General features: G+C 69.4%; 47 protein-coding genes, 1 tRNA gene and 1 pseudogene (1 of these 49 cut by a window edge). 31 read left to right on the top strand and 18 right to left on the bottom strand.

Features of this window, described 5'->3' with window-relative positions; genetic code table 11:
* Positions 1-391 carry the start of a helix-turn-helix domain-containing protein gene (locus OG963_RS10360; RefSeq protein ID WP_030916246.1) on the bottom strand. Its footprint begins 419 nt before the window's first position, so 391 of the gene's 810 nt are visible here — the first part of the coding sequence; its start codon is at positions 389-391; its stop codon lies off the left edge, out of view.
* 62 nt (positions 392-453) lie between these two features.
* Here OG963_RS10360 and OG963_RS10355 point away from each other — a divergent pair, with 62 nt between their 5' ends.
* The gene (locus OG963_RS10355) at positions 454-759 is read left to right on the top strand and encodes a 4a-hydroxytetrahydrobiopterin dehydratase (RefSeq protein WP_093778947.1); all 306 of its coding nucleotides are present in this window, start codon (positions 454-456) and stop codon (positions 757-759) included.
* 231 nt (positions 760-990) lie between these two features.
* On the opposite strand, the gene OG963_RS10350 is transcribed toward OG963_RS10355, so the two are convergent.
* Positions 991-1,395 carry a DUF5997 family protein gene (locus OG963_RS10350; protein WP_030916239.1) on the bottom strand — a complete coding sequence of 135 codons (405 nt, stop codon included), beginning with the start codon at positions 1,393-1,395 and terminating at the stop codon, positions 991-993.
* Between the two features lie 58 nt (positions 1,396-1,453).
* On the opposite strand from OG963_RS10350, the gene OG963_RS10345 reads away from it, so the two are divergent.
* From OG963_RS10345 to OG963_RS10335, 3 genes are all read left to right on the top strand, one after another.
* Complete coding sequence (locus OG963_RS10345; protein WP_093778949.1) at positions 1,454-2,218, top strand: LysR family substrate-binding domain-containing protein; 765 nt, start codon at positions 1,454-1,456, stop codon at positions 2,216-2,218.
* A gap of 72 nt (positions 2,219-2,290) precedes the next feature.
* Positions 2,291-3,034 (top strand): class I SAM-dependent methyltransferase, encoded by a 744-nt coding sequence (locus OG963_RS10340; RefSeq protein ID WP_319328212.1) that lies wholly within the window; start codon positions 2,291-2,293, stop codon positions 3,032-3,034.
* A 158-nt stretch (positions 3,035-3,192) separates the two neighbouring features.
* Positions 3,193-4,122, top strand: coding sequence for a trans-aconitate 2-methyltransferase (locus tag OG963_RS10335; RefSeq protein WP_093778953.1), 930 nt, complete (start codon positions 3,193-3,195; stop codon positions 4,120-4,122).
* On the opposite strand, the gene OG963_RS10330 is transcribed toward OG963_RS10335, so the two are convergent.
* The 4 genes from OG963_RS10330 to OG963_RS10315 form a co-directional block, all read right to left on the bottom strand.
* Positions 4,119-4,604: an RICIN domain-containing protein gene (locus OG963_RS10330; protein WP_093778955.1), complete on the bottom strand. Its 486-nt coding sequence runs from the start codon at positions 4,602-4,604 to the stop codon at positions 4,119-4,121. The two genes, OG963_RS10335 and OG963_RS10330, sit on opposite strands and share 4 nt — an antisense overlap.
* A 90-nt stretch (positions 4,605-4,694) precedes the next feature.
* Entirely contained in the window at positions 4,695-5,531 is an 837-nt protein-coding gene (locus tag OG963_RS10325; protein ID WP_093778957.1) for an aldo/keto reductase, read from the bottom strand.
* A gap of 107 nt (positions 5,532-5,638) precedes the next feature.
* A complete protein-coding gene (locus OG963_RS10320; RefSeq protein WP_030916221.1) occupies positions 5,639-7,438 on the bottom strand; it encodes a long-chain fatty acid--CoA ligase in 1,800 nt (599 codons plus the stop codon).
* A gap of 228 nt (positions 7,439-7,666) precedes the next feature.
* Positions 7,667-8,569 (bottom strand): LysR substrate-binding domain-containing protein, encoded by a 903-nt coding sequence (locus OG963_RS10315; protein WP_093778959.1) that lies wholly within the window; start codon positions 8,567-8,569, stop codon positions 7,667-7,669.
* A gap of 117 nt (positions 8,570-8,686) precedes the next feature.
* On the opposite strand from OG963_RS10315, the gene OG963_RS10310 reads away from it, so the two are divergent.
* Positions 8,687-9,751 (top strand): bile acid:sodium symporter family protein, encoded by a 1,065-nt coding sequence (locus OG963_RS10310; RefSeq protein WP_093779055.1) that lies wholly within the window; start codon positions 8,687-8,689, stop codon positions 9,749-9,751.
* Positions 9,752-9,912: 161 nt separating this feature from the next.
* On the opposite strand, the gene fdhD is transcribed toward OG963_RS10310, so the two are convergent.
* Positions 9,913-10,761: a formate dehydrogenase accessory sulfurtransferase FdhD gene (fdhD, locus tag OG963_RS10305; RefSeq protein ID WP_093778961.1), complete on the bottom strand. Its 849-nt coding sequence runs from the start codon at positions 10,759-10,761 to the stop codon at positions 9,913-9,915.
* A 5-nt stretch (positions 10,762-10,766) separates the two neighbouring features.
* Positions 10,767-10,949: pseudogene (locus OG963_RS10300) on the bottom strand (Fe-S-binding domain-containing protein); the annotation flags it as partial.
* Positions 10,950-11,224: 275 nt separating this feature from the next.
* Between OG963_RS10300 and OG963_RS10295 the strand changes: the two are divergent.
* Positions 11,225-12,181, top strand: coding sequence for a beta-ketoacyl-ACP synthase III (locus tag OG963_RS10295; protein ID WP_093778963.1), 957 nt, complete (start codon positions 11,225-11,227; stop codon positions 12,179-12,181).
* A 64-nt stretch (positions 12,182-12,245) separates the two neighbouring features.
* Positions 12,246-12,923: a GntR family transcriptional regulator gene (locus OG963_RS10290; RefSeq protein WP_030916204.1), complete on the top strand. Its 678-nt coding sequence runs from the start codon at positions 12,246-12,248 to the stop codon at positions 12,921-12,923.
* A 96-nt stretch (positions 12,924-13,019) separates the two neighbouring features.
* Here OG963_RS10290 and OG963_RS10285 read toward each other — a convergent pair whose 3' ends face one another.
* Positions 13,020-14,486 carry an MFS transporter gene (locus tag OG963_RS10285; RefSeq protein WP_093778965.1) on the bottom strand — a complete coding sequence of 489 codons (1,467 nt, stop codon included), beginning with the start codon at positions 14,484-14,486 and terminating at the stop codon, positions 13,020-13,022.
* A gap of 176 nt (positions 14,487-14,662) precedes the next feature.
* On the opposite strand from OG963_RS10285, the gene OG963_RS10280 reads away from it, so the two are divergent.
* The 16 genes from OG963_RS10280 (at position 14,663) to OG963_RS10205 (ending at position 35,577) form a co-directional block, all read left to right on the top strand.
* Positions 14,663-15,109, top strand: a complete 447-nt coding sequence (locus tag OG963_RS10280; RefSeq protein WP_030916199.1) for a MarR family winged helix-turn-helix transcriptional regulator — start codon at positions 14,663-14,665, stop codon at positions 15,107-15,109.
* Positions 15,110-15,502: 393 nt separating this feature from the next.
* On the top strand, positions 15,503-16,684 hold the full coding sequence (locus tag OG963_RS10275) for an ROK family transcriptional regulator (RefSeq protein WP_030916195.1): 1,182 nt from the start codon (positions 15,503-15,505) through the stop codon (positions 16,682-16,684).
* Between the two features lie 147 nt (positions 16,685-16,831).
* Positions 16,832-18,361: a sugar ABC transporter ATP-binding protein gene (locus OG963_RS10270; protein WP_093778968.1), complete on the top strand. Its 1,530-nt coding sequence runs from the start codon at positions 16,832-16,834 to the stop codon at positions 18,359-18,361.
* Entirely contained in the window at positions 18,358-19,407 is a 1,050-nt protein-coding gene (locus OG963_RS10265; RefSeq protein ID WP_030916189.1) for an ABC transporter permease, read from the top strand. The genes OG963_RS10270 and OG963_RS10265 overlap by 4 nt, the downstream gene beginning before the upstream one ends.
* A gap of 96 nt (positions 19,408-19,503) precedes the next feature.
* Positions 19,504-20,541 (top strand): substrate-binding domain-containing protein, encoded by a 1,038-nt coding sequence (locus OG963_RS10260; RefSeq protein WP_030916184.1) that lies wholly within the window; start codon positions 19,504-19,506, stop codon positions 20,539-20,541.
* Positions 20,542-20,609: 68 nt separating this feature from the next.
* Positions 20,610-21,839 (top strand): Gfo/Idh/MocA family protein, encoded by a 1,230-nt coding sequence (locus OG963_RS10255; protein WP_371798793.1) that lies wholly within the window; start codon positions 20,610-20,612, stop codon positions 21,837-21,839.
* 12 nt (positions 21,840-21,851) lie between these two features.
* Positions 21,852-22,856, top strand: coding sequence for a sugar phosphate isomerase/epimerase (locus OG963_RS10250; protein ID WP_030916180.1), 1,005 nt, complete (start codon positions 21,852-21,854; stop codon positions 22,854-22,856).
* Positions 22,857-23,313: 457 nt separating this feature from the next.
* On the top strand, positions 23,314-27,036 hold the full coding sequence (locus OG963_RS10245; RefSeq protein WP_093778972.1) for a ThuA domain-containing protein: 3,723 nt from the start codon (positions 23,314-23,316) through the stop codon (positions 27,034-27,036).
* A 141-nt stretch (positions 27,037-27,177) separates the two neighbouring features.
* On the top strand, positions 27,178-28,296 hold the full coding sequence (locus tag OG963_RS10240) for an inositol-3-phosphate synthase (protein ID WP_362277968.1): 1,119 nt from the start codon (positions 27,178-27,180) through the stop codon (positions 28,294-28,296).
* Positions 28,293-29,369: an SCO3242 family prenyltransferase gene (locus tag OG963_RS10235; protein ID WP_093778976.1), complete on the top strand. Its 1,077-nt coding sequence runs from the start codon at positions 28,293-28,295 to the stop codon at positions 29,367-29,369. Before OG963_RS10240 ends, OG963_RS10235 begins: the two co-directional genes overlap by 4 nt.
* Positions 29,366-30,247: a sugar phosphate isomerase/epimerase family protein gene (locus OG963_RS10230; protein ID WP_362277963.1), complete on the top strand. Its 882-nt coding sequence runs from the start codon at positions 29,366-29,368 to the stop codon at positions 30,245-30,247. Before OG963_RS10235 ends, OG963_RS10230 begins: the two co-directional genes overlap by 4 nt.
* Positions 30,244-30,924, top strand: coding sequence for an EboA domain-containing protein (locus tag OG963_RS10225; RefSeq protein WP_371798792.1), 681 nt, complete (start codon positions 30,244-30,246; stop codon positions 30,922-30,924). Before OG963_RS10230 ends, OG963_RS10225 begins: the two co-directional genes overlap by 4 nt.
* Complete coding sequence (locus OG963_RS10220; RefSeq protein WP_371798791.1) at positions 30,924-31,772, top strand: TatD family hydrolase; 849 nt, start codon at positions 30,924-30,926, stop codon at positions 31,770-31,772. Before OG963_RS10225 ends, OG963_RS10220 begins: the two co-directional genes overlap by 1 nt.
* Positions 31,773-31,776: 4 nt before the next feature.
* Positions 31,777-32,952 carry a metabolite traffic protein EboE gene (gene eboE, locus OG963_RS10215; RefSeq protein ID WP_030916164.1) on the top strand — a complete coding sequence of 392 codons (1,176 nt, stop codon included), beginning with the start codon at positions 31,777-31,779 and terminating at the stop codon, positions 32,950-32,952.
* Positions 32,949-34,358, top strand: coding sequence for a nucleotide pyrophosphatase/phosphodiesterase family protein (locus OG963_RS10210; RefSeq protein WP_093778982.1), 1,410 nt, complete (start codon positions 32,949-32,951; stop codon positions 34,356-34,358). Before eboE ends, OG963_RS10210 begins: the two co-directional genes overlap by 4 nt.
* Positions 34,359-34,407: 49 nt before the next feature.
* Positions 34,408-35,577 (top strand): sugar phosphate isomerase/epimerase, encoded by a 1,170-nt coding sequence (locus OG963_RS10205; protein ID WP_093778984.1) that lies wholly within the window; start codon positions 34,408-34,410, stop codon positions 35,575-35,577.
* 294 nt (positions 35,578-35,871) lie between these two features.
* On the opposite strand, the gene OG963_RS10200 is transcribed toward OG963_RS10205, so the two are convergent.
* The 4 genes from OG963_RS10200 to OG963_RS10185 form a co-directional block, all read right to left on the bottom strand.
* A complete protein-coding gene (locus OG963_RS10200) occupies positions 35,872-37,260 on the bottom strand; it encodes an OFA family MFS transporter (RefSeq protein ID WP_093778986.1) in 1,389 nt (462 codons plus the stop codon).
* Positions 37,261-37,388: 128 nt separating this feature from the next.
* The gene (locus tag OG963_RS10195; protein ID WP_093778988.1) at positions 37,389-39,536 is read right to left on the bottom strand and encodes an acetate--CoA ligase family protein; all 2,148 of its coding nucleotides are present in this window, start codon (positions 39,534-39,536) and stop codon (positions 37,389-37,391) included.
* A 2-nt stretch (positions 39,537-39,538) separates the two neighbouring features.
* The gene (gene frc / locus OG963_RS10190; protein ID WP_371798790.1) at positions 39,539-40,768 is read right to left on the bottom strand and encodes a formyl-CoA transferase; all 1,230 of its coding nucleotides are present in this window, start codon (positions 40,766-40,768) and stop codon (positions 39,539-39,541) included.
* A gap of 17 nt (positions 40,769-40,785) precedes the next feature.
* Positions 40,786-42,468, bottom strand: a complete 1,683-nt coding sequence (locus tag OG963_RS10185; RefSeq protein ID WP_371798789.1) for a thiamine pyrophosphate-binding protein — start codon at positions 42,466-42,468, stop codon at positions 40,786-40,788.
* Between the two features lie 166 nt (positions 42,469-42,634).
* Between OG963_RS10185 and sucC the strand changes: the two genes are divergently transcribed.
* The 3 genes from sucC to OG963_RS10170 all read left to right on the top strand — a co-directional run bounded on the left by sucC (position 42,635) and on the right by OG963_RS10170 (position 46,535).
* On the top strand, positions 42,635-43,768 hold the full coding sequence (gene sucC, locus OG963_RS10180; RefSeq protein ID WP_093778992.1) for an ADP-forming succinate--CoA ligase subunit beta: 1,134 nt from the start codon (positions 42,635-42,637) through the stop codon (positions 43,766-43,768).
* 11 nt (positions 43,769-43,779) lie between these two features.
* Entirely contained in the window at positions 43,780-44,685 is a 906-nt protein-coding gene (sucD, locus tag OG963_RS10175; protein WP_037823612.1) for a succinate--CoA ligase subunit alpha, read from the top strand.
* 281 nt (positions 44,686-44,966) lie between these two features.
* On the top strand, positions 44,967-46,535 hold the full coding sequence (locus tag OG963_RS10170) for an aldehyde dehydrogenase family protein (RefSeq protein ID WP_319330476.1): 1,569 nt from the start codon (positions 44,967-44,969) through the stop codon (positions 46,533-46,535).
* Between the two features lie 58 nt (positions 46,536-46,593).
* Here the strand turns inward: OG963_RS10170 and OG963_RS10165 are convergent, their stop codons facing one another.
* Positions 46,594-47,898 carry a DUF2254 domain-containing protein gene (locus OG963_RS10165; protein WP_093778996.1) on the bottom strand — a complete coding sequence of 435 codons (1,305 nt, stop codon included), beginning with the start codon at positions 47,896-47,898 and terminating at the stop codon, positions 46,594-46,596.
* Between the two features lie 225 nt (positions 47,899-48,123).
* On the opposite strand from OG963_RS10165, the gene OG963_RS10160 reads away from it, so the two are divergent.
* A tRNA-Leu gene (locus OG963_RS10160) sits at positions 48,124-48,211 on the top strand.
* A gap of 243 nt (positions 48,212-48,454) precedes the next feature.
* On the opposite strand, the gene OG963_RS10155 is transcribed toward OG963_RS10160, so the two are convergent.
* Positions 48,455-50,332 (bottom strand): CocE/NonD family hydrolase, encoded by a 1,878-nt coding sequence (locus OG963_RS10155; protein ID WP_371798788.1) that lies wholly within the window; start codon positions 50,330-50,332, stop codon positions 48,455-48,457.
* 408 nt (positions 50,333-50,740) lie between these two features.
* On the opposite strand from OG963_RS10155, the gene OG963_RS10150 reads away from it, so the two are divergent.
* Entirely contained in the window at positions 50,741-51,070 is a 330-nt protein-coding gene (locus OG963_RS10150; RefSeq protein WP_319740584.1) for a hypothetical protein, read from the top strand.
* Positions 51,071-51,198: 128 nt separating this feature from the next.
* Here OG963_RS10150 and OG963_RS10145 read toward each other — a convergent pair whose 3' ends face one another.
* The 3 genes from OG963_RS10145 to OG963_RS10135 form a co-directional block, all read right to left on the bottom strand.
* A complete protein-coding gene (locus OG963_RS10145; RefSeq protein ID WP_371800280.1) occupies positions 51,199-52,461 on the bottom strand; it encodes an Ig-like domain-containing protein in 1,263 nt (420 codons plus the stop codon).
* A 267-nt stretch (positions 52,462-52,728) separates the two neighbouring features.
* The gene (locus tag OG963_RS10140) at positions 52,729-53,748 is read right to left on the bottom strand and encodes an LLM class flavin-dependent oxidoreductase (protein ID WP_371798787.1); all 1,020 of its coding nucleotides are present in this window, start codon (positions 53,746-53,748) and stop codon (positions 52,729-52,731) included.
* Between the two features lie 242 nt (positions 53,749-53,990).
* Complete coding sequence (locus OG963_RS10135) at positions 53,991-55,451, bottom strand: amino acid permease (protein WP_093779004.1); 1,461 nt, start codon at positions 55,449-55,451, stop codon at positions 53,991-53,993.
* A gap of 424 nt (positions 55,452-55,875) precedes the next feature.
* Between OG963_RS10135 and OG963_RS10130 the strand changes: the two genes are divergently transcribed.
* The 3 genes from OG963_RS10130 (at position 55,876) to OG963_RS10120 (ending at position 57,596) form a co-directional block, all read left to right on the top strand.
* Complete coding sequence (locus OG963_RS10130; RefSeq protein ID WP_371798786.1) at positions 55,876-56,574, top strand: VOC family protein; 699 nt, start codon at positions 55,876-55,878, stop codon at positions 56,572-56,574.
* A gap of 228 nt (positions 56,575-56,802) precedes the next feature.
* Positions 56,803-57,246, top strand: a complete 444-nt coding sequence (locus OG963_RS10125; RefSeq protein WP_093779005.1) for an SRPBCC domain-containing protein — start codon at positions 56,803-56,805, stop codon at positions 57,244-57,246.
* Positions 57,243-57,596, top strand: a complete 354-nt coding sequence (locus tag OG963_RS10120) for a helix-turn-helix transcriptional regulator (RefSeq protein WP_093779007.1) — start codon at positions 57,243-57,245, stop codon at positions 57,594-57,596. Before OG963_RS10125 ends, OG963_RS10120 begins: the two co-directional genes overlap by 4 nt.
* Positions 57,597-57,671: the final 75 nt, after the last annotated feature.

The following is a 57,671-nucleotide window of genomic DNA, read 5'->3' as shown; positions in this document are numbered from 1 at the left end:
CCAGCAGCATCGCGATGCCTCGATTGGCCGCGACCACGGTGTAGGTGCCGTCGACGACGAGCGCCGGATACGGGTCGTACCCCTGCAACAGCTGCTCCATGCCGTCGCGCAGCGCGCCCATCGCCGGGTCGTCGAGCGCGGTCTCCGCGTAGCGGGGCGCGTAACCGGCCACCACCAGCAGGGCGTTGCGTTCCCTGACCGGGATGTCGAGATGATCGGCCAGCCGCAGGATCATCTCCTCGCTGGGGCGCGAACGGCCCGTCTCGATGAACGAGATGTGACGGGCCGAGGAGTCGGCGCGCAGGGCCAGCTCCAGCTGGCTGATCCGTCGCTGCTGACGCCAGCTGCGCAGCAGTGGCCCTACCCCCGTGTCTAGCGCGACAGTTGTCATACGGAGACCGTAACGTCACCGCCACCGCCCATCAGCAACCGACCTCGTGAGGGAGCCGCCCCGTGCCCACCGAACCGCTGTCGCAGAAAGAGATCGAGGACCGGCTGAGCGAGCTGCCCGGATGGGCGCTGGAGGGTGACCGGATCACCCGCACCTACCGGCTCGCCTCGCACTTCGCCGCCGCCGCAATGACCGTCCATGTCGCCCAGATCCAGGACGAGCTGAACCATCACTCCGATCTGACGCTCGGCTACAACACTGTTGCCCTGGCGGTGCACACGCACGATGCGGGCGGTGTGGTCACCGAGAAGGACATGACGCTGGCGGCGCGGGTGGAGGCGGTCGCCACGGTGCACGGCGCGCACTGACGAGACTCAGGTGACGCCAGTGACGGAACGGGGGCTCCGAGCAGCGCGATGTCACGGCGGCTGAACCAGGGCGCCGCGCTCGTCAGGGCGCCGCGCCGAACCGGGGGTGCGCGGCGAGCCGACGCGTAGGGGTGCCACCGCGCCCCACCGCCTCCCCGCGCGCCGCCCGAGTGTGCCCGCCCGCCGGGGTGCCGGCGGCGTCCACCACCGTCGAGCGCGGGGGAGCGGAGGTCAGGCGGTCCGGTCGTCCCGCTCCGCCTGCTTCTCCGCGTTCTTCTCCTTGATGCGGACCGCTTCCTTCCGGACCTCGGCCTGGGTGGCGCGTTCCTTCTGCAGCCACTCGGGAAGCTCCTGCTTCAGCGCCTCGATCTGCTCCGTGGTGAGGGCGTCCGTGATCCCGCCACGCGCGAGACCCGAGATGGAGATGCCGAGCTTCGCCGCGACCACCGGACGGGGGTGGGGGCCGTTGCGCCGCAGTTCCTGCAGCCACTCGGGCGGATCGGCCTGCAGCTCGTTGAGCTCGCTGCGCGAGACGACACCCTCCTGGAACTCGGCGGGGGTGGCCTCGAGGTACACACCCAGTTTCTTCGCCGCGGTCGCGGGCTTCATGGTCTGGGTGGTCTGGTGCGACGTCATGGTGTCAAGAGTAGCGAGCGTGTGCGATACCTCCGACCACGACCGGTAACCTGGCGGGGTGACAGGCTCCGAGATCCCCCCTTCTTTCCGGCTTGCGTATGTACCAGGCGTGACGCCGACCAAGTGGGTGCGTATCTGGAACGAGCGGCTGCCCGAGATCCCGCTGACCCTCGTCGCGGTGACCGCCGCGGAGGCATCCGACGTGTTGCGGGGCGGCGGCGCCGACGCGGGATTCGTGCGGCTGCCGATCGACCGCACGGACCTCAGCGCGATCCCCCTGTACACCGAGACGACGGTGGTCGTGATCCCGAAGGACCACATCGCGGCAGCGGTCGACGAGGTGTCCGCCGAGGATCTGGCCGACGAGATCGTGCTGCATCCCCTCGACGACACCCTCGACTGGGAGCGTCCGCCGGGACGGCCCGCGAACGAGCGCCCGGCCACCACGGCGGACGCCGTCGAACTGGTGGCGGCAGGAGTGGGACTGCTGGTCGTCCCGCAGTCGCTGGCGCGTCTGCACCACCGCAAGGACCTCACGTACCGGCCGGTCACCGGCGCTCCCGAGTCGCGCGTCGCACTGTCGTGGCCGGAGGAAGCGACCACCGACATGGTGGAGGACTTCATCGGGATCGTCCGGGGGCGGACCGTGAACAGCTCCCGGGGCCGCACCGCCACCCCGCCCCAGCCGAAGCAGCGCAAGCGCCCCGACGCGGGCGACGCACGGCGGAAGCCCGCGGCCGGCAAGTCGGGCGGCAAGAGCCCACGGGGCGGTTCCGGCGGCCCGAAGGGTGGCAAGCGAGGCAAGCCGCGCCGTCGGTCGTAGCCCCGGCTTCGCGTATCCGTAGGTTTCCGGCAGCCCCCACCAGGGTCCGGCCGGTGTCCTACAGTCGTCCGCATGCTCGACTACAACACCGAGGCGGCTGTCTACGACGCGACCCGCGGCGGCGTGCCCAGGGCCGAGTCCGCAGCCCGCGCCGTGCTGGGCCTCGTCCCGGAGTCCGCGCGCACACTGCTGGACATCGGGTGCGGTACGGGCCTGGTCACCCAGCGGATCGCGGTGGCCCGGCCCGGACTGAAGGTGGTGGGCACCGATGCCTCGTACGGAATGGCGCGGCTCGCCCGGCAGCGAATCGGGGCGGTGGCGCTCGGCGACGGGCGGCGGCTGCCGGTGGGCGCCGCGACGGTGGACGCGGTCGGCGCCGTCTGGCTGCTGCATCTGCTGCGGGGAGCGGGGGAGGTGCGGGCGGTGGTGTCCGAAGCCGCCCGGGTACTGCGGCCCGGCGGGGTGTTCGTCACCACGGTCGACAAGGACGCGGCGCACGACGTGGGCAGCGACATCGACGAGGCGTTCGCCCCCTATCTGAGGCCGAAGCCGTCGGACAGTGAGGAACTGGTCGTCGCGTACGGGGCGGAAGCGGGGCTCGATGTGGTGGGGGAGGCCCGCTTCGTCGGCCATGGACAGGGGCGGACACCGCAGGCGGCGGCGCGAAGCGTACGCAGGGGCGACTTCGTCTCGCGTCTGGAGCTGCCGGGCGCGGCGGCCGACCGGCTCGAGACGGCGCTGCTGGCCCTGCCCGACCCGGACCGGCCGCGCGGCGACCCGGAGTACCGCTTGCTGGTGTTCCGCCGCCGGGACTGACAGCGGGGCCGTGACGCGCCGACGGCGCGCACGTACCTGGCGCACGAGTGGCGCGACCGCCGTCGGCGACGGAGTCCTCCGAAGGACCGGGCGGCGCGGCTTGCCGAATCGGCGACAACGCTATGCCGGACACCTGACACCGGGCGAGTCTGGTGCGCATGACGAAGCACGCCGGTCACGGCTCTCACCACGACACCGCCCACGCTGGGCACGACCGTCCCGCGCACGGCTCTCACCACGACACCACCGACCTCGACTGGGACGTCATGGGCCCGATCCTGGAGCGGAACGCCGAGCTCAGCAGCCCGCAGTACCAGGAGGCCGCCCGCTGGATCGCCGGTCTTCCCACCGCCCCGCGGGTACGCCGGGTCCTCGACATCGGCAGTGGCCCCGGCGTGATCGCGTGCCTGCTCGCCGAGGCGTTCCCGGATGCCGAAGTCGTCGCCGTGGACGGCACCCCGGCACTGCTGGAGCGGGCCCGGGCCCGCTCCGCACGACTCGGTCTCGGTGACCGGGTCCGCACGCTGCACGCGGAGCTCCCGGACGAGCTGACGAAGCTGGGGGACGCGGACCTGATCTGGGCGGGCAACGCGCTTCACCACATGGGTGACCAGCGCGCCGTCCTCGCCCGTTTCGCCGGCCTGCTGCGCCCGGGTGGCACCGTCGCCCTCGTCGAGGGCGGACTGCCACCCCGTCAGCTGCCGCGCGACATCGGGTTCGGCCGGCCGGGCCTGGAGGCGAGGCTCGACGCGGTGACCGCGGACTGGTTCGAGGAGATGCGGGCGTCCCTTCCGGACGCCAAGCGGGAGACCGAGGACTGGAGCGCCCTGTTCACCGCGGTGGGGCTGGCTCCGCAGGGCACCCGCACCTTCCTTCTCGACCTGCCCGCACCACTCTCCGACCAGGCCCGCGACCATGTCGTCGCCGAATTCGCCCAGCGGCGCGACATGCTCGCCGACGCGCTCACCGCCGACGACCTCGCCGTGCTCGACCGGCTGCTCGATCCCGACGACCCGGCCGGGCTGCGCCACCGCCCGGACGTCTTCCTGCTCACGGCGCGCACGGTCCACCTGGCCCGGCGTGCCTAAAGGCCGTCCTGGGGCACCGGTTCCAACTGCCACCACTGGCCGGGGGAGTCGGTGTCGTCCCACTGCTGGACGTTGGCGCCGTCCGCCGTGCTGCCGTCGGCCACTTCGAGGACGAGTCCGCTGATGAAGCTGACCAGGGTCACGGTGCCCGGCGCATCCAGGTGCTGTTCGAGCAGCCACTCCTGGGCGCCGTAGTTGTTCGCCTTCCACTGCTGGACGTTGGCGCCGTTCTCCGTGGAGGCGTTGGCGACGTCCAGCCGTTTGCCGCTGTGCGCGTTGGTCAGATGGTAGAGGGCGGCGCCCTCGTGGACCGGTGAGAGCTGCCAGTGCTGGGCAGCCGCTCCGTCCCGCTTCTCGCTGCCCTGCTGCACATTGGCGCCGCTGCCCTTGGCGGAGCCGTACACCTCCAGCAGCAGCCCACTGCCCACATTGCGCAGCCGGTACAGGCCCGGTTCGACGACGGGCGCGGTCTCCCCGCTCATGGCACGGTCCTCCAGGTTCGGACATGCGGACGCCGCCCGGCGCGAGGCCGGGCGGCGGTTCCGCGTGTTGCGGTCGAGGAGCGGCGGCGCTCAGGCGCCGACGTTGAACTCGCCCGGGTTCGGGCCGAGGCGCTTGCCCTCGTCCAGCGCGGCGAACGCGGCGAGGTCGTCGGCGTCGAGCTCGAAGCCGAACACATCGAGGTTCTCCGCGATCCGCGACGGCGTCACGGACTTCGGGATCACCACGTTGCCCGTCTGGATGTGCCAGCGGAGCACCACCTGCGCGGGCGTGCGGCCGTGCTTCTGGGCGATGGCGACGACCGTCGGGACCTCCAGGAGGCCCTTGCCCTGACCCAGCGGCGACCAGGCCTCGGTCGCGATGTCGTGCTTGGCGTGGAAGGCACGGGACTCGGCCTGCTGGAGCTGCGGGTGCAGCTCGATCTGGTTGATCACGGGGACCACGGAGGTCTCACCGATCAGGCGCTCCAGGTGCTCGGGCAGGAAGTTCGAGACACCGATGGCCTTGGCGCGGCCGTCGGCGTAGATCTTCTCGAAGGCCCTGTACGTGTCGATGTACGCGTCCTTGGCGGGCACCGGCCAGTGGATCAGGTACAGATCGACATAGTCGAGACCCAGCTTGTCGAGCGAGGCGTCGAACGCCCGCAGCGTGGTGTCGTAGCCCTGCTGGCTGTTCCACAGCTTCGTGGTGACGAAGAGCTCTTCCCGGGCGACACCGGAGTCGGCGATGGCCTTGCCCGTGCCCTGCTCGTTCTCGTAGATCGCGGCGGTGTCGATGCTCCGGTACCCGGACTCGATGGCTGTCCTGACCGCCTTCGTCGCCTCGGTGTCCGGCACCTGCCAGACACCGAAACCGAGCTGGGGCATCTCGACGCCATTGTTGAGGGTGATGGAGGGGACCTGGCTCACGAGCGGTCGATCCTTACGTCGTCGGTTTGGTATACGCGGGTTCAACGATCAAGGGCCCCGATGCATTCCCGGCGAGCGCCAATTCAGGTCGGTGCCCCGGGCACGCCTCACCGGTACAGCGCGTCCACCTCGGCGGCGTACGCGGTCTCGATCGCTTTTCGCTTCAGTTTCAGCGACGGGGTCAGCAGACCGTGCTCCTCGGTGAACTGATGCGCCAGTATCCGGAAGGTACGGATCGACTCGGCCTGCGAGACCGCCGTGTTGGCCGCCACCACCGCCCGCCGGACCTCCATCTCCAGATCCGGGTCGCGCACCAGGTCCGCCGCCCTCATCGGCGGCCGACCCTGCATGGCGAGCCAGTGGTCGACGGATTCCTGGTCCACGGTCACCAGCGCCGCGATGTACGGCCGGTCGTTGCCGACCACGATGCACTGCGCGACCAGGGGATGCGCCCGCACCCGCTCCTCCAGACCAGCCGGCGACACACTCTTGCCGCCCGACGTCACCAGGATCTCCTTCTTCCGCCCGGTGATGGTCAGATAGCCGTCCTCGTCGAGTGCACCCAGGTCTCCGGTGGCCAGCCAGCCGTCGTACAGCACCGCGTCGGTGGCCTTCGGGTCGCCCAGATAGCCGCCGAAGACATTGCTGCCGTACACCCAGATCTCGCCGTCCTCGGCGATGTGCACGGTGGTACCGGGGATCGGCTGTCCGACCGTGCCGTACCGGGTGCGCTCCGGCGGATTGGCGGTGGCCGCCGCTGTCGACTCGGTCAGTCCGTACCCCTCGTACACCGTGATGCCGGCGCCCTCGAAGAACAGACCGAGCTGCCGCTCCATCCCGGAGCCGCCCGACATGGCGTGCCGCACCCGGCCGCCCATCGCGTCGCGGACCTTCTTGTACACGACCTTGTCGAAGAACTGGTGCTGCATGCGCAGCCCCGGCGACGGTCCGGGGCCGGTTCCGAAGGCCTTGTGCTCCATCGCGTCCGCGTACCTCACCGCGACGTCGAAGGCCTTGTCGAACGGCCCGAGCTTGCCCTCCGCCTCGGCCTTGCGCCGGGCGCCGTTGAAGACCTTCTCGAAGATGTACGGCACCGCCAGGATGAACGTCGGCCGGAACGTCACCAGGTCCGGCATCAGCGCCTTCGCCGACAGCTCCGGCTGGTGGCCCAGCTTCACCCGGCCGCGGATCGCCGTGACCTCGACCATCCGGCCGAAGACATGGGCCAGTGGCAGGAAGAGGAGCGTGGCGGCCTCGTCGCCCGGCTTGGAGTGGAAGACCGACTCCCACCGGGCGGCCATGGTGTCCGTCTCGAACATGAAGTTGGCGTGGGTGATCACACAGCCCTTGGGCCGGCCCGTCGTACCGGAGGTGTAGATGATGGTCGCCACGGACTCGGGCGTCACCGCCCGCCGGTGCCGGTGCACCACTTCGTCCTCGACATGGGTGCCCGCGTCGACGAGTTCGGTCACCGCGTCGGCGTCCAGCTGCCACAGCCGTCTCATCCCGGGCAGCCGGTCGATCACCGAGGCGATCGTCATCGCGTGATCCTCGTGCTCGACCACGATGGCGGACACATCGGCGTCGTGCAGCATCCAGAAGACCTGCTCGGCCGAGGACGTCGGGTAGATCGGCACGGACTGGGCACCGACCGTCCACAGTGCGAAGTCGAAGAGCGTCCACTCGTACCGGGTACGGGACATCAGGGCGACCCGGTCGCCGAACCGGACGCCGTGGGCGATCAGCCCCTTGGCGAGGGCCAGCACCTCGTCACGGAACGTCGCGGCGGTGATGTCACGCCAGCGTCCGCTCGCGTCCTTCCGGCCGAGCGCAATCCGATGCGGGTCCTCCTCCGGGTAGTCGAAGACGACATCAGCCAGACCGCCGACGTGGGGCGCGGCCGCCATGGGTGGGACCGTGAACTCGCGCAATGAACTGCTCCTTGTGGCGCTCCGCACAGCGCCGTGACGCTACCTGATGGGACGGCGCGGCGGGAGGGCCCGGAGGCTTCGGGAAGCGTGGCATCTGTACAGGTCAGCCACAAATATCCGGCCACATGGGCAGGGCTCGGGCGCACATCTGACGGAGGAGTAAGTAGCTTGCGCCGGAATCTCCACCGAATCTGTACGCCTCGGTCACGCGCCCTCGCGGCCGCCGATCGTGTTGATCCCGCCGACGGAGCGGATCAGCCGGTCGCCTCCCGCCAGGATCGCCGCCGCGAGCGCGTCCGCCGCCTCCTGGGCCGCTTCCCGGCGGCGGCCGTGCAGCAGGACGAAATCCACATCGCCGAGCTCCGGCAGTCCCGCCCTGGCAGGCACCGGGGCCAGTCCCGGTGGGATGAGGCCGCGGGTGTGCGCCATCACGCCCAGCCCGGCATGGGCCGCCGCGATCAGCCCGCTGAGGCTCGTACTCGTACAAGCGACCCGCCACGAACGGCCGTGTTCCTCCAGCACCTCCAGGGCGCGGGCCCGGGTGATGCCCGGCGGCGGAAAGAGGACCAGCGGCACCGGACGGTCCGGATCGATCCGCACGTGCGGTGCTCCGATCCAGGTCAGCGCGTCCTGCCAGACCAGCTCACCGTGCGTGTCGCCGGTCCGCCGCTTGGCGAGGACCAGATCGAGCCGGCCCGCCGCCAGCTGCCGGTGCAGCGTCCCGGAGAGCTCCACGGTCAGCTCCAGTTCGACCTCCGGGTGGTCGCGGCGGAACGACTCCAGGATCTCCGGCAGCCGGGTCAGCACGAAGTCCTCGGAGGCTCCGAACCGCAGCCGGCCGCGCAGCCGGGTCCCGGTGAAGAACGCCGCTGCCCGCTCATGGGCCTGCAGGATCGTCCGGGCGAAGCCGAGCATCGCCTCGCCGTCCCCGGTGAGGTCGACCCGGTGCGTGTCCCGGGTGAACAGCTGCCGTCCCGTCGCGTCCTCGAGCCGCCGCACATGCTGGCTCACCGTGGACTGCCGCACGCCGAGCCGACGGGCTGCCTGGGTGAAACTCAGCGTCTGGGCGACGGCGAGAAAGGTACGGAGCTGTGCAGGGTCGTACATAAGGTCAGGTTATCGCGATGCGTGATGACAGTGAGAGCGGTATGCGGGATTCCCGATTGCGGTGATCAAGAGCAAGATGGAGAGGGCACGACCTGAACGAGAGAACACGTGGAGCACATGAGCCGCCGCACCCTGAAGCTGCCGTCCTGGTTGCCGATCGACCCGTACATCCTGGCGCTGATCGGCACCGTCGCGGTTGCGGCGTTGTTGCCCGCGTCCGGGGCCGCCGCGGATGTGGCGGACGGTGCGTCGACCGGAGCGGTCGCCCTTCTCTTCTTCCTGTACGGCGCCCGCCTCTCGACCGCCGAGGCGCTCGACGGACTCAAGCACTGGCGGCTCCATCTCACCGTCCTGATCTGCACGTTCGTTGCGTTCCCGCTGCTGGGCCTGGCGGGCGGGAGCCTGGTTCCGTACGTCCTGACGCCCCAGCTCTACAGCGGCTTCCTCTTCCTCTGCCTCGTTCCTTCGACCATCCAGTCGTCGATCGCGTTCACCTCGATCGCCCGCGGCAACGTCCCGGCGGCGATCTGCGCGGGCTCCTTCTCCTCGCTCGCAGGGATCTTCCTCACCCCGCTGCTCGCCGCCGCGCTGCTCGGCAACAGCGGTGGCGGATTCTCGGCGGACGCACTGCTGAAGATCGGGGTCCAGCTGTTGCTGCCGTTCGTCGCCGGGCAGTTGCTGCGCCGCTGGATCGGCGGATTCATCACCCGCCACAAGAAGGTGCTCGGCTATGTCGACCGGGGCTCGATCCTGCTGGTCGTCTACGCCGCGTTCAGCGAGGGCATGGTCGCCGGCATCTGGCACCAGGTCACCCCGGCCCGGCTCGGCGCGCTGCTCGTCGCCGAAGGGGCGCTGCTCGCGCTGATGCTCGCACTGACCTGGTACGGGGCGAAGCGGCTCGGTTTCGACCGGGGCGACCGGATCGCCATTCAGTTCGCCGGTTCGAAGAAGAGCCTGGCCTCGGGGCTGCCGATGGCGAGCGTGCTCTTCGGGGCGCACGCGAGCCTGGCCGTGCTGCCGCTGATGCTCTTCCATCAGATGCAGCTGATGGTGTGCGCGGTGATCGCGAAGCGTCGCTCGCGCGACCGGCTCGACCGGCTCGACCCGCAGCAGGGGCGCCAGGAGCGGTCCGTGACTCCGGCGAGCGGTGCGGCGGCGGAGGAGCCGGTGGCGGTGGGCTGACCGGCCTGCTCGTGGCGTGAGTCGCTGTCCGGTGGCGTGGCGCCACGGCTCGTCGTGCCGCCCCCGAACAGGCCTACGACGTACTCACGGGGGCGGGGCCGGCCGGCGCAGGGGGCGCTCCCCGCCGGCCGGTCCCTGACCCGTGTGGCGGGCCGGGCGGCTCAGCCCTGGCCGACCGTCGCCTCCAGGGCGATGCGGTGGTCACCCGCGTACACGTTCATGGACGGACCCCGCAGGAAGCCGACCAGGGTCAGTCCGGTCTCGGCCGCCAGATCGACGGCGAGCGACGACGGCGCCGAGACCGCGGCGAGCATCGGGATCCCGGCCATCACCGCCTTCTGGGCCAGCTCGAACGAGGCCCGCCCCGACACCAGCAGAATCGCCCGGGACAGCGGCAGCCGGTTGTCGGTCAGGGCCCGGCCGACGAGCTTGTCGACCGCGTTGTGCCGACCGACGTCCTCCCGGATGTCGAGGAGTTCCCCCGTCTCGGTGAACAGCGCCGCCGCGTGCAGACCCCCGGTCCGGTCGAAGACCCGCTGCGACTCGCGCAGCCGGTCGGGGAGCGCCGAGAGCAGCGCGGGCTCCACCCGGACCGGCGGAGCGTCGGCGATCGGGTGCCGGGTCGTGGTGCGGACCGCGTCGAGGCTCGCCTTGCCGCACAGCCCGCAGGACGACGTGGTGTAGACGTTGCGCTCCAGCGTGATGTCGGGGACCTGTACGCCGGGCGCGAGCTTCACGTCCACCACGTTGTACGTGTTCACGCCGTCGGCCGTGGCCCCCGCGCAGTACACGATCGACTGCACCTCGGAGCCGTCACCGATCACTCCCTCGCTGACGAGGAAGCCCGCCGCCAGTGCGAAGTCGTCGCCCGGCGTACGCATCGTGATCGCCAGCGGCCTGCCGTTCAGCCGGATCTCCAGAGGCTCCTCGGCGACAAGTGTGTCGGGGCGGGTGGAGACCACCCCGTCCCGGATGCGAATGGTGCGGCGACGCTCGGTGACCCGTCCCATGGCGGTTAAACCCGATTCTGTACGTGTTGGAAGCCGAAACGGCCCTTGATGCAGAGGTTGCCGTGGGTCACCGGGTTGTCGTGCGGTGAGGTGACCGTGACGAGCTCATTGTCCTGCACATGGAGTCTGACGTTGCATCCCGTGCCGCAGTTGGCGCACGCGGTGGTGGTCTGCGTCCGGGACGGCTCGGCGGAGCGCGGCCCCGACGCAGGTGCCGATCGGACCGGTACCGACAACTGCGACCTTCACGGGGGCTCTCCGTTCGGTAAGGGGCCGAGCGAGGGAACAGGAGGCGATGTCAAGTCGACTGAATATTGTCTACAGTATGTGTTCAAAGGGGTCAAGGGTGTCGTCAAGCCTCCAAGCCGCGGCCGGTAATCCTGTGGGATCACGTGCACCTGTACCGGGCGGTAGCCACCAAGACTGGATAGTTCCTGCCATACGTAGCGAGGGGAACCTCTACATGACCGGCTCACGTGTCGTGGCGCTCGGCCACTATCAGCCCGCCAAGGTGCTCACCAACGACGACCTGGCGGCCATGGTCGACACCAGCGACGAGTGGATCACCAGTCGCGTCGGGATCAAGACCCGCCATGTGGGAGGCCCTGACGAGCCGGTGGACGAGATGGCGGCGCACGCGGCGGCCAAGGCGCTCGCCACGGCCGGTCTGCTCCCCACCGACATCGATCTGGTCCTCGTCGCGACCTCCACCGCCATGGACCGGTCACCGAGCATGTCGGCGCGGGTCGCCGCCCGACTCGGCATGGGTTCGCCGGCCGTGATGGACATCAATGTCGTCTGCTCCGGCTTCACCCATGCCCTCGCCACCGCGGATCACGCCGTCCGGGCGGGCGCCGCGACCCGTGCGCTGGTGATCGGCGCCGACAAGATGGCCGACATCGCCGACTGGACCGACCGCTCCACCTGCGTCCTGCTCGGCGACGGCGCGGGCGCCGCGGTCGTGGTCGCGGATCCGCAGGGTGATGCGGACGCCGCGCCCGGAATCGGTCCCGTGCTGTGGGGTTCGGTGCCGGAGATGGGGCGTGCGGTGCGGATCGAGGGGACGCCGCCGCGCTTCGCCCAGGAGGGGCAGTCCGTCTACCGCTGGGCCACCACTCAACTGCCGCCCATCGCGCGCAAGGTGTGCGATCGGGCCGGGGTCGCCCCCGAGGATCTCGCTGCGGTGGTACTGCACCAGGCCAATTTGCGGATCATCGAACCGGTCGCCCGGAAGATCGGTGCGGTCAACGCCGTCATCGCCCGCGATGTGGTGGATTCGGGCAATACGTCCGCCGCTTCCATCCCCATGGCGCTGTCGAAGCTGGTCGAGCGGGGGGAGGTCGAGAGCGGTGCTCCGGTGCTGCTTTTCGGGTTCGGTGGAAATCTTTCGTACGCGGGTCAGGTGATCCGCTGCCCCTGAGCCCTATTGTGCTCGGTAGACTGTAGACGATAAGCAGTTGCTCGCCGCCCGGAGGGGGACCGCGATGTTGTCCACAGGACTGCCGCAAGGGGCTGTGCCGAAGCTGGAACGGCCCGGTCCGCTGCGTGAGCGTGTCTATGAGGCGCTGCTCGAACTGATCACCACGCGTGCGCTTCGGCCCGGCCAGCATCTGGTCGAGAGCGAACTCGCGGGACACCTCGGCGTGTCCCGGCAGCCGGTGCGCGAGGCGTTGCAGCGGTTGAACACCGAGGGCTGGGTCGATCTGCGGCCCGCGCAGGGCGCGTTCGTCCATGAACCCACCGAGGAGGAAGCGGACCAGCTGCTGTCGGTCCGTACGCTCCTGGAGGCCGAGGCCGCCCGGTTGGCCGCGGCCAACTCGGGCACGGCCGGTATCGCCGCGCTCGAAGAGCTCTGCGCCAAGGGTGAGCAGGCCGTCGCCGACGACGATGTGGATCTCGCCGTTGCCACCAATGCCGCGTTCCACGCCAAGGTCATGGAACTGGCGGGCAATGTCGTCCTCGCCGAACTTGCCGGGCAGGTGGACCGCCGGGTCCGCTGGTACTACACCCCGGTGGCCCGTCAGCGCGGCACCCAGTCCTGGATCGAGCACCGTGCACTGATCGCGGCAATCTCCTCGCGGGACGAACAGCGGGCCACGGAGATCATGCGGACGCACACGGAACACACGCGCAAGACGTACCACCAGCGCGAAGAGGCCTAGGCGAACTCACCGGCGCCGACGCCCACGCAGAAGCAGGTTGCCCTGCCCCGTCACGGGGCAGGGCAACCTGCTTCTGCGTGGGCGTCGGCCGACCGGTCAGGCCTTGACCTCGGCCTCGGTCGCCTCGGAGGCCGGGTGCTGGGAAACGGTGGACCCCGGTTGTGCCGCCGCCCTCACGGGGATGAGGGAAGCAACGACCGCGGCCGCGAGACCCACGCCGCAGCCGATCAGCATGGCGATGCGGAAGCCGTTCTCGGAAGGCAGGGCGTAACCACCGAAGTCGGTGGTCAGCTGGGCCAGGACCACACCGATCACGGCGGCCGAGACCGAGCTGCCGATCGAACGCATCAGGGTGTTGAAACTGTTGGCGGACGCGGTCTCCGACTGCGGGACCGCACCCATGATGAGGGCCGGCATGGCGCCGTAGGCGAAGCCGACGCCCGTGTTGCAGACGATGGTCACGGCCAGCAGGCTCCAGGTGGAGCCGGAGCTGATGAGCGGCAGGGAGATGCCGTAGCCGATGCCGATGATCAGACTGCCCACGGCCAGGGTGACCTTGGGGCCCTTGGCGGCGGAGAGCTTGGCGCCGATCGGCGACATGATCATCATCATCAGGCCGGCCGGCGCCATCCACAGGCCCATGGCGAGCATCGACTGGCCCAGGCCGTAGCCGGTGGCCTCGGGCAGCTGGAGCAGCTGGGGCACGACCAGGGACTGGGCGTACATCGCGAACCCGACCAGGATCGAGGCCGCGTTGGTCATCAGTACCTGGGGGCGGGCGGTCACCCGCAGGTCGACCAGCGGATCACTGATGCGCAGCTCCCACCGGCCCCAGACCAGCAGCACGATGACGGCGGCGGCGAACAGGCCGAGTGTGGTGCCGCTTCCCCAGCCCCAGTCGGCGCCCTTGGAGACGGCGAGCAGCAGGCAGATCAGTGCGCTGCCCAGGCCGATGGCACCGAGAAGGTCGAAGCCGCCCGAGGCGTTGTTCTCGCGGTCCCCGGGCACGAAGACCCAGATCAGCGTGCCGACGGCCAGGGCCAGGGCTGCGACGACCCAGAACAGCACCCGCCAACTGGAGTTCTCGGCGATCGCGGCGGCGAAGGGCAGGCCGAGTGCGCCGCCCACCCCCATGGACGCACTCATGATCGCGATGGACGAGCCGAGCTTCTCGGCGGGCACCACGTCGCGCAGGAGGCTGATCCCCAGGGGCACCACGCCCATGCCCAGGCCCTGCAGACCGCGACCGGCGATCATCGGGACGACGGAGGACGACAGGGCGCAGACCACCGAGCCCGCGATCAGCGGAATCAGAGAGGTCAGCAGCATGCGTCGCTTGCCGTACATGTCGCCGAGGCGCCCGGCGACAGGCGTCGTCACGGCGGCGGCCAGCAGCGTGGCGGTGATCACCCATGAGGCGTTCGACGCGGAGGTGTCGAGCAGCTTCGGCAGTTCCGCGATCAGCGGCACCACCAGGGTCTGCGTGATCGCGGCCACGATGCCCGCGAAGGCGAGGATGCCGACAACACCGCCTGAGCGTGCTGCGGGCTGGGGACTGTCCACGATTACTCCCTGTTGCTTTTCGGGGCCATGGCGAGATGCACCATGCAGTCAATGTGCACCATACACTTCATGTGTGTCTTGCACTCCACGTGCATCATGCATGCAATTCGTGGTATATCTACTGGAAGGTGACCTTCCCGAAAGGAAGGCAAGCCCGCGGCCGAAGGAAACCCTGCGTGGACATGCCCCTTGACCAGATCGAGTTCGAGACCATGCTTCTCGGCCGGTACATGCATCTGCTCACCTATCGGGGCAGCGGGCGACTCGACCGCAGCGCCTACATCCTCCTCAGCCGCATCCAGGCCGAGGGTCCGTTGTCCATCAGTCAGCTCAGCGACGCCTTCGGTCTGGACACCTCCACCCTCAACCGCCAGACCGCCGCCATGCTGCGAGCCGGTGTCGTCGAGCGCATCCCCGACCCCGAGGGGGGCATCGCCCGCAAGTTCGCCATCACCGCCGAAGGCAAGCGCCGCCTGGACAGCGACCGGGCCCAGAACGTGAACGGGCTGGCGCATGTGCTGGCCGAGTGGACACCTGAGGAGGCGGCCCAGCTCGCGCACTGCCTCGGGCGCCTCAACCGCGACATCGAACGCCTCGACGGCCGCCCCTGGCCCCGCGACTGAACGCGGCTCCCGTCCCCTCCCGGGAGGCGAGGGTGACGTGGACGGCGGTACGGGCACGAGACGGTGAAGCCGCCCCGGCTCGCCCGGTAGGGAGCCGTGGCGAAGTCGGCGACATCGGTGCGCGGCCGTTTCGATGTGCGGTCAAGGTGTGCGTGGCTCGGGAGCGTTCGTTCCGGCATCGCTGACTTCCCCGCCGCACGACGCCATGGCGCATGCCTCGAAGGTGCCCGTGCCGAAGCGGGGAATCGGCGAGGCGAACGGCTTTGTCCTCGGTGTGGAGAAAGTTGTAGCGGATTCCTGCGCAACTTCTTCCCACTCCCGGCAACCGCTGCTACGTTCCACTCGAAAGCCCGACGGATGAGCCGATGTGGCGGGGAGGGGCGCGTGAGACGTATGACTGCACGACCCGCGAATGCGCATCAGGCGCGACTGCTCCGGCTGTTGCGCGACGGCGGGCCCAACTCACGGGCACAGCTGGGGGATCAGATCGATCTCTCCCGCTCCAAGCTCGCCGTCGAGGTGGACCGGCTGCTGGAGACCGGACTTGTCGTGGCCGACGGACTCGCCGCCTCCCGCGGTGGGCGTCGCTCGCACAACATCCGGCTCGCTCCCGCACTGCGCTTCCTCGGCGTCGACATCGGCGCCACATCGATCGATGTGGCGGTCACCAACGCGGAGCTGGAGGTCCTGGGCCACCTCAACCACCCCATGGACGTACGCGAAGGACCTGTAGCCATCTTCGAGCAGGTGCTGTCCATGGCGGCCAAGCTCCGGGCCTCCGGGCTCGCGGAAGGCTTCGACGGCGCCGGCATCGGTGTACCCGGACCGGTCCGCTTCCCCGAAGGCGTACCGGTCGCACCCCCGATCATGCCCGGCTGGGACGGCTTCCCGGTCCGCGAGGCGCTCAGCCAGGAACTGGGCTGCCCCGTCATGGTCGACAACGACGTGAACCTGATGGCGATGGGGGAGCAGCACGCGGGCGTCGCACGCTCCGTGGGCGACTTCCTCTGCGTCAAGATCGGTACCGGCATCGGCTGCGGCATCGTCGTCGGCGGCGACGTGTACCGCGGTACGACGGGCAGCGCCGGCGACATCGGGCACATCCAGGTCGAACCCGACGGGCGCGCCTGCGCCTGCGGCAACCGGGGTTGTCTGGAGGCCCACTTCAGCGGTGCGGCACTGGCCCGCGACGCCGAGGACGCGGCGCGCACGGGACAGTCGCAGGAGCTCGCGGCCCGACTGGAGGCGGCCGGCCGGCTCACCGCCGCCGATGTGGCCGCCTCGGCGGCCGCCGGTGACGCGACCTCGCTCGACCTGATCCGCGAGGGCGGCAACCGGGTCGGCCAGGTCATCGCCGGACTCGTCAGCTTCTTCAACCCCGGACTGGTGGTGATCGGGGGCGGCGTGACCGGCCTCGGCCACACGCTCCTCGCCAGCGTCCGGACCCAGGTCTACCGGCAGTCCCTGCCGCTGGCCACCGGAAATCTTCCCATCGTGCTGGGCGAGTTGGGACCGACCGCCGGAGTCATCGGCGCAGCCCGGCTCATCAGCGACCACCTGTTCTCACCGGCCTGATCCTCGGCCGGCAGTACGGCACCAGCGCTACATCGGCAACTGAGCACCACCCGCACCTGGTACAGCCCTGCCCACTCACCGGCCCTTCCTCAAGCTCTCGGCTTCGCCCGAGCAGGGGGAGACCCCGTTTCGCCGAGGGGATTTGTCATGGCACCAGAACCACCCCTGCTCACCATGTCCGGCATCACCAAGTCGTTCCCCGGTGTGCGCGCTCTCGACGGCGTGGACCTGGAGGTCCAGGCCGGTGAGGTCCACTGTCTGCTCGGGCAGAACGGCGCCGGCAAGTCCACCCTCATCAAGGTGCTCGCCGGAGCCCACCAGCCCGACGACGGCGAGATCGCCTGGCGCGGCGCGCCCGTCGCGCTGAAGTCGCCGATCGCCGCCATGCGCCTCGGCATCGCCACCATCTACCAGGAACTCGACCTGGTCGAGGGCCTCTCGGTGGCCGAGAACATCTTCCTCGGCCATGAACCCACCACCGCCCGTTTCATCGTCCGCACCCGCGAGGGTCGCACGGCGGCCGCCGCGCTTCTGAAGCGCCTCGGCCACTCCGAGATCGATCCCGCCCGCCCGGTCGGCGCGCTCTCCGCGGCCCAGCAGCAGATCGTGTCCATGGCACGGGCGCTCTCCCACGACGTGCGCCTCATCGTGATGGACGAGCCGTCCGCCGCCCTCGACCCCGACGAGGTCGACAACCTCTTCCGTATCGTCGCCTCACTGACCGCCGACGGCGTCGCCGTCGTCTACATCTCCCACCGGCTGGAGGAGATCCGGCGGATCGGCGACCGGGTGACCGTGCTGAAGGACGGACGGGCCGTCGCGGTCGGACTGCCCGCCAAGTCCACCCCGACGCGGGACATCGTTGCCATGATGACCGGCCGCAACGTCGAGTACGTCTTCCCGCAGCGCCCCGAGGCGTCCGCCGTGGACGCCGCCCCGCAGGATCCCGTACTCACCGTCGAAGGACTCGCCAGGGAAGGGGAGTTCGCGCCGCTCGACCTCGCACTGCGGCCCGGCGAGATCGTCGGCCTCGCCGGCCTGGTCGGCTCAGGGCGCTCCGAGATCCTGGAGACGATCTACGGAGCCCGCAAGGCGAGCGCGGGCCGGGTCCTGGTCGGTGGGCGGCCGCTGCGCCCCGGCAGCGTCCGCGCAGCCGTCGCCGCGGGCATCGGGCTCGCCCCGGAGGAACGCAAGGCGCAGGCCCTGCTGATGCTCGAATCCGTCACCCGCAATGTCTCCGTGTCCTCCATGTCCCGCTACTCCAGGGCAGGTTGGCTCGACCGGGGGGCCGAACGCCGGGCGGCCCGCACCGCCACCCGCGAACTGTCGCTGCGTCCGGACAACCCGGACACCCCCGTCCGTACTCTCTCCGGCGGCAACCAGCAGAAGGCCGTCCTGGCCCGCTGGCTGCTGCGCGGCTGCCGGGTGCTGCTGCTCGACGAACCGACCCGCGGTGTCGACGTCGGCGCCCGCGCCGAGCTCTACGCCGTGATCCGCCGGCTGGCCGACGAAGGCCTCGCCGTCCTGCTGGTCTCCAGCGAAGTGCCCGAAGTCCTGGGCCTCGCCGACCGGGTGCTGGTGCTCCGTGAGGGCCGCGTCGTGCATACGGCGGACGCCCGGGAGCTCGACGAGCACCGCGTACTCGACCTCGTGATGGAAGGGAGCCCGACGTCATGACACAGCCCGTCTCCTCGGCGCAGCACGGTGGGCCGGACAAGGCGGCCGCGCCCGCCCCTGCCTCGGTGCCGCCCTCGAAGGGCGGCGGACCGCGCGCTCTCCGGGTGCGTGCGGACGTCCGAAACCTGTCGCTTCTCGGCGTCCTCGCCGTACTGATCGCCGTCGGTGGGTTCACCGAACCTGACGCGTTCCTGGACACCGGGAACCTGCAGCTGATCCTGACCCAGTCGTCCGTCATCGGTGTCGTCACCGTCGGCATGACGTTCGTCATCACCAGCGGCGGCATCGATCTGTCGGTCGGTGCCATGGTCGCGCTCGCCTCGGTCTGGGCGACCACCCTCGCCACCCAGGAGTACGGCTTCGCAGGCATCCTCTTCACCGCCGTGCTCGTCGGACTCGGCGCCGGACTCGTCAACGGGCTGCTGATCGCCTACGGGAGGATGGTGCCGTTCATCGCGACGCTGGCCATGCTCGCCTCGGCCCGCGGTCTCGCCCTGCTGCTCACCGACGGCAAGACACAGATCGTCACCGTGCAGTCGGTCCTGGACCTGGGGCTGCCCGACTCGTACATCCTCGGCATTCCGCCCCTGGTCATGGTCTTCGCCGCGGCGACCGTCATCGGCTGGCTGGTGCTGAACCGCACGACGTTCGGGCGCCGCACGGTCGCGGTCGGCGGCAACGCTGAAGCGGCCCGGCTCGCCGGAATCGACGTCACCAGGCAGCGGCTCTATCTGTACCTCCTCTCCGGGCTGTGCTGCGGCATCGCCGCCTTCATGCTGATCATCCTGTCCGGCTCGGGACAGAACACCAACGGCAACCTGTACGAGCTCGACGCCATCGCCGCCGCGATCATCGGCGGGACCCTGCTCAGTGGCGGACGCGGCACGATCGTCGGATCCGTCCTCGGCGTCCTCGTCTTCACCACCATCACCAATATCTTCGCTCTCAACAATCTGCAGAGCGATGTCCAGCAGATCGCCAAGGGCGCGATCATCGTCGCCGCCGTCCTGGTCCAGGGTCGAACCTCGGCCCACGGGGAGACCTGAGTCCCCGGGCTCTCCCACCCCTGTCCCACCTCACCCGATCCCGCCCCACCCACAGTTCCGCTTGCCACCACGCACCGGATGAAGGGTTCCACAGCCATGCCAGAAACCAGCCGCAGAGGACTGCTCTTCGGCACCGCAGCCGTCTCCGCGGGCGCCCTCCTCACCGCCTGCACCAGCAACGAGCCCAAGAAGTCGCAGACCGCGCAGAGCAACCAGCCGGCTGCCGACGACAAGCCCGGCAAGCCCGTCACCATCGGCTTCGCCGGTCCGCAGGCCGACCACGGGTGGCTCAACGCCATCAACGAGAACGCCAAGTCGCAGGCGGAGAAGTACTCCGAGGTGACCCTGGAGATCACCGAGGGCTCCAACGACACCGCCGCCCAGATCGGCCAGGTCAAGACCCTCATCAACAAGAAGGTCGACGTCCTCGTCATCCTCCCGGCCGACGGCAAGGCACTCACCCAGGTCGGCCTGGAAGCGATGAAGGCGGGCATCCCCGTCATCAATCTGGACCGCATCTTCGCCTCACCGCAGGCCTACCGCTGCTGGGTCGGCGGCGACAACTACGGCATGGGCCTCAACGCCGGTACGTACATCGGCGAAAAGCTCAAGGACAAGCCGAACGCCAAGGTCGTCGAACTCGCGGGCATCGACAACCTGGAGCTCACCAAGCAGCGCAGCCAGGGCTTCGCCGACGCGCTCAAGAACTACCCCAACGTCAAGCTGGTCGCCCGGCAGGCCGCCGAGTTCACCGTCGAGTCCGGCCAGGCGAAGATGGCTCAACTCCTGCAGGCGCAGAAGAAGTTCGACGCTCTGTGGAACCACGACGACGACCAGGGTGTCGGCGCGCTGCGGGCCATCCAGCAGGCCGGCCGGGACGAGTTCCTGATGGTCGGTGGCGCGGGCGCCAAGTCCGCGATGGACGCCATCAAGGCCGACAACAGCGTCCTGAAGGCCACCGTCCTCTACCCGCCGACGATGGCCGCGTCCGCCATCGACCTGGCGCGCGCACTCGGCCAGGGCAAGGGCATCGGCGGCCTCTCCGAACTGGAGATCCCGACCAGCCTCACGCTCTACTCCGCCGTCGTCACCAAGGACAACATCGACCAGTACCTGCCGACGGGCTTCAGCTGATCCGCAGTCCAGGAGGGTGCTGACCCTCCTGCCGCCCCCACCGAACGACCGACGAGGAGGAAGCCCGGATGGCCCGTAGGGAAGAGACGGAGCAGGAAGCCGAAGCGCCGCCGTCGACAGAGCCGGCGGCGACGCTCGGGGTCGGCATGGTCGGATACGCGTTCATGGGTGCCGCCCACTCCCAGGGGTGGCGCACCGCAGGACACGTCTTCGATCTGCCGATGCGACCGGCTCTCGCCGCGATCTGCGGACGCGACCGTACGGCGGTCACCGCCGCCGCCGAACGGCACGGCTGGGCGGCGGCGGAGACCGACTGGCGCGCCCTGATCGCCCGGGACGACGTCCAACTCGTCGACATCTGCACCCCCGGCGACAGCCATGCGGAGATCGCCATCGCCGCCCTGGAGGCCGGCAAGCACGTGCTGTGCGAGAAGCCGCTCGCCAACACGGTCGCCGAGGCGGAGGCCATGACCGAGGCCGCGGAACGGGCCAGGGCCCGCGGTCAGGTGGCGATGGTCGGCTTCAACTACCGCAAGGTGCCGGCGATCGCGTTCGCACGGAAGCTGATCGCCGACGGCAGGCTCGGCGCCCTGCGGCACGTACGGGCCACCTACCTCCAGGACTGGCTGGTCGACCCTGATTCGCCCCTCACCTGGCGACTCGAGCGCGAACACGCCGGCTCCGGTGCGCTCGGCGACCTGGGGGCGCACATCATCGACCTCGCCCAGTATCTGGCGGGAGAGTTGCTGGTGGGGGTGTCGGCGGTGTCGGAGACGTTCGTGCGGGACCGCCCTCTGCTCGCCGGAGCGTCGGCGGGACTCTCGGGCGTCGCGAGCAGCGAGGCCCGCGGGGCGGTCACCGTCGACGACGCGGCCGTGTTCACCGGCAGGCTCGCCTCCGGGGCGCTGGCGTCGTTCGAGGCGACCCGGATGGCGGCGGGCCGCAAGAACGCGCTGCGGCTGGAGCTCAACGGGGAGAGCGGGTCGCTCGCCTTCGATCTGGAGCGGCTGAACGAACTGTCGTTCCACGATCACACCGAGCCCGCCGTCACGGCCGGGTTCCGCCGCATCCTCGTCACCGAGCCCGAACACCCGTACCTGGAGGCATGGTGGCCGCCCGGCCATGCCCTCGGCTACGAGCACACCTTCATCCACCAGGCCCGCGACCTCGTCCGGACGATCGCCGAGGGGACGGACCCGGTGCCGTCGTTCGCCGACGGGCTCCAGGTGCAGCGGGTGCTCGCGGCCGTGGAGGAGAGCGCCGAGAAGAACTCCGTCCACACCCCCGTACAGCTCTAGGAGGTTCCGCGCATGCCCCGTCCCTTCACTCTCTTCACCGGCCAGTGGGCCGACCTGCCGCTGGAGGAGGTCTGCCGGCTCGCCCGTGACTTCGGTTACGACGGGCTCGAACTCGCCTGCTGGGGCGATCACTTCGAGGTCGACAAGGCCCTCGAAGACCCCGGCTACCTGACCGGGCGGCACCAGCTGCTCGACAAGTACGGGCTGAAGTGCTGGGCGATCTCCAACCACCTCGTCGGCCAGGCCGTCTGCGACAACCCGATCGACGAAAGGCACCAGGGCATTCTGCCCGGCAGGATCTGGGGCGACGGCGAGCCCGAGGGGGTACGGCAGCGGGCCGCCGAGGAGATCAAGAACACCGCGCGTGCCGCCGCAGCCTTCGGAGTCGACACCGTCATAGGCTTCACCGGCTCGTCGATCTGGCACCTGGTGGCGATGTTCCCACCGGTGCCGCCGCGGATGATCGAGCGGGGGTACGAGGACTTCGCCGAACGGTGGAACCCGATCCTCGACGTGTTCGACGCCGAGGGCGTGCGGTTCGCCCACGAGGTGCACCCCAGCGAGATCGCGTACGACTACTGGACCACGCACCGCGCCCTGGAGGCCGTAGACCACCGGGCCGCGTTCGGGCTGAACTTCGACCCGAGCCACTTCGTCTGGCAGGACCTCGATCCGGTCGGGTTCCTCTACGACTTCCGGGACCGGATCTACCACGTGGACTGCAAGGAGGCGCGCAAACGCCTCGACGGACGCAACGGCCGGCTCGGCTCGCACCTCCCATGGGGCGATCCACGCCGCGGCTGGGACTTCGTCTCCGGCGGGCACGGTGATGTGCCGTGGGAGGACGTGTTCCGGATGCTCCGGTCGATCGGCTACGAAGGGCCGATCTCGGTGGAGTGGGAGGATGCCGGAATGGACCGGCTGGCGGGTGCGCCGGAAGCGCTTGCCACGATGAAGCGGTACGACTTCGACCCGCCGGCGGCGTCGTTCGACGCGGCGTTCGGGGGCGGCGACTGACGGCTCCCGGGGGCTCCGCCCCCGCATCTCCGCTCCTCGATCGCCGGAGGGCTGGATTCCCGGACTCGGTTCCGGTGGCCCGCCGAGGCGGCAGAACCCAAGCCTGCCCGGCGTTCGAGGGCACCTTGTTCAGCCCGTCCGGCGATTGAGGACCGCAGGGTCCGGGGGCGCAGCCCCCGGTTCGGGCAGGGGAGAGGCCCGACGGCAGCAAGTCCGCCGTCGGGGCGGTCCCGGCTGCCCTCATCCCTCTTTGTCCTCCAGCAGGAAAAAGTTCAACTCAACTGCTGTGCAAGGGCTTTCCGCCTCGGACGAACAGGTCTACCGTCCCTGTGGTGTACACGAAATGACTCGCGTCGCTGGAGCCCCATTTGGGCTCCAGGTGACCTGCGCGGCAGTCCCCGCGCGGAACGGCTCGGCTCCACCCGCCCGTACAACCGGCACTCTCCGGAGGACACTCGTGCACAGAAGCAGAACCAGAATCCGGCCCCGACTCCGCAAGTCCCTCGCCCTGCTCACCGGCGGCCTGCTCACCGCGGCCACCCTCGCCCTGGGCGCCCCCGGCGCCTCCGCGTCGGGCCCGGTATCGCCGGCGGCCACCGACGCCGCGGCGGCCGCGGGCGAGGACTTCCAGCAGGTCACCCTCGCCAAGGGGGCCGCCGAGACCGGCGAGCCCATGTCGCTGGCCGTGCTCCCGGACCGCAGCGTCCTGCACACCTCGCGCAGCGGCGAGCTGCGGATCACCGACAGCGCCGGCGACACCAAGATCTCCGGCGTGATCCCGGTCTACTCGCACGATGAGGAAGGCCTCCAGGGCGTCGGCATCGACCCGGACTTCGACAAGAACCGGGCGATCTACCTCTATTACGCGCCGCCGCTGGACACCCCGTCCGGCGACGCCCCGGAGACCGGCACCGCCGCGGACTTCGCCAAGTTCGACGGCGTCAACCGGCTCTCCCGCTTCGTCCTCAAGGAGGACGGCACCCTCGACCTGAGCAGCGAGAAGAAGGTCCTCGACGTCAAGACGTCGCGCGGCATCTGCTGCCACGTCGGCGGCGACATCGACTTCGACGCACAGGGCAACCTGTACCTGTCGACCGGGGACGACTCCAACCCCTTCGCCTCCGACGGCTACACGCCGATCGACGAACGCCCCGACCGCAACCCGGCGTTCGACGCCCGGCGTACCTCGGGCAACACCAACGACCTGCGCGGCAAGATCCTCCGCATCAAGGTCGCGGACGACGGCTCGTACACCGTCCCCGAGGGCAACCTCTTCGCCCCGGGCACGGACAAGACCCGGCCCGAGATCTACGCGATGGGCTTCCGCAACCCGTTCCGCTTCAGCGTCGACAAGGCCACCGGAATCGCATACGTCGGTGACTACGGCCCCGACGCGGGCGCTGCCGACCCGAAGCGCGGACCCGGCGGACAGGTCGAGTTCGCCCGGGTGACGAAGGCGGGCAACTTCGGCTGGCCGTTCTGCACCGGGAAGAACGACCCCTTCGTCGACTACGACTTCGCGACGAAGACGTCCGGTGCGGCCTTCGACTGCGCCGCCCCGAAGAACACCTCGCCGCACAACACCGGTCTGGTCGACCTGCCCCCGGCGCAGGCCGCCTGGATCCCGTACGACGGCGGTTCCGTGCCCGAGTTCGGTACCGGCTCCGAGTCGCCGATGGGCGGCCCCGTCTACCACTACGACGCCGACCTCGACTCGCCCGTGAAGTTCCCCGAGGCGTACGACGGGGACTTCTTCGCCGGTGAGTTCGGCCGGCAGTGGATCAAGCGCATCGAGCAGGACGGTGACGGCAACGTCCAGTCCATCAACGACATCCCGTGGTCCGGGACCCAGGTGATGGACATGGCCTTCGGCCCGGACGGCGCGCTGTACGTCCTGGACTACGGCGTCTCCTGGTTCGGCGGCGACGAGCACTCCGCGCTCTACCGCATCGAGAACGCCACCGGTGGCCACTCGCCGGTCGCCGAAGCCTCCTCCAACAAGACGTCCGGCACCGCACCGCTGAAGGTGCAGTTCTCCTCCGCGGGCACCACGGACTCCGACAACGACGCGCTCACCTACGCCTGGGACTTCGGCGACGGCGGTACGTCGACCGCCGCGAACCCCACGTACACGTACAAGAAGAACGGCACCTACACCGCGACCGTCACCGCCAAGGACCCCACCGGCCGCACCGGCTCGGCGAGCGTCCATGTGACCGTCGGCAACACCGCACCCAAGGTGACCCTGGAACTCCCCGGTGACGGCCAGTTGTTCAGCTTCGGCGACGACATCCCGTTCAAGGTGACCGTCACCGACCCCGAGGACGGCACGATCGACTGCTCCAAGGTCCAGGTCAGCTTCGTACTCGGCCATGACAGCCACGGTCACCCGATCACCACGGAGCACGGCTGCACCGGCACCATCAAGACCGAGATGGACGGCGGTCACGACCCGAACGCCAACATCTTCGGAGTCATCGACGCCTCGTACACCGACGGTGGAGGCGGCGGCCAGGCCGCCCTCAGCGGCCACGACCAGTCGCAGCTCCAGCCCCGCCACCGGCAGGCCGAGCACTTCACCGATTCGTCCGGCATCCAGACGTACGACAAGGCGAACGCGGAGGGCGGCAAGACGGTCGGCGACATCAACAACGACGACTGGATCGCCTTCAAGCCGTACATCCTCGGAGACTCCACCAAGCTCACCGCCCGGATATCGTCCGGCGGCGCGGGCGGCTTCCTCGAAGTACGGTCCGGCTCCGCGACCGGCAAGATCCTCGGCTCCGCACCGGTTCCGGTGACCGGCGGCTGGGAGAACTTCCAGGACATCGACGTACCGCTGCGCGGCGTCCCGAAGCAGGCCACGGAACTCTTCCTGGTCTTCAAGGGCGGCGAGGGCGCGCTGTACGACATCGACGACTTCGAGCTCTCCAACAGCGCCCCCGACCGGACCGCCAAGCGGGTCCTGGTCTTCTCGAAGACGGCCGGCTTCCGCCACGACGCCATTCCCGAGGGCGTCGCCGCACTGAAGGAACTCGGCGCGAGCAGCAACATCACCGTCGACTCCACCGAGGAGGCGGGCCAGTTCACCACCAGCAACCTGGCCCGCTACGACGCCGTCGTGTTCCTCTCCACGACCGGTGACGTGCTCAACGCCGACCAGCAGAAGGCGTTCGAGAACTACATCGCCACCGGTGGCGGCTACATGGGCGTGCACGCCGCCGCGGACACCGAGTACGACTGGGCGTTCTACGGCGGACTCGTCGGCGCGTACTTCGCCGGGCACCCCGCGATCCAGCCCGTCACCGTCCGCGTCGAGGACCACAAGAACCCGGCGACCGCCCACCTCGACGACGCCTGGAACCGCACCGACGAGCTGTACAACTACCGCACCAACCCGCGCGACAAGGTGAAGGTCCTCGCCACGCTCGACGAGACGACCTACTCCGGCGGCACCATGAAGGGCGATCACCCGATCACCTGGTGCCAGTCCTACGGGGGCGGCCGCTCCTTCTACACCGGCCTCGGCCACACCAAGGAGTCGTACGCCGAACCGGCCTTCCGCCAGCTGCTCCTCGGCGGCGTCCGCTACGCGGCCGGACAGGTCAAGGCCGACTGCAAGCCGGACACCGGCTACCGGTCGATCTTCAACGGCAAGACGCTCGAGGGGTGGAAGCAGGCCGGCCCCGGAAAGTTCGACGTCGTCGACGGTGAACTCCGCTCCCAGGGCGGCATGGGTCTCCTCACCTACCAGGCCAAGGAGCTCGGGTCGTACTCGCTGAAGCTCGACTGGAAGCTGGCGGGCGACGACAACTCCGGTGTCTTCGTCGGCTTCCCGGAGTCCGACGACCCCTGGTCCGCGGTGAACAACGGCTACGAGGTCCAGATCGACGCCACCGACGCCCCCGACCGCACCACGGGCTCCGTCTACACCTTCAAGGCGGCGAACATCAAGGCTCGCGACCAGGTGCTGCGGCCGCCCGGCCAGTGGAACAGCTACGAGATCAAGGTTCAGGGTGAACGGCTCCAGGTCTTCCTGAACGGGGTCAAGATCAACGACTTCACCAACACCGATCCCGTACGCAGTCTGAAGGACGGCTACATCGGCCTCCAGAACCACGGAGCCGACGACCAGGTGTCCTTCCGCAACATTCAGTTGAAGGAGCTGCCCGCCGCGTAGGGCGACAGCCGCAGTCCGACGGCGGGCGGGGCAAAGGCCCTACCCCGCCCGCCGTCACCACCTCTTCCCGCCCGCCCCGATCTGATCAGCGCCGCTCACTTCGCACTGCCCAGCCAGGACCCCCAGCCAGGGAGGCAGCCCGTGTCAGCACATGCCGTTCGTACCGGAGTCTGGTTCATCGGAGCACGCGGCTCCGTCGCCACCACCGCCACGGCGGGCTGCGCAGCCGTCACGGCGGGTCTCCACCCGGCGGCGGGCATGGTCACCGAGACCGCGCCCTTCGCCGACAGCGGGCTGCCGGCGCTGAACTCCCTGGTCTTCGGCGGACACGACACCGTCGACTGTCCGCTGCCCAAACGGGCCGAGGCACTGGCCGCCGGGGGAGTGCTGCCGCACGGTCTGCCCTCGGCGGTGCGGTCCGAACTCGCCACCGCCGACACGGAGATACGCCCGGGCGGGCCGCTTCCCGGCGACACCCGTACGGACGAGGAACTCATCGCGGCGTTCACCGCCGACCTCACCGACTTCGGCCGCCGCAACGGACTCGCCCGCACCGTCGTGGTCAACGTGGCGTCGACGGAGCCGGTCCCGGAACCCGGACAGCACCGGCTGCCCGCCAGCTCGCTCTACGCCGCCGCGGCCCTCCGGGCCGGCTGCCCCTACATCAACTTCACCCCTTCCACCGGGCTGCGCGCCCCCGCCCTCCAGGACGCCGTCGCGGCCTGCGGACTTCCTCACGCAGGCCGCGACGGCAAGACGGGCCAGACGCTGCTCCGCTCCGTACTCGCCCCGATGTTCGTGCAACGCGCCCTGCCCGTACGGGCCTGGTCCGGCACGAATCTGCTGGGCGGCGGGGACGGGGCGGCGCTGGCGGACCCGGGCGCCGCCGCGGCCAAGAACGCGGGCAAGGAACGCGTCCTCGCCGACACACTGGGCGTCACGCCCGAGGGCGAGGTCCACATCGACGACGTACCGGCGCTCGGCGACTGGAAGACGGCCTGGGACCACATCGCGTTCGACGGCTTCCTCGGGGCGCGGATGGTCCTCCAGACGACCTGGCAGGGCTGCGACTCGGCGCTGGCCGCCCCGTTGGTACTGGACCTGGCGCGACTGCTGGCCCGCGCCCAAGAAGTGGGTCTGACGGGTCCGCGGCCCGAGCTCGGCTTCTACTTCAAGGACCCGGACGGCGGCCCCGCCGCACTCTCCGAGCAGTACCTGCAGCTCCTGACCTTCGCCGAACGACTGCGGGGGCAGAAGTGAGAGCGGCAGTACGGGCCTGGGCCGAACTGCTCAGAGTCTCGGCGCTGTTCACCGTCCCAGGGGACGCGCTCGCGGGGGCGGCGGCCCTCGGCCGTCGGCCCGGCCGAGGCACCGCGCTGGCGGTCGGCGCCTCCCTGTGCCTGTACGAGGCGGGGATGGCCCTCAACGACTGGGCCGACCGTGACGAGGACGCCATCGACCGCCCGCACCGCCCGATCCCCTCGGGCCGGATCACCCCCGGCGCGGCGCTCGCGGCAGCCGGTGCCCTGACGGCCGCCGGCCTGACCATGGCCGCCCGCGCGGGCCGCCCCGCCCTGACGGTGGCCACCGGCCTGGCGGCAACGGTCTGGGCCTACGACCTCCGCCTGAAACACACGCAGGCGGGTCCGGCGGCGATGGCGGCGGCACGTGCACTGGACCTGCTGCTGGGCGCGACGGCGACGGCGGGGACGGGCGCGGCGTCCGTGGGCGTCGAGCGCCCGGCGGGCGCGAACGGCACGTCGCGCGCCGCCCGCAGCGCCCGCATCCTGAGCGGCGCCCGCACGCCGGGCCCCGCCCAGCCCACGCGCCCCGCTCGCACCGCCCACACCGACGTCCGTGCCGCCCTACCCGCCGCGGCCCTGCTCGGGGCGCACACATACGCGGTCACCGCAGTCTCCCGCCACGAGGCGCAGGGCGGTTCCACCGCCGCACCCCTCGGCGCACTCGCGGCGATCGTCGCGCTCGGCGCCGCCGCGGTGCGCGAGCAGCGCGGGTCCCGGGACCTGCCCCCGGTGCCGGGGAAGGGCGGGCCCGGTGACCGCCACCGGACCCGACCCGGAGCACCCGCCCCCCGTGTCCTCCTCACCGCACTCACCGCCACCTACCTCCGTACCGCAGCCGAACCCCTCCTCCACGCCACCCTCAACCCGTCCCCACCCCTCACCCAGCGCGCCGTCGGCAGCGGCATCCGGGCGATGATCCCGCTCCAGGCCGTGCTCGCCGCCCGCGCCGGAGCGGCAGGCACCGGGCTCGCCGTCATGGGGCTCGTCCCTCTTGCCCGCACACTCGCCCGGAAGGTGAGCCTCACATGACGATCCGTTTCGGCTACGGCACCAACGGGCTCACCGACCTCCGCCTGGACGACGCCCTGGGACTCCTCGCGGACCTCGGCTACGACGGCGTCGGCCTCACCCTCGACCACATGCACCTCGACCCGTTGGCCCCGGATCTCGCCGCCCGCACCCGGCACGTGGCGGACAGGCTCGGCCGGCTGGGGCTCGGCGTGACCGTCGAGACGGGGGCCCGTTACGTCCTCGACCCGCGCCGCAAGCACGGCCCGTCCCTCCTCGACCCGGACCCGGAGGCACGCGCCGCCCGCACCCGGCTGCTGCTGCGGGCCGTCGACGTCGCCGCCGACCTCGGCGCCCACGCCGTGCACTGCTTCAGCGGCATCACCCCACCCGAGACCCCGCCGGACACGGCCTGGCAGCGGCTGACCGAAGCCCTCGCACCTGTGCTCGACGCCGCCGCCCGTACCGGCGTCCCGCTCGCCATCGAGCCCGAGCCCGGCCATCTGCTGGCCACTCTCTCGGACTTCCACCATCTGCGCGTCCTCAGCGGCGACCCCGAACCGCTCGGGCTCACCCTCGACATCGGGCACTGCCAGTGCCTCGAACCGGCCGCCCCCGTCGACTGTGTGCGGGCCGCCGCCCCCTGGCTGCGGCACGTCCAGATCGAGGACATGCGCCGGGGCGTCCACGAGCACCTCCCGTTCGGCGACGGCGAGATCGACTTCCCGCCGGTGCTCGACGCGCTCGCCGCCCTCGGTGACACCGGATACCGCGGCCTGACCGTCGTCGAACTGCCCCGCCACTCCCACGCTGGCCCCGAACTGGCCAGGAGCTCCATCGAGTTCCTGCGCGACCGCGTCCCGGCGAAGTCCTCGAAGGGAGCAACACCGTGCCGATGACCCGCAAGCAACTCGACGTACAGCTCGGCGGCGCCGCACGCGCCTGGCTCGACGAGGCCCTCGCGGAGGCCGCGCACACCGCCTTCCACGAGGACACCGCGGACACCGCGCCTGTCAACCGCTACGCCGTCCCTCCCTGGGAGCTGCGGTTCGCCGCCGCCGGCCGGCACTGCGGACTCGAGTACGCCGACTCCGTACGCGCCCTGCTGCTCCTCGAAGCCCGCGCCGGCCTGCCCGCCGTGACCAGGCTCTACGACCAGGGCACGGCCGCCGAACGACGCGCCGTCCTCCTCACCCTGCACCGGCTGGACCTCGGTCCCACCGCCCTTCCGCTCGTCGAGGACGCCCTGCGCACCAACGACACCCGGCTGGTCGCCGCGGCCGTCGGCCCGTACGCCGCCGTCCATCTCGACGCGCACCAATGGCGGCACGCCATCCTCAAATGCCTCTTCACCGGCGTCTCCGTCGATGCCGTCGACGCACTGGCCCGGCGCGCCCGCGGCGACGCGGAACTCGCCCGCATGCTCGGCGACTTCGCCGCCGAACGCACCGCGGCCGGCCGCGCCGTCCCCTCCGACCTGAGCCGCGTCCTCGCCCTGACGGCCCCCGCACCCTTCCCCGAGCACTCGAACATCCCCGAGCAGGGGCGACCCAATCCCCCCACGGAGGAGTCCTGATGCGCATCTTCGACCCCCACATCCACATGACGTCCCGCACCACGGACGACTATCAGGCGATGTACGACGCAGGCGTCCGCGCCCTCGTCGAACCCTCCTTCTGGCTCGGCCAGCCCCGCACCTCACCCGCCAGCTTCTTCGACTACTTCGACGCCCTGCTCGGATGGGAGCCCTTCCGAGCGGCCCAGTACGGCATCGCCCACCACTGCACGCTCGCGCTGAACCCCAAAGAGGCGAACGACCCCCGCTGCACCCCCGTCCTGGACGCCCTGCCCCGCTACCTGGTCAAGGACTCCGTCGTGGCCGTCGGAGAGATCGGCTACGACTCCATGACCCCGGCCGAGGACACCGCCCTCGCCGCCCAGCTCCAGCTCGCCGCCGACCACGGCCTGCCCGCCCTCGTCCACACCCCGCACCGCGACAAGCTCGCCGGCCTGCACCGCACCATCGACGTCGTCCGCGAGTCCCACCTCTCCCCGGAGCGGGTCCTGCTCGATCACCTCAACGAGACGACCGTCAAGGACGCCGTCGACAGCGGCTGCTGGGCCGGCTTCTCCATCTACCCCGACACCAAGATGGTCGAGGACCGCATGATCGCGATCCTCAAGACCCACGGCACGGAGAAGATCCTGGTCAACTCGGCCGCCGACTGGGGCAGGAGCGACCCCCTCAAGACCCGCAAGGTCGGCGACGCCATGCTCGCCGCCGGGTTCAGCGACGACGACGTCGATCAGGTGCTCTGGCGCAATCCCGTCGCCTTCTACGGACAGAGCGGCCGCCTCCAGCTCGACCTCACCACCCCCGATCAGCTGCACGAGGGGAACTCCATACTCCGCGGCGGGGAGTGACCCCATGCGCTTCCGCCACCCCGACGGATCCACCGTCCATCTCGCGTACTGCACCAACGTCCATCCCGCCGAGTCCCTGGACGGGGTCCGCGCCCAGCTGCGCGACCACTGCGAACCGGTCCGCAAACGCCTCGGCCGTGACCGCCTCGGCATCGGCCTCTGGCTCGCCAAGGACGCCGCGCGCACCCTGATCAACGACCCGGCCCAGCTGCGCTCACTGCGCGCCGAACTCGACCGCCGCGGCCTCGAAGTCGTGACCCTGAACGGTTTCCCCTACGAAGGCTTCGGCGCCGAAGAGGTCAAGTACCGGGTGTACAAGCCGGACTGGACGGACCCCGAACGGCTCGCCCACACCACCGATCTTGCCCGGCTCCTGGCCACACTGCTGCCCGACGACGTCACCGAAGGCACCATCTCCACCCTCCCGATCGCCTGGCGCACCCCGTACACCGGCGACCCGCAAGCCGCCCGTACGGCGCACGCCGCCCTCACCACCCTCGCCGAACGTCTCGACGTCCTGGCCGAGCTGACCGGCAAGTCCATCCGGATCGGCCTCGAACCCGAACCGGGCTGCACGGTCGAGACCACCGCCGACGCGATCGCACCGCTCACCGCCGTCGGACACCACCGCATCGGCATCTGCATCGACACCTGCCACCTCGCCACCTCCTTCGAGGACCCGGGCACCGCCCTCGACGCGCTCACCACAGCCGGCATCCCGGTGGCCAAGACCCAGCTCTCCGCCGCACTCCACGCCGAGCACCCGCACCTGCCCGAGGTGCGTACCGCGCTCGCCGCTTTCGCCGAACCCCGCTTCCTCCACCAGACCCGCACCCGGACCACGCACGGGCTGCGCGGCACCGACGACCTCGACGAGGCGGTCACCGGCCAGGCGCTGCCCGACGGCACCCCGTGGCGTGCCCACTTCCACGTACCGCTGCACGCACCTCCCGCCCCACCGCTCACCTCGACGCTCCCGGTGCTCAGGGCCGCGCTGAGCCGCCTGGTCGGCGGGGCCCGGCCGCTGACCCGTCACCTGGAGGTGGAGACGTACACCTGGCAGGCGCTCCCTGCCGAACTGCGCCCCCGCACCCGCCCCCAGCTCGCCGACGGCATCGCCGCCGAACTCACCCTCGCCCGCGACCTCCTGGTCGACCTCGGCCTCAAGGAGCTCCCATGACCGCAGCCGAAACGGGTTCGTCCCTGGGCTCCGGCCCCACCCCGCTGCTCGTCCTCGACGTCGTCGGCCTCACTCCCCGGCTCCTCGACCACATGCCGCACCTCAAGTCCCTGGGACAGTCGGGCACCCATGCCCCCCTCGGCACCGTGCTGCCCGCCGTCACCTGCGCCGCCCAGTCGACCTTCCTCACCGGCACCACCCCCGCCGAACACGGCATCGTCGCCAACGGCTGGTACTTCCGCGAGCTCGGCGACGTCCTGCTCTGGCGCCAGCACAACGGACTCGTCGCCGGCGACAAGCTCTGGGACGCCGCCCGCCGCGTCCACCCCGGCTACACCGTCGCCAACATCTGCTGGTGGTACGCCATGGGCGCCGACACCGACATCACCGTCACCCCGCGCCCCGTCTACTACGCCGACGGCCGCAAGGAACCCGACTGCTACACGCGGCCGCCCGCCCTCCACGACGAACTCACCGAGAAGCTCGGCACCTTCCCCCTCTTCCACTTCTGGGGCCCCGGCGCCGACCTCGTCTCCTCGCAGTGGATCATCGACGCCACCCGGCACATCCTCGACACCCGCCACCCCGATCTGGCCCTGTGCTACCTCCCGCACCTCGACTACGACCTGCAGCGATACGGCCCCGACGACCCTCGTGCCTTCAAGGCCGCCGCCGACCTCGACCGGGCCGTGGCCCCGCTCCTCGAGGACGCCCGCCGTGAGGGCCGCACCGTCGTCGCACTCTCCGAGTACGGCATCACCCGTGTCGACCGCCCGGTCGACATCAACCGGGCGCTGCGCCGAGCCGGCCTGCTGGAGGTCCACACCCAGGACGGCATGGAGTACCTGGATCCGATGGCCTCCCGGGCCTTCGCCGTCGCCGACCACCAGCTCGCCCACGTCTACGTACGCCGCCCCGAGGACCTCGACGCGACACGCGAAGCCCTGGCGGGGCTGCCCGGCATCGAGCAACTCCTCGACGACGAGGGCAAGAAGGCTCACGGCCTCGACCACCCCCGCTCCGGCGAACTCGTCGCCGTCGCCGACCCGGACGCCTGGTTCACGTACTACTACTGGCTCGACGACGCGCGCGCCCCCGACTTCGCGCAGCTCGTCGAGATCCACCGCAAACCCGGCTACGACCCGGTCGAACTCTTCCTGGACCCCCAGGACCCGTACGTACGCGTCAAGGCGGCGACCGCCGTGGCCCGCAAGAAGCTCGGCATGCGCTACCGCATGGCGGTCGTGCCCCTCGACCCGTCACCCATCCGAGGCAGCCACGGCCGCCTCCCCATGAGCGACGACGAAGGTCCGCTCATCCTCTGTTCCACCCCCCACGCGTTCACCGGACCCGTCCGGGCCACCGAAGTGAAGTCCCTGCTCCTCGCGCTTGCCGGCCTCGTATGAGATCGGTCCGTGCACAGCGTTGCGAGCATCTTCGAGAAAGAGAGAGACCGTGACCGTGTACAACGACGAATCCGGAACGGACGGCGCCCTGCGCCGCAGCCTCGGCGTCAGCCGCCGGCGCTTTCTCAGCACCTGCACCGCCGCTGCGGCAACGGCGATCGCCGCGCCCGTCATCGGCGCGTCGCCGGCCTTCGCCCAGTCCGCTTCCCACAAGGGGCACGATCACGACCACGGCCACGGCCACGGCCAGGCTCTGGTTCCGGCGGAGAAGCGTGGAATCATCCTGTACACCGTGCGCGACGCCACGGGCCGGGATCCGCTCAGCACCAACCTTCCCTCGGGCTTCCGCGAGGTCTTCAAGGAGCTGGCCCGCTACGGCTACAAGCAGGTCGAGTTCGCCGGGTACGGCCAGCACGCCAACGCACCCGGCGGAAGCAACCTCGAGACGGTGGAGGGCGCGAAGCTGCTGCGCTCGTGGCTGGACGACTACGGTCTGCGCGCCCAGGGCAACCACGGCTTCATCCCGTCGTCCTGGCCGCTGAACCAGAGCGACCTGGACCAGTTCAAGCGGACCCTGGAGATAGCGAACATCCTCGGCATGGACCACATGGGCACCGGTGGCGACCCCACCGGAAGCGCCTACCGAGCCGACTGGGACGTGGCCGCCGACAAGTGGAACGCCCTGGGGCAGATCGCTCGTCGTGCGGGCATCAAGCTGTACACCCACAACCACGACGCGGCCTACGGCTTCCTGCTCGACGGTGGTCCGCTGGACGCACAGGGCCGGCCCACCCGCAGCTCGGGCATCCGCAAGCTCGAGTACTTCCTCAAGGTCACCGACCCGAAGACCGTATGGCTGGAGATGGACATCTTCTGGGCGCACGTCGCCCAGTACAAGTTCCACACCTACACCGCCCACGACGGATCGCAGCGGGAGAACATCTTCGACCCCGCGGCACTGGTCCGCCGCAACAACAAGCGCTACCCGCTGTTCCACGCCAAGGACGGCGTCGTCAACACGACCAGCGGACAGGGCTACGACATGGTCCCCTTCGGTACCGGGGTCATCGACTACCGGACGTTCTTCAGCCGGGTCGGGGAGAAGAACTACCGCAACCCGATGGTCGAGCAGGACAACGCCCCGAGCTCCACCGACCTCGCGCAGTCCCTGACGCATGCGCGGATCGGATACGACAACCTGGCGGCGCTGCGCAAGTAGTACCGGCGGCGGCACGGCAGGGGTGGTCCGGGCCTCACCGGCGTATTCCTGACGACCGGGGAACAGCGCGAACGCCCGCCCGATGACTTCAGGGACCGTACGCTCCATGGCAGCCACCAGGAGCGTACGGTCCCTGACCGGCCTTCGGAACCGCGCGGCCGGCCGAGGACCTGCCGGTCGGTCTCGCCGCCGATGTGGTGGACGGACGCGGCCACGTGCGTCCTGATCGCGCGGAAGCCCGCGCCCGCCGTGGGGGCCGGCGCGGGCTCCGTCACGCGAGGTTCCGCCGTCACATCAGGAGATCTCCCGGCTGATGGGATACGGATTGGGTTCGATGCGCCTGGGGCTCGGCCGGCCGGGTGCCCGTAGGAACACCGCCAGGACCGCGGAGGCGAGTCCGATGCTGCCTGCCAGGGCGAAGGCACCGCCGTAGCCCCAGGCGCCGACCACGACCGCGCCGACACCGGAGCCGACCAGGCCGGAGATCAGCTTGGAGCTGTAGACCATTCCGTAGTTGGAGGCGTTGTTGTTCTCACCGAAGTAGTCCGCGGTCATCGCCGCGAACAGCGGGAAGATGGCGCCGCCACCGAACCCGGAGACCATCGAGCAGAACAGGAAGAACGGCATCGAGCCGATGTCGCCGGAGAAGAACACCCCGAACTGTGCGGAACCCAGGACCAGACAGACGATGATCAGCGTGTTGCGGCGTCCGTACCGGTCGGAGATCCAGCCGATGACTCCCCGGCCGGTACCGTTCACGATCGCCTTGAGCGACATGGCCGTGGCCACGATGCCGCCGGCGAACCCCATCTCCTTGCCGAACGGCACCTGCATGGCGATACCGAAGATGTTGATGCCCGCCGTGCACAGCAGGCAGAACCACATCATCCACAGCACCGGGGTCCGGGCCGCCTCGCGCGGGGTGTACTGCTTGACCGCCGGCGGGTTCTTGGCCAGCGAACGCACGATCCTCGGGTCGTCCGAGACCTTCAGCGGGTCGACGTGGTGGGGCCACCAGTTCTTCGGCGGGTCCTTGAAGAACCAGCCCGCGACCGCGACGACCGCACAGCAGACGACCCCGACCGAGACCAGTACACCCTGGTAGTTGGACAGATCCATGTACGAGGTGAAGAGGAACACGAACGGCACCGAGCCATAGGCGAAACCGCCGTTGACCATGCCGGTCTTGCCGCCCTTGCGCTCCGGGTACCACTTGCCGACCATGTTCACACAGGTCGCGTAGACGAGTCCGGCGCCGATACCGCTGAACATGCCGAAGCCGAAGTAGGCGACGATGACATGAGGCGCGTACGCCAGCGAGAGATAGCCGAGCAGGGTGCCCAGCGCTCCGAGCATCATCGCTCTCTTGGCCGGCAGCCTCCCGCTCTCACGGAGCTGCCCGGCCGGGAAGGCGACGGCCGCCTGGAAGAAGATCCAGACCCCCATCAGCCAGAAGATGTGGCCGCTGGCCCACAAGTGCGCGTCATGCAGCGTCTCCTCGGCGGACGTGAACGCGTACTCCGACGAGCTGATACCCATCATGCCGAGCCACGGGAACAGCACCATGGTCCAGCGCGGTCTCCGCATGATGTCCCGGTCGGTCTCACCGAGCCGGTACACACGGCCGTTGCGATCCGTCACCTCCCTGAAGGGGACGGATGTGGAGATGTCAGTCGTTGTCATGATCGATCGAACCCCTTGCGTGGAAGAAGTCTGGCCAGCGCCCCCTGCCCTTTCCCACTTCGCGTCGCCCGGGGTCTGCGGCCGAGCGGTTCGCCGCAGACCCCGTGGTTCGAGCTCTCGCACTCAGGTCATCGATCACCGTCCAACAGCCCGGCAGCACGGGCCCATCGGTACTTGGCGCCCAGTACGGCCACCGGCTGCTCCGTCGTGTACGGGTACGCCACGACACCGTGCTCGAAGAGGTACTGGCACGCCTCCTCCACCTCCGTGTCGCCGGCCAGCGACGCCACCACGGGCTTCTCGATCCCGCGCTCGCGGAATTCCGCGATCACCCGCGCGGTCAGCTCGGCGAAGACCATCGGGGGAGTGACGATCGTGTGCCAGTAGCCGAGGACCAGCGCATGGATGCGGGGGTCCTCCATACCGAGGCGGATCGTCGCCTCGTACGTGGACGGCGGCTCGCCGCCCGTGATGTCGATCGGGTTGCCGGCCGCACCGAACGGCGGAATGAACGCCTTGAACGCCGCGTCCAGATCCGGCGGAATCTCCATGAGGGAGAGCCCGTTGTCGACGATCGCGTCCGACAGCAGAACGCCCGAGCCGCCCGCCCCCGTGATGATGACCACGTTGTCGCCCTTGGGCGTCGGCAGCACGGGCAACGCCCGCGCGTACTCCAGCATGTCGTTCAGCCCCGGCGCCCTGATCACCCCCGCCTGGCGCAGGATGTCGTCGTACACGGCGTCGTCGCCGGCGAGTGCCCCGGTGTGCGAACCCGCTGCCTTCGCGCCGGCGCTGGTACGGCCTGCCTTCAGCACCACGATCGGCTTCTTCGGCACGGTCGCGCGCGCGGCCTCGACGAACGCGCGCCCGTCCTTGAGGTCCTCCAGGTGCATCGCGATGCACTGGGTGTTCGGGTCCTCGCCGAACCAGGTCAGCAGGTCGTCCTCGTCGATGTCGGACTTGTTGCCGAGCCCGACGATCGCCGACACACCGGTCTTCGTCGAACGGGCGAAGCCGAGGATCGCCATGCCGATACCACCGGACTGCGAGGTCAGGGCCACCCCGCCCTTCACGTCGTACGGGGTGCAGAAGGTGGCGCAGAGGTCCTGCCACGTCGAGTAGTAGCCGTAGATGTTCGGCCCGAGCAGCCGTACGCCGTACCGTTCGCCGATCGCCACGATCTCGTCCTGCAGGGCCTGTTCACCGGTCTCGGCGAATCCGGAAGGGATGAGGACCGCATTGGGTATCCCCTTGCGCCCCACCTCTTCCAGCGCCGATGCCACGAACCTGGCGGGGATCGCGAAGACCGCCACATCCACATCACCGGGTACGTCCGTGACGCTCTTGTATGCCTTGCGGCCCAAAATGTCATCAGCCCGGGGGTTCACCGGGTGGATCTCCCCGGAGAAGCCGCCGTCGATGAGGTTGCGCATCACCGAATTGCCGATCTTGCCCTCCTCGTTGGAGGCGCCGATCACGGCGACCGAGCGCGGCTCCATCAGCCGGCGCATCGAAGCGAGGATCTCCTCGCGCGGGTAGGTACGCCGGGGCTTGACCGTCTCCGTCGACAGCAGGATCCGGATGTCGGCCGCGATCGCACCGTCCGGCGCGGCGATGACCGGATTGAGGTCGACCTCCGCGATCTCCGGGAAGTCCGTGACGAGTTGGGAGACCCGCCGGATCTGCTCCGCCAGGGCCTGGCGGTCCACCGGTGCCGCACCCCGAACACCGCGCAGGATCTCGGCGGCGCCGATCGAGTCGAGCATCGACAGCGACTCGTCCGCGCTGACCGGGGCCAGGCGGAAGGTGATGTCCTTGAGGACCTCCACCAGCACACCGCCGAGCCCGAAGGCCACGACCTTCCCGAACGTCGGGTCGGTGACCGCGCCGACGATGACCTCCTGGCCGGGCGGCACCAACTGCTGCACCTGAACACCCTCGATCCGCGCGTCGGGCGCGTACGCCCGCACGTTCTCGATGATGCGATGGAACGCGGCGCGCACCTCGGCGCTGCCCTCCACCCCGACGACGACACCGCCGGCATCCGTCTTGTGCAGCACATCGGGGGAGACGATCTTCAGTACGACCGGCCCGCCGAGCCCGTTCGCGAAGTTCACCGCCTCATCGACGTCCCGTGCCAACTCCTCACCCGGCACGGCGATCCCGTACGCATCGGCGACGATCTTGCCCTCGGGCGCGGTGAGCGCACTGCGTCCGGCGGCCCGGACGGAGTCGAGCAACGCCCGTACGGTCTCGCGGTCCTGTGATTCCACCATGTTCAGATGACTCCGTTCGTCTTCAGCAGCCGCAGTTCCTCGTCGCCGAGGCCCAGCTCGCCGACGTACACCTCTTCGTTGTGCTCGCCGAGCAACGGCGAAGTCACGACATCCACCGGGGAGTCGGACAGCTTCAGGGGGGAGCCGACGGTGGTGAACGTGCCGCGCTCCGGGTGCTCCACCTGGACGACCATCTCGTTGGTGACCAGGGACTCGTCCGCGATGATCTCCTGGGTGGAGAGGATCGGGCCGCACGGGATGTTGTGCGCGTTCAGCCGCTCCAGCACCTCCCACTTGGGGAGCGTCGCGGACCACTCCTCGATGAGCTGGAACATCTTGTCGAGCTTGGGCAGGCGGGCCTCGGGCGTCGCCCACTCGGGATCGTCCACCAGCTCCGGACGCCCGATGAGCGAGGCGAGCGGCTGCCAGCCGACCGGCTGCACGATCACGTACACGTAGTCGTTGGGCCCGCCGGGCGCGCACTTCACCGCCCATCCGGGCTGCCCGCCGCCGCTCGCGTTGCCACTGCGCGGCACCTCGTCGCCGAAGTCCTCGTTCGGATACTCCGCCAACGGACCGTGTTCCAGCCTCTGCTGGTCACGGAGTTTCACCCGGCACAGGTTGAGCACCGCATGCTGCATGGCGACGTTGACGCGCTGACCGCGCCCGGTGTTCTCCCGCTGGAACAGCGCGGCCAGAATGCCCGCGACCGCGTGGATGCCGGTTCCGGAGTCGCCGATCTGCGCGCCGGTCGCGAGCGGCGGACCGTCCTCGAAGCCGGTGGTGGACATCGAGCCGCCCATGGCCTGGGCGACGACCTCGTACGCCTTGAAATTGGTGTACGGACCCTCACCGAATCCCTTGATCGAGGCGTACACGATCCGCGGGTTGATCTCCTGGATCCGCTCCCAGGTGAACCCCATCCGGTCGACGGCGCCGGGCCCGAAGTTCTCCACCATCACATCCGAGCGGCGGATCAGTTCGGTGAGGATCTCCTTGCCGCGCTCGCTCTTCGTGTTGAGGGTGATGCTCCGCTTGTTGCAGTTGAGCATCGTGAAATAGAGGGAGTCGACATCGGGCAGATCGCGCAGCTGTTTGCGGGTGATGTCGCCGCTCGGCGCCTCGAGTTTCACCACGTCGGCGCCGAGCCAGGCGAGCAGCTGGGTGGCGGAGGGTCCGGACTGTACGTGTGTCATGTCGAGGACGCGCACGCCCTCAAGAGCTTTGGTCATGCCCAATGGCTCCTCTGCTACTTGTACATGGTCTGGTTCATGGTTCCGGGGGCGTACGCGTCGGGGTCGACCCAGACGTTGATCAGCGACGGGAGCCCGGACTCCCGGGCCCGCCGCAGTGCCGGTGCGATGTCGGCGGGGTCGCGGACCTCCTCGCCGTAGCCGCCCAGCATCTGGGCGAACTTGTCGTAGTGGACGTCGCCCAGGGTGTTGCCGACCCGTTCGCGTTCGTCGCCGTACTTCGCCTTCTGGCCGTAACGGATCTGGTTCATCGATGAGTTGTTGCCGACGATCCCGACGAACGGGAGGTTGTAGCGGACCAGCGTCTCGAAGTCCCATCCGGTCAGGGAGAACGCGCCGTCACCGAAGAGCGCCACGACCTCCTTGTCGGGCCGGGCCTGCTTCGCCGCCAGCACGAACGGCACCCCGACGCCGAGCGTGCCCAGCGGCCCCGGGTCCATCCAGTGGCCGGGCGACTTCGGCTGGACGACCTGACCGGAGAAGGTGACGATGTCGCCGCCGTCCCCGATGTAGATCGAGTCCTCGGTGAGGAAGTCGTTGATATCGCTGACCAGCCGGTACGGGTGGATCGGTGAGGCATCCGACTTCAGACCGGGCAGCCGCTTCTCGATCGCGGTCCGTTCGGCGGCACGCAGTTCCTCCAGCCACGCCTTGCGCCTGACCGCACCCCCGTCGACCCGCCCGCTCGCCGCTTCCGTGACCGCCTTCAGGATCAACCCCGCATCGCCGACGATCCCGAGGTCGACGTCCCGGTTCTTGCCGACGGTGCGGTAGTCGAGGTCGATCTGCACGACGGTCGCGTCGGGGGAGAGCCGCTTGCCGTACCCCATCCGGAAGTCGAACGGGGTACCCACGATCACGATCAGATCGGCGTTGGAGAAGGCGTACCGCCGCGACAGCTGGAAGTGGTGCGGATCGCCGGGAGGCAGTGTGCCGCGCCCGGCCCCGTTCATGTAGGCGGGGACATTGAGCGTCCGTACGAGCTCGACGGCGTCGTCCGTCGCCCGGGTCGTCCATACCTGACTGCCCAGCAGGATCGCCGGCTTGTCGGCGTGCACGAGGAGATCGGCGAGTCTCTCGACGGCCGCGGGGTCACCGGCCGTACGGGTCGAGGCCCGGTACTGCCCGGCCTCCGGCACCCGGGCCTTCGCCACCGGGACCTTGGCATCCAGCACATCGCGCGGGATCTCCAGGAAGGAAGGCCCGGGTGCCCCGTGGTAGCACTCGCGGAAGGCCATGGACACCATGTCGGCGACGCGGGCGGTGTCCGGCACGGTGGCGGCGAACTTCGAGACGGGCGCCATCATCTCGACGTGCGGCAGGTCCTGGAGCGAGCCCATCTTGTGTTGGCTGTACGCTCCTTGACCGCCTATCAGCAGCATGGGTGACTCGGCGCGGAAGGCGTTCGCGACCCCCGTCACCGCGTCCGTCGTCCCCGGTCCGGCGGTGACGACGGCACATCCCGGCCTGCCGGTGATCCGTGCGTAGCCGTCGGCGGCATGCGCGGCGACCTGTTCATGGCGTACGTCGACGACTTCGATGCCCTCGTCGACGCAGCCGTCGTAGATGTCGATGATGTGGCCGCCGCAGAGGGTGTAGATGCGTTCCACCCCCTCGGCCCTCAGCGCTTTGGCGACCAAGTGCCCACCGGAAATGAGCTCCTCGCTGTCCTCGGGCATGGCGGCCCTGTCCCTTCGTAAGGGGAGTGCAGGAGCCATTGCCCGTGCTCCCGCGGTACATTGCATACAGTCGACGAATACTGTATGAAGCTTGTTATCCCGCATCCGGTGGGTGGTGTCCAGGGGGCGAGCGGCACTTTCACAATCGGCACGATCGGGAGTGGCTATGGATCTGTACGAGCACCAGGCACGGCAACTCTTCGCAGAACACGGCATAGCGGTACCGGAGGCCGAGGTCATCGACCGCGCGGCCGACGCAAAGGAAGCGGCGGGCCGGCTCGGTGGCCGGGTCGTCGTCAAGGCACAGGTGAAGACGGGCGGCCGCGGCAAGGCGGGCGGAGTCAAAATCGCGGCCGACCCGGCGGCCGCCGAACTGACCACCCGTCAGATCCTCGGCATGGACATCAAAGGCCACATGGTGCGGACGGTGATGCTCGCCCAACCCGTCGACATCGAGGCCGAGTTCTACGTCAGTTACGTACTCGACCGAACCGCCGGCACCTTCCTGGCCATCGCCTCCGCAGAGGGCGGCATGGAGATCGAGGAGGTCGCCGCGACCCGGCCGGAGGCAGTGGCCCGCATCCCCATCGACCCCGTCGAAGGAGTGACGGAACGCAAAGCCGCACAGATCGCCGCAGCGGCAGCCCTACCGCCCGAGGCCGCCCCGGTGCTCCAGCGCCTGTGGCAGGTGCTCACCAGGGAGGACGCCCTGCTGGTCGAGGTCAACCCCCTGGTCCGTACGGTGGACGGCCGGATCCTCGCGCTCGACGGCAAGGTGACGATCGACGACAACGCCGAGTTCCGCCAGTCCCGTTGGGGAACGGAGGCCGGTGATCCGCACGGCGACCCACTGGAGGCAGCGGCCGCGGCCAAGGGCCTCAACTACGTCAAGCTCGACGGTGAGGTCGGCATCATCGGCAACGGCGCCGGACTGGTCATGTCCACCCTCGACGTCGTCGCCGGCTGCGGCGCCCGCCCTGCCAACTTCCTCGACATCGGCGGCGGCGCCTCGGCAGGCATCATGGCCGACGGCCTCTCCGTCATCCTCTCCGACCCGGCGGTCAAGTCGGTGTTCGTCAACGTCTTCGGAGGCATCACCTCCTGCGACGCGGTCGCCGGCGGCATCGTCCAGGCCTTGCGGTCAGTACGCCTGACCAAACCCCTCGTCGTCCGCCTCGACGGCAACAACGCCGCCCGTGGCCGCGCGATCCTCGACGCACACGCGCACCCGCTGGTCGAGCAGGCCACCACGATGGACGGCGCCGCGCGCCGAGCAGCCCAACTGGCCGACGCAGCCTAAGGAGACCGGACATGGCCATATTTCTCACCAAGGAGAGCAAGGTCCTCGTCCAGGGGATGACCGGGGCCGAGGGCATGAAGCACACCCGCAGGATGCTCGCGGCGGGCACCCGGATCGTAGGGGGCGTCAACCCGCGCAAGGCGGGCCTCAAGGTCGACCTCGACGGCACCGAGATCCCCGTCTTCGGCTCCGTGCGCGAAGGCATGGACGCCACCGGAGCGGACGTCACGGTGGTCTTCGTCCCGCCCCCCTTCGTCAAGTCGGCCGTCATCGAAGCGGCCGACGCGGGCATAGGCCTGGCGGTGGTCATCACCGAAGGCATCCCGGTCCACGACGCGGTGGCCTTCCACGCCCACGCCCGTACCCGCGGCACCCGCATCATCGGCCCCAACTGCCCCGGCGTGATCACCCCCGGTCAGTCCAACGCGGGCATCATCCCGGCCGACATCGCGCCCGGCCCGGGGCGGATCGGCCTGGTCTCGAAGTCGGGCACGCTGACGTACCAACTGATGCACGAACTGCGCGACATCGGCTTCACATCGGCAGTGGGCATCGGCGGCGACCCGGTCATCGGCACCACGCACATCGACTGCCTGACAGCGTTCGAGAACGACCCCGACACGGAACTCATCGTCCTCATCGGCGAGATCGGCGGTGACGCGGAAGAACGAGCGGCGGCGTACATCACGCAGCACATCACCAAGCCGGTGATCGGCTACATCGCGGGCTTCACGGCCCCCGAGGGCAAGACGATGGGGCACGCGGGTGCCATCGTCTCGGGCTCGTCGGGCACGGCGGAGGCAAAACAGAAGGCACTGGAAGCGGCAGGGGTACCGGTCGGCGCCACACCGACGGAGACGGCCAGGCTGGTACGGCAGAAGCTGGGGATACCCGACCCGTCGGACACACGCAGCTAGTCGGACAGTTTCAGCCCGTCCGGCGATCGAGGAACCGGGGCCCGGGGCGGGGCCCCGGTTCCAGGAAGGGGCGGCTCGGGGAAAAGCCCGCCTCAGGCGTCCCACCCCCGCCCTCACGGCACCCGCCCCGCACCCCGCTCCCGATCCTCAGCCGCAACCGCGTGACGTCGCTCACCACTGAGGCAACACCCCTGCCCTCCCCGTGCCGACTTCACTACCGTCCGGTAGGAGCGAGCCGTCCCACCTCCCGCCCCGACTGTGCACCGAGAGCGGAGACTTCCATGGCACCGACCCGCCCCATCAGCGCCGACGCCCCCACCCGCACCCTCAAACCAGGCACAGCCTGGTCGGACGCCTGGCAACGCTGCCTCACCATCGCCCCCGAGGCATTCCAGGCCGACCGGGTCCTCAACCTCTGGGCAGCGTCCTGGCAACAGGACGGACGCGCCCTCACCGCCAACAGCCCCGTCGACGGCACCCCCATCGCCGGCCCGCCCCGCCTGGACGCCGCGACCGCCCAACAGGCGGTCCGGGCCTCCCTCGACCAGCACCGCGCCTGGCGTCACATCCCGCTCGCCGAGCGCAGCGCCCGCGTATCCGCCACCCTCGACTCGCTCACCGAGCACCGGGAACTCCTCGCCCTCCTCCTCGTCTGGGAGATCGGCAAACCCTGGCGCCTCGCCCAGGCGGACGTGGACCGCGCGATCGACGGTGTCCGCTGGTACGTCGACAACATCGACCGCCTCCTGGCCGACCGCACCCCGCTCCCCGGCCCGGTCTCGAACATCGCCAGCTGGAACTACCCCATGTCCGTGCTGGTCCACGCGATGCTCGTACAGGCCCTGGCCGGCAACGCGGTCATCGCCAAGACCCCGACCGACGGCGGGGTCGCCTGCCTCACCCTGGCCTGCGCCCTCGCCGCCCGCGAGGGCATCCCACTCACCCTCCTCAGCGGCAGCGGAAGCGAACTCTCCGCGCCTCTCGTCCGCTCGCGCGAGATCGGCTGCGTCTCCTTCGTCGGCGGCCGGGACACCGGGGCCCGTATCGCCACCGAAGTCGCCGACCTCGGCAAACGGCACATCCTCGAACAGGAAGGCCTCAACACCTGGGGCATCTGGAACTTCACGGACTGGCCGTCGCTGACCGCCGTCATCCCGAAGCTCTTCGACTACGGCAAGCAGCGGTGCACCGCGTACCCCCGCTTCGTCGTCCAGCGCAGCGCGTTCGACGCGTTCCTGTCGGCCTACCTCCCCGCCGTCCGCTCACTGCGCACCGGCCACCCCCTGGCGGTGGCGGACCCGGCGGACCCCCTCCCCACCCTGGACTTCGGCCCGCTGATCAACGCGGCGAAGGCCAAGGAACTGGCCGATCAGGTGACGGAGGCCATCGACCGGGGCGCGATCCCCCTCCACCGAGGGTCGACGGCCGACGCACACTTCCTCCCGGGCCAGGACACCAGCGCGTACCTCCACCCGGTCACACTCCTCAACCCGCCCCCGTCCTCCCCGCTCCACCACGCGGAACCCTTCGGCCCGGTCGACACGATCGTCCTCGTCGACACGGAGGCGGAACTCCTGGCCGCCATGAACGCCTCGAACGGCGCCCTGGTCGCCACGCTCTCGACCGACGACCCGGCAACGTACGAGCGCCTGGCCCCCCAGATCCGCGCGTTCAAGACCGGTCACGGCACCCCCCGCTCCCGAGGCGACCGGGACGAACTCTTCGGCGGCTTCGGCGCGTCCTGGCGCGGCGCCTTCGTGGGCGGTGAACTGCTGGTCCGGGCGGTGACGGACGGCCCGGCAGGGGAGCGACTCCCCGGCAACTTCCCGGATTACCACCTGATGCCGTGACAGCCGGAGGAACGCCCGCGCTCACTGATGCCGTGACATCCAGGAGGAACGCCCCAGCTCACTTGATCCCCTGACGATCGGGAACGAGCGCGAACTCCCGCTCGGTGACGTCGGGCACCGTGCGCTCCACGGCCTTCACCAGGAGCTCACGGTGCCTGACCAGCGTGCCCTTCCGGTCCTCCGGAGCCAGAGCCACCACATCGTCGATCCCGGCCAGCATCCGCCGGGACACCTGCGGACTCCTCGCCGCGCACCACCGGATCTCCTCGAAGGCGAGGTCCACCAGATCGGTCCACTCCGGTCCGTTCTGCACAAGCCGCACCGCACCCGCTCCGTCCCGGTGCAGCACCGCGCCGAGCGGCAGATGCACCATGGCGGCCAGCAACTGCACGATCCGGTCGAGGCACTGCACGGCGGTGGTGGGATCGTTCACCGCCGGCGACAGGGCCCGCAGTGCGATGTCCGAAAGCTGACGCAGCCCGAAGGCCAGATCCTGCTGCGCCGTGCGCTCGACTCCCACCGAGATCGTGTACCTCGGCATCCGCGGTGGCGGAGCGGCTCCACCATGAACGGCGAGTAACGGCGTGCCCGGCACCACGAAGTCCCCGATCCGCGGGATCAGCCGCAGGACCACCCCATGCCGCCGAGCAGCCCGCACCAGCCGCGCCACGTTCACCTCACGCAGCACCCCGGCCCGCCCCGAGTACCCGATCCGCGCGGTCTCCTCCCCGAGCGGCAGCTCCTCCCGCACCCCACCGGGCATCCGGCTGAGCACCTGCAGGGACTCATGGGTGATGCGATCGACGACCGGCCCCACCTGCATGAGCCGCAGCGTCGAGCTCACGTACGCGATGAACAGCAACAGACTGAGGCCCACCATGGCCAGCGTCAGCATGCTCTGCAGAATCGGTACGGACGTGACCCGTCGCGGGTCGCTCCCGCTTTCGTACGAGGTCAGAACCAGCAGCGAGAACGAGAACGTCGCCAGGAACACCGTCAGCGTCATCTTGCTGATCCGGCTCCGGACGAAGATCCGCACCACCCGCGGCGTGAGCTGACCGCTCGCCATCTGCACGGCCACCAGCGAGATGCTGAACACGACACCGATGAAGGTCATCATCGCCGAGCTGACGGTGGTGACGATGGTCCTGGCATCGTCGGCGAACCTGATCAGATCGCCGACCTCCTCGTACGCCTGCTCGTCCTTCAGGTGCGTGACGATCTCCGTATCGAGCACCGAGACGCCCCACCACAGCGCGAAGGAGCACACCAGCCCCACCGTCGGAGCGAACCAGAACGTATCGCGCAGATACTCACGCAAGGGGGACAGCGTCCGGGGCCGCCGGTAGCCGCGATCACTCATGTCCGCGAAGGTAGCCCGGCCGCCCGCACCAGGCCCGTACGCCGCCCGGCGAACCACCGGAGCACTGTACGTGCTCGCTCGGATCCGGACCGTATGCGACGACTCCCAGCGCCCCTCGGCTGGGCCAACCGCACCGCACTGACCACCGAATATGCAGGTGAGAGCCACCCCGAACCCCTGGTATTGTTTTCTTTGTCGCCGCGGGAGACCGGGGCCGATCACCTAGTCCGGGTGGCGGAATGGCAGACGCGCTAGCTTGAGGTGCTAGTGCCCTTTATCGGGCGTGGGGGTTCAAGTCCCCCCTCGGACACCAACTGATAGCCCACGGGTTGTCGCGGAGTGCTGGTTGAGATTTGTCTCGACCAGCACTTTTTCTGTTTTCCGGAGTCGTAGGCCAGGGTGGGCCCCCAGCCGACGATGGATCTCCGCCTTGTCCGCGGCTTCCGCTTGGCGGACTACGGCGGCCAGGCCTCGCGCGCTGCCTGGGCCGGTGCCGGACGGTGCTCCGGAGCGGGTCGGGAGCCGTGCCGGCCCGCTCCGGCTTGTGGGCGTGGGATCAGATGTGGCCGCCGGGCGTCACGGTGAAGGAAGCCGGACCGGCCGGCAGGTCCACCGTGAACTGGCGCAGGTAGGTGTCCAGGTACGGTGAGCGCTCTCCTTGGGTGGCTACGTCGTCGGACGGATCGTCCAGGGACAGCCTCAGCACGGCGCCCGAGACTTTGACGGTCCGACCCGATGGGGTGTCACGCCACGATCCGGTCTGGATCGAGCCGATCTCCACAGCCAGGACATGCCCGGCCGCCAGCGTCCAGTCGGTCGCCTTGAGGTCGACGCTCATCCGGCCCGCCTTCAGCAGGGAGACCTGCTCGTCGAACATCACGGCCTTGCCGTCCGGGCCGACGTCGTAGAGCTTGAGCATGACGTTGCCCTTGCCCTTCGCGGTCAGCGAGATGTTCGGTGTGGCGGTCAGCCGTACGTCCTGTGCGAGTGGCTGCGACCAGACGAAGAAGCTGGAGCCGACCTCACCGGCCTGCTGCTTTTTCGCGACCCCCTTGGCCAGACCCTTGGGGCCCGACTGTTCGGTCGTCGGCGCGTTCTCCATGTCCCAGTTCGCCGATGGCTGCACGGTCTTGGGCGCCGGCGTGCCGGCTACGGAAAGGTTCGCGCGGGCGGAGGCCCCGCCGTCGTCGAGGTAACTGCCCCTCCCCAGAGGGAGGGTGACTTTGCGCTCCACCACCGGCCACGTGTCCTGGGCCCGCCAGTGACCGGTGGAGTCCTCGACGGAGTACCTCGGGTAGTCGACCGAGGGCCGAACTCCCTTGAGGTACTGGTCGTAGAAGGACAGCGTCTCGTCGTACCAGCCCTCGCGGCCCATGGCCAGACGACCGTCGCTCACCCGGTCGCCGCCACGCACGTGGTCCCACTGGCCGACCCAACCACGCTCCGGGCCGGTGTGGTTGGTGAGGTACTCCTGCATCTCCTCGGGCTTGGTGTTGTTCTCGACGAAGCCCTGGGTGACGAAGAGCGGCGTGTCGGTGCGCCGAGCCATCCTGGCCAGGTCACGGGAGGTCCAGAACGGGTCGTTCCGGTCGGATATCCGGTAGCCGGCCGAGTTCTCGGTCAGGCATCCGGGGTGGTCGTCCTCGTACCGGGCGTTGGCCTGATAGCGCACGTCGTCGTCCGGCAGCGGGGCCATCGTGGCAATGCCGTTGTAGGCATTCGCGGTTCCGGTCACATTCGGGCGGGGGACGCCGTTGGAGTAGATGTACGGGTACATGTCCCAGAGTGGCTCCCCGGCGACAACGGCCTTCAGCGCGGACTGCTTCAGGTCGTTGCCGATGAGGCCGGTGACGGCGTCGTAGGACTTGCCGTACATGCCCACCGCGCCGGTCGACCACGGTTGGCCGGCGGCCCAGTTGATCGCGGCCTTCACGTCGGCCTGCTCACCGGGACCGCCCCAGTCGAGGCAGCCGGTCGAGCCGCCGAAGCCGCGCAGGTCGACCATGAGGAACGCGTAGCCGTGGGCGAAGAGGTCGCTGCCCTCGATGAAGTCCTGGAAGCGATTCGAGGGACCGGTGTGGGTCCAGCCCTCGGAGTTCGTCTGGCCCATGTGGCCGAAGTAAGGGCCGATGGAGAGGATGACCGGCACCTTCTGCCCGGCGGGCACGCCTTCGGGCATCAGCAGGTCGCCGTGCAGTTCGGTACCGGAGCCGTCCGAGGACGGGAAGTAGTGCTGGGTCCAGACCGAGCCCTTCGGGACTCGGTCGTTCTGCTCGTGCGTGATGCCGTCGGTCGCGGTGGCGACCGCCGTCGTCGGGGTGGGAGCGGAAGCGGCGGCCGGTGACGCGACGGCGGGGCCGGCGAGTGCGCCGGTCAGCGCCAGAGTGGTGACGAGTGCCGAGGCGGCCCAGCCGGGCGCGCGACGTCTGTTCACATGTTCTCCCGAGTCGTCGGTACGGAGCGAAACGGCGATTCCGGTCGAGCGGCAGCGCCTGCCCGCCATCGCAGCGACGACGGACTGCCGTACACATGCCAGGAATGGGATCATGTGTGCGAACCCTGGCTGGAACCGATGGCGAGCGAGCCTAAGGTCAGCACTGAAACACGTCAACGGTGCTGTGTATCCGTCGTGTTACTGATGTGGCGGAAACAAGTCCCTCTCCGCAAGGGCTGTCCCGCAATCCCCGGTGGATCAGCGCGCGGCGTCGGATGCGGTGCATCGCAAGGCGGAGGGGCGCCATCGGACTGGACGTATTCGGGCGATCCGACAACGCGGCGAGGTGCCGTTGCTGTCGTCGTGCGCCCGCCAGGGATTGCGGGACAGCCCTCGGGGGAGGTTGTGGTGGCCGACGGTGGAAACGTCTTCGGTGTCCCGGCGGACGGGGCCGGCTCACCATGTCGGCCGGATCTTCGCCGCCTCGTCACGATGCTGAAGGGAGCAGCCGGGAACGCCGGCCGTCTGTCCGACGGGCGGCAGGATGCGCCGTGGCGGGAGGACGTGATGGTCGGCGCCGGCTATGACCTGTGGCCTCGGGTGGGCCTGGACGCCGCACCGTTCGCGATCAGCTTCTTCCATCCCGGTACCAAGCGGGACTGGCGGGCGATGGGCGCACAGTACTGGTGTCGAACACCCACGGGTCCGCCGACATCGATCGTCTGTTGGGCGACGTGACGCAACCGCGGTCCCACACGCGGCGAATCTGCTCGAGCGCCCTGACGCGGCAGGCGGCGGGCGACGCGGTGTCGCCCGCCGCCTGGCGGAAGGGATCCAGGTTCAGATGTTTTGGACGTGACGTGGTGTCAGCCGGTCGCGCTGCCCGCGACCCACTCGCTCCACGGCATGTTCCAGTCGCTGAGGCCGTTGTCGGGGGCCAACATGGTCTTGTCCTCGGAGTTCTTGACGATCACGACATCGCCGATCATCGAGTTGTCGAAGAACCACGCGGCGGGCTGCTTGCCGTCGCCGCCGCCCTTGACGTCCTTCAGGCCCACGCAGCCGTGGCTGGTGTTGACCTTGCCGAAGACCGTGTCGGCACCCCAGTAGTTGCCGTGGATGAAGGTGCCCGAGGCGGTCAGGCGCATGGCGTGCGGTACGGCCTCGATGTCGTAGGAGGGCTTGCCGTCCTTCGTCGTGAGGCCGACGGTCGCACCGTTCATGTGGACTTGCCTGAACTTCTCGGAGATGACCATCTGACCGTTGTACGTCGGGTGCTCCGTGCTGCCGGACGAGATCGGGATGGTCTTGATCGTCTTGCCGTCCCGTACGACGGTCATCTGCTTCGTCTCGGCGTCGACCGTGCTGATCTGGCTCCGGCCGATCTTGAACGTGACCGTCTTCTGGGTGCCGTGGAGGTTGAGCGTGACGGTGACGGTGGAGCCGGGCTTCCAGTGGTTCTTGGGGCGGAAGTCGAGGCGGTCGTCGTCGAACCAGTGACCGACGACCTGCTGGCCGCTGCTGGAGCTGACATGGATCTTCGACTCCGTCGCGGCCTTGTCCCTGATCGCCTTGTCGAAGTCGACCGTCACCGGCATGCCCACGCCGACGGTCGAGCCGTCCTCGGGGGAGAGGTGCCCGATGAAGTTGTTGACCGGGGAAAGCGTGGTGATCGTGGCGTTCCCGGTGACGGGGCGGCTCTTGGCGTCCTTGGCCTCCGCGGTGACCTGATACCTGGTGGCCCGCTCCAGCCGGCCGTTCGGCGCCCAGGACGTGCCGTCGGCGGACAGGGTGCCCGGAACCTCGGCACCGGTCGCGACGGCGGTCATGGTCACCTTGGTGAGCGTGCCATTGCTGACGGTGACCTTGACGGAGTCGTTGAGTCCGACGTCGTACGCACCTTGCTTGGGCGTGATCTTTATTCGGGCGTCGGAAGCCTCCTGGGTGGCCGCCTGATCCGCCTGTGCCTGTGCCTGTGCCTGTGCCTGCGCCTGCGGTTTCGGGTGATCTCCGGCGTTGTCACCGCTGGTGGCGGCGTTGCTGATACCGCCGAGGGTCGTGAGCGAGAGCGCACCGCCGAGTACACCGACCACAGCCACCAGCCGGGTGCGTCCATTACGTACCGTGATCAACGCTTCTCCCGTATCACTCGTCGTTGAATCCCTCGACTCGGATGTCGGGGGAGTACAGCTATCTATAAAACTATTTATATGAGTCCATCTGTCCTTAAATGGACAAAATGTGGTGAAGGCCACGCGCCTCAGCACGTCGCCGAGACCCTGCTCGACTGACGGATGGCGCGTGGTCGATCCGCTCGCGCCGCTCGGAGCCGATCATGACGGGGACACCCGGTTCAGGCCGAGCGCCCGACCGATGCTCCGTCGCCGCTACCTGAGCTACGGCCTGTCCTTCCCGAGGCCCACCTCGAGCTCCGGCATGACCTGTGAGGCCAGCCGTTCGGCATGTTCGGCCGGCTCGAACAGCGGCGTGAACAAAATGAGTTCCGCGCCGGCGGCGACGACCTCACGCAGCGCGCGGACACAGTCCATCGGAGTGCCCGCGATCGCGGCAGCCTCGATCTCGGGTGACCGCTTCGTGTAGAGCGCGGCCAGCTCGGCGTTGATCCGGTCGCGGGCCCGCTGGGCATCGCCGTCCACCGCGATGTAGACGCGCTTGGCGATCGTGAAGTCATTCGTCGGCCTGCCGGACTCGGCCAGCGCCTGGCGCACGGTCCGGACCTGCTCGGCGAAGCTCGCGGTCGGAACCTGGCCCGCACCGAAGAAGCCGCTGAACAAGCCCGGGCTCATCACGGCACGTCGCAGCGCGGTGCGTCCGCTCCCGCCGAACCACAACGGAGGATTGGGCTTCTGGAACGGCTTCGGTTCCATGGCAGCATCGGTCAACTGCCAGAATTCGCCGGAGTAGCCGACTCGGGAATCGCGCCACAGGCGCGTCATCACCTCGATGCCCTCGTAGAAGCGGGCGATGTAGCGCTCGGGGCCGATGCCGAAGGCTGCGAAGGGCCGCTGCTTGCCGCCCGTACCGAAGCCGACCTCGATCCTGCCTCGGCTGATCTGGTCCAGCGAGCTGATGCTCTTCGCGAGGTGCACAGGACTGTGCAGCGTGGACACGAAGACCACGCATCCGAGACGGAGGCGCTCCGTGCACGCGGCGGCGTAGGTCATGGTCTCGATCGGTCCGAGCTGCGGCTTCGAACCCAGTGTCTGTTCCTGTGTCCAGGCGCTGTCGAAGCCCAACTGCTCCACACGCGTGAGGTAGGCGCGGAATGCGGCTGGATCGAACTCGCCATCTGCGTAGAACTGTGGGATGGAGATCGCGAATCGCACACGCGCATCGTATTGAGCGTCACCTGCCGGGCAGTGCTGTGCCACGCCGCTCGTCGCTTCGGCCACCATGCGCGCTGTTTCCCCGGAGGCCTTCCTGTCGCGTGCTTCTGATCGAGGGTCGCGCCGGGGCGATCCTCGAATCGGTTGGACGCACAGCCGATGGCACCCCAGGTGAGAGGGCGCGACCGGGGTGAGGACGCCCTCCGTCGTCGGCTGTGGGGATGAGGCGCCATGCGCTGCTACCGCTCGACGACGGCCCCGGTGGAAGCGTCTGCACGCTTTCACCGGGGCCGTCCACTCGACCGGGAGGATCAGACGTCCTGGCGCTCCCGCGCGAGGTCGTTCACCCGTCGCCGGACGACGAACCAGCCGCCGACCAGCGCCGCCGCTATCAGCGGCAGGCACATCACGGTCGTACGGCCCACCCCGCCGCCCCACCACATCAGGAACACGACCGTGGCAAGGAATGCCAGCGTGACGATCTGTGTGTACGGGGCCCAGGGCAGCTGGTACGAGGGGCGGGTGACCCGGCCGTCGCGCGAGCGGTGCCAGAACAGCAGCGAACAGAGCATGATCATGCCCCACGTGCCGAGGATGCCGATCGACGCGAAGTTGAGGACGATCTCGAACGCCTCGCCCGGCATGACGTAGTTGAGGCCGACGCCGAGGACACCGAAGCCGGCGGTGAGCAGGATGCCGCCGTACGGCACCTGCCCCTTGTTCATCCGCCCGGTGAACTTGGGCGCGGAGCCCGACAGGGCCATCGAACGCAGGATGCGGCCCGTGGAGTACAGCCCGGAGTTCAGGCTGGAGAGCGCCGCGGTCAGCACGACGAGGTTCATCACACCGGCTGCGCCCGGGATACCGAGCTTGTCCATGACGGTCACGAACGGACTCTCGTCCCCCGAGTACGAGGTGTACGGCAGCAGCAGGGCGAGCAGCACCACCGAGCCGACGTAGAAGAGACCGACGCGCCACATGATCGAGTTGATCGCCTTGGGCATGATCTTCTCGGGGTTCTTCGTCTCACCGGCGGCAACGCCGCACAGCTCGACGGACGCGTACGCGAAGACGACACCCTGGATCACCAGGAGCATGGGGAGCATGCCGACGGGGAAGATGCCACCGCTGTCGGAGATCGTGGAGAAACCGGGCGTATGACCGTCCACCGGGTGCTGGGTCACCACCAGGAAGATGCCGATCAGCATGAACGCGACCAAGGCGCCGACCTTGATGATCGCGAACCAGAACTCCATCTCGCCGAAGTACTTCACCGAGATGAGGTTGGCCGTGAGGACGACGGCGAGAGCGATCAGCGCAAGGATCCACTGCGGGATGTCACTGAACATGCCCCAGAAATGGGCATAGGTGGCAGCCGCGGTGATATCCGCCACAGCCGTGGTCGCCCAGTTCAGGAAGTACAGCCAGCCGGCCGCGAAGGCGCCCTTCTCACCCATGAACTCACGGGCGTAGGAGACGAAGGCGCCGGAGGACGGCCGGTAGAGCACCAGCTCGCCGAGCGCGCGCACGACGAAGAACGCGAAGACGCCACAGACCGCATAGGCGATGGCCAGTGACGGACCCGCCCCGGCCAGCCGGCCGCCCGCGCCCAGGAACAACCCTGTGCCGATCGCGCCGCCGATGGCGATCATGTTGATATGGCGGGACTTGAGGTCCTTGCTGTACCCGGCATCGCCGGCGTCCACGTGGGGGGAGCCCGCCGCCGGTGGGGCGGCAACGAGCGTTTCGGCCGCTGTGATGCGGTCACTCATGGAGAGGGTTCGCCTTTGTGAGGGGAAGGTGGGCGTTCCCGGCCGTGGCGGGCCAGGGAGTCGTCACCGTGACACGGTCCGACGCCACATCATCCGGGAATCCTGCGATTCTGACAGTGCCCAAAGTCACGCAGGAACAAATCTGAGGTAATTCAGAGGTTACGGAACGGTAAGCAAGGGGGGTGAGTCTGCTTCGGTACTTCGGCTCATTGACTCCGCGGTGCTCCTCCATGGGGAGCCGGTCGACGTCTGCGCAGCGGCCTGCCGGGATGCGGGTGGGCATTTCGCCCTTGTGAACACTGGAACGTTCCAGCGGCTCCCGGTCGGGTGCCGTTGTCGCGCACCCTCCGTGCGGCGCGCTCAGCCATTTCGAAGCGGTCGGTGAAGCAGGCCAATTGCCTTGTCGGCGCGCTAGGTTGAGCGCATGACCTACGTTGAGGGCGTGAGTGGGCGGATGCGGCCGCAGCAGTTTCACGAAGCAGCCGGTCTGGAGGACTGGCGAGTGCTGGGTGAGGGGGCGTGCGCGTACTTCCGCACCGGTTCGCTTGCCGCCAGTGCCGAGTTCGTGCAGGCGATCAGCGAGCTGGCGGGGCCTGGAGAGTGTCCCCCCGACATCGACCTGCGGCATGAGGGCCTGACGGTACGGCTGATCACGATCACGCAGGACTACTACGGCCTGACCGAGCGGAACGCGGAACTGGCCCGCCGGATCTCTGCGGTGGCGCGCAAGCTGGGTGCCCTCGCCGTCCCGTCCGCCGTGCAGACCGTCCAGGTCACCGTCGACGTCCTCGTGGGTCGCGCGGTCATCCCGTTCTGGCGCGCCCTGCTCGGTTACCAGGACCGCGCCGACAGCCCCGAGGATCTGATCGACCCGCAGCGGCGTGGGGCGCCGTTCTACTTCCAGCAGATGGATACGCCGCGACCGCAGCGCAACCGGGTCCACATCGACGTCTGGGTTCCCTATGACCAGGCCGAGGCACGTATCGCGGCGGCGATCGCCGCCGGCGGGCGGCTGGTGACGGACGCGCATGCCCCGTCGCACTGGGTGCTGGCCGACGCCGAGGGGAATGAGGCCTGCGTCGGCGTGGCCGGTTGGACCGGGCCGGAGCCCAGCCGTTCATGAGGGCCGCTGCCGGCGGTCTCCGTCGCTGATCATGTGACGGTGCGGGCATCGGCTACAGCCTGACCTGGCGCGATCGTACTCAGGGACCGCCCGGCACGGCGAGCGCGGTCGCCCCCTCATCGAGCACCCACCGAGGGCGACGCACCGAAGTGCAACTCCCAGGTTGCTCCTGAGGTCGCCATGTGCAACTCTGGAGTTGCACTCAATGATGCCGATGAAGGAGTTCCCATGAGCGAGGACAGGATCGAACGCGAAACCCTGATCGAGGCACCTCTGGAGCGGGTCTGGTCGCTGGTCGCCGAACCCGGCTTCTGGGTGGCCGACAAGGCGAGCCTGCCCGGCACCGTGGCCGAAGAAGGCGCGTCGATGGTGGCGAAGAACCCCGAGTACGGTGACTTCCCGGTACGTGTGGAGAAGGTGGAGCCGCCGACCTACCTCGCGTACCGCTGGGCCAGTGCGTTCCCCGGAGAAGAACTGCGGGAGGACAACAGCACCCTGGTGGAGTTCACACTGACCCCGGAAGGTGACAGGACGCGTCTCCGCGTCGTCGAGAGCGGGTTCGCAACGCTGGCCGGGTCCGAGGAACTGCGCCGCCGGGCGGTGAAGGACAACACCGGTGGCTGGCCCCAGGAACTCGACGCGCTCAAGGCGCGCGCCGAAGAGTCCGTGTGACGGACGGCAGTCGCCGCGCCGACGAGGCGGTGGACAGTGTGCTCGGAGCACTGGCCGATCCGACGCGACGTCGGCTGCTCGACCTGCTCGGCGCACAGGGCGAGTCCACCGCGACGACTCTCGCGGAACAACTCCCCGTCTCGCGTCAGGCGGTGGTCAAGCACCTTGCCGTCCTGGACGCTGCCGGCCTGGTTTCCGGCAGCCGGGTCGGCCGTGAGGTGCGGTACGAGGTGCGGCCCGCGGCGCTGAACGCCACGGCTCGGTGGATGGACGCGCTCGCAGCAGACTGGGACCGTCGGTTGGCGAACATCAAGCGGGCCGCCGAGGAGGCGGAGCGGGATTCGAGCTAGGTTCCGTCTTCAAACGGATCTTGCCCTGAGCAGGAACGACGCCAGGCCGGCCGCTGTTCCGTAGGAGGTGGCGGT

This window comes from Streptomyces sp. NBC_01707, assembly GCF_041438805.1.
Lineage (GTDB): Bacteria > Actinomycetota > Actinomycetes > Streptomycetales > Streptomycetaceae > Streptomyces.
Note: the sequence above shows the minus strand (reverse complement) of the source record. Positions and strands in the feature narration are given on the sequence as shown.

Excerpts from the sequence above, each read along its gene's own strand:
- OG963_RS10350 (WP_030916239.1), bottom strand. The coding sequence starts at position 1,395 with ATGACGTCGCACCAGACCACCCAGACCATGAAGCCCGCGACCGCGGCG.
- OG963_RS10340 (WP_319328212.1), top strand. The coding sequence starts at position 2,291 with ATGCTCGACTACAACACCGAGGCGGCTGTCTACGACGCGACCCGCGGC.
- OG963_RS10335 (WP_093778953.1), top strand. The coding sequence starts at position 3,193 with ATGACGAAGCACGCCGGTCACGGCTCTCACCACGACACCGCCCACGCT.
- OG963_RS10330 (WP_093778955.1), bottom strand. The coding sequence starts at position 4,604 with ATGAGCGGGGAGACCGCGCCCGTCGTCGAACCGGGCCTGTACCGGCTG.
- OG963_RS10320 (WP_030916221.1), bottom strand. The coding sequence starts at position 7,438 with ATGGCGGCCGCGCCCCACGTCGGCGGTCTGGCTGATGTCGTCTTCGAC.
- OG963_RS10315 (WP_093778959.1), bottom strand. The coding sequence starts at position 8,569 with ATGTACGACCCTGCACAGCTCCGTACCTTTCTCGCCGTCGCCCAGACG.
- OG963_RS10310 (WP_093779055.1), top strand. The coding sequence starts at position 8,687 with ATGAGCCGCCGCACCCTGAAGCTGCCGTCCTGGTTGCCGATCGACCCG.
- fdhD (WP_093778961.1), bottom strand. The coding sequence starts at position 10,761 with ATGGGACGGGTCACCGAGCGTCGCCGCACCATTCGCATCCGGGACGGG.
- OG963_RS10295 (WP_093778963.1), top strand. The coding sequence starts at position 11,225 with ATGACCGGCTCACGTGTCGTGGCGCTCGGCCACTATCAGCCCGCCAAG.
- OG963_RS10290 (WP_030916204.1), top strand. The coding sequence starts at position 12,246 with ATGTTGTCCACAGGACTGCCGCAAGGGGCTGTGCCGAAGCTGGAACGG.
- OG963_RS10275 (WP_030916195.1), top strand. The coding sequence starts at position 15,503 with ATGACTGCACGACCCGCGAATGCGCATCAGGCGCGACTGCTCCGGCTG.
- OG963_RS10270 (WP_093778968.1), top strand. The coding sequence starts at position 16,832 with ATGGCACCAGAACCACCCCTGCTCACCATGTCCGGCATCACCAAGTCG.
- OG963_RS10265 (WP_030916189.1), top strand. The coding sequence starts at position 18,358 with ATGACACAGCCCGTCTCCTCGGCGCAGCACGGTGGGCCGGACAAGGCG.
- OG963_RS10260 (WP_030916184.1), top strand. The coding sequence starts at position 19,504 with ATGCCAGAAACCAGCCGCAGAGGACTGCTCTTCGGCACCGCAGCCGTC.
- OG963_RS10255 (WP_371798793.1), top strand. The coding sequence starts at position 20,610 with ATGGCCCGTAGGGAAGAGACGGAGCAGGAAGCCGAAGCGCCGCCGTCG.
- OG963_RS10250 (WP_030916180.1), top strand. The coding sequence starts at position 21,852 with ATGCCCCGTCCCTTCACTCTCTTCACCGGCCAGTGGGCCGACCTGCCG.
- OG963_RS10230 (WP_362277963.1), top strand. The coding sequence starts at position 29,366 with ATGACGATCCGTTTCGGCTACGGCACCAACGGGCTCACCGACCTCCGC.
- OG963_RS10225 (WP_371798792.1), top strand. The coding sequence starts at position 30,244 with ATGACCCGCAAGCAACTCGACGTACAGCTCGGCGGCGCCGCACGCGCC.
- OG963_RS10220 (WP_371798791.1), top strand. The coding sequence starts at position 30,924 with ATGCGCATCTTCGACCCCCACATCCACATGACGTCCCGCACCACGGAC.
- eboE (WP_030916164.1), top strand. The coding sequence starts at position 31,777 with ATGCGCTTCCGCCACCCCGACGGATCCACCGTCCATCTCGCGTACTGC.
- OG963_RS10210 (WP_093778982.1), top strand. The coding sequence starts at position 32,949 with ATGACCGCAGCCGAAACGGGTTCGTCCCTGGGCTCCGGCCCCACCCCG.
- OG963_RS10200 (WP_093778986.1), bottom strand. The coding sequence starts at position 37,260 with ATGACAACGACTGACATCTCCACATCCGTCCCCTTCAGGGAGGTGACG.
- OG963_RS10195 (WP_093778988.1), bottom strand. The coding sequence starts at position 39,536 with ATGGTGGAATCACAGGACCGCGAGACCGTACGGGCGTTGCTCGACTCC.
- frc (WP_371798790.1), bottom strand. The coding sequence starts at position 40,768 with ATGACCAAAGCTCTTGAGGGCGTGCGCGTCCTCGACATGACACACGTA.
- OG963_RS10185 (WP_371798789.1), bottom strand. The coding sequence starts at position 42,468 with ATGCCCGAGGACAGCGAGGAGCTCATTTCCGGTGGGCACTTGGTCGCC.
- sucC (WP_093778992.1), top strand. The coding sequence starts at position 42,635 with ATGGATCTGTACGAGCACCAGGCACGGCAACTCTTCGCAGAACACGGC.
- sucD (WP_037823612.1), top strand. The coding sequence starts at position 43,780 with ATGGCCATATTTCTCACCAAGGAGAGCAAGGTCCTCGTCCAGGGGATG.
- OG963_RS10170 (WP_319330476.1), top strand. The coding sequence starts at position 44,967 with ATGGCACCGACCCGCCCCATCAGCGCCGACGCCCCCACCCGCACCCTC.
- OG963_RS10165 (WP_093778996.1), bottom strand. The coding sequence starts at position 47,898 with ATGAGTGATCGCGGCTACCGGCGGCCCCGGACGCTGTCCCCCTTGCGT.
- OG963_RS10140 (WP_371798787.1), bottom strand. The coding sequence starts at position 53,748 with ATGGTGGCCGAAGCGACGAGCGGCGTGGCACAGCACTGCCCGGCAGGT.
- OG963_RS10135 (WP_093779004.1), bottom strand. The coding sequence starts at position 55,451 with ATGAGTGACCGCATCACAGCGGCCGAAACGCTCGTTGCCGCCCCACCG.
- OG963_RS10130 (WP_371798786.1), top strand. The coding sequence starts at position 55,876 with ATGACCTACGTTGAGGGCGTGAGTGGGCGGATGCGGCCGCAGCAGTTT.
- OG963_RS10125 (WP_093779005.1), top strand. The coding sequence starts at position 56,803 with ATGAGCGAGGACAGGATCGAACGCGAAACCCTGATCGAGGCACCTCTG.